Annotated in this window: 50 protein-coding genes and 2 pseudogenes; 33 read left to right on the top strand and 19 right to left on the bottom strand. The window is 66.0% G+C overall.

Going from position 1 to position 53279, the window contains the following annotated elements; genetic code table 11:
• Nucleotides 1-126: 126 nt before the first annotated feature.
• Together MWU77_RS23875 and MWU77_RS23870 are read right to left on the bottom strand one after the other, a co-directional pair.
• Nucleotides 127-492, bottom strand: coding sequence for a hypothetical protein (locus MWU77_RS23875; protein WP_308198867.1), 366 nt, complete (start codon nucleotides 490-492; stop codon nucleotides 127-129).
• Entirely contained in the window at nucleotides 489-950 is a 462-nt protein-coding gene (locus MWU77_RS23870) for an Asp23/Gls24 family envelope stress response protein (protein WP_169689964.1), read from the bottom strand. Before MWU77_RS23870 ends, MWU77_RS23875 begins: the two co-directional genes overlap by 4 nt.
• A 209-nt stretch (nucleotides 951-1159) precedes the next feature.
• On the opposite strand from MWU77_RS23870, the gene MWU77_RS23865 reads away from it, so the two are divergent.
• Nucleotides 1160-2341 carry an FAD-dependent oxidoreductase gene (locus MWU77_RS23865; RefSeq protein WP_247274954.1) on the top strand — a complete coding sequence of 394 codons (1182 nt, stop codon included), beginning with the start codon at nucleotides 1160-1162 and terminating at the stop codon, nucleotides 2339-2341.
• A gap of 32 nt (nucleotides 2342-2373) precedes the next feature.
• A complete protein-coding gene (locus MWU77_RS23860; RefSeq protein WP_169689962.1) occupies nucleotides 2374-3150 on the top strand; it encodes a glutamate racemase in 777 nt (258 codons plus the stop codon).
• 32 nt (nucleotides 3151-3182) lie between these two features.
• On the opposite strand, the gene MWU77_RS23855 is transcribed toward MWU77_RS23860, so the two are convergent.
• Nucleotides 3183-3818, bottom strand: a complete 636-nt coding sequence (locus MWU77_RS23855) for a TetR/AcrR family transcriptional regulator (protein ID WP_169689961.1) — start codon at nucleotides 3816-3818, stop codon at nucleotides 3183-3185.
• A gap of 76 nt (nucleotides 3819-3894) precedes the next feature.
• Nucleotides 3895-4257 (bottom strand): SPW repeat protein, encoded by a 363-nt coding sequence (locus MWU77_RS23850; RefSeq protein ID WP_169689960.1) that lies wholly within the window; start codon nucleotides 4255-4257, stop codon nucleotides 3895-3897.
• A 266-nt stretch (nucleotides 4258-4523) separates the two neighbouring features.
• Here MWU77_RS23850 and MWU77_RS23845 point away from each other — a divergent pair, with 266 nt between their 5' ends.
• Nucleotides 4524-5765 carry an MFS transporter gene (locus MWU77_RS23845; protein ID WP_169689959.1) on the top strand — a complete coding sequence of 414 codons (1242 nt, stop codon included), beginning with the start codon at nucleotides 4524-4526 and terminating at the stop codon, nucleotides 5763-5765.
• Between the two features lie 24 nt (nucleotides 5766-5789).
• Here MWU77_RS23845 and MWU77_RS23840 read toward each other — a convergent pair whose 3' ends face one another.
• Nucleotides 5790-6845 carry a ferredoxin--NADP reductase gene (locus MWU77_RS23840; protein ID WP_169689958.1) on the bottom strand — a complete coding sequence of 352 codons (1056 nt, stop codon included), beginning with the start codon at nucleotides 6843-6845 and terminating at the stop codon, nucleotides 5790-5792.
• 293 nt (nucleotides 6846-7138) lie between these two features.
• On the opposite strand from MWU77_RS23840, the gene mdo reads away from it, so the two are divergent.
• The 3 genes from mdo to MWU77_RS23825 all read left to right on the top strand — a co-directional run bounded on the left by mdo (nucleotide 7139) and on the right by MWU77_RS23825 (nucleotide 11106).
• Nucleotides 7139-8410, top strand: coding sequence for an NDMA-dependent methanol dehydrogenase (gene mdo, locus MWU77_RS23835; RefSeq protein ID WP_169689957.1), 1272 nt, complete (start codon nucleotides 7139-7141; stop codon nucleotides 8408-8410).
• Nucleotides 8411-8516: 106 nt separating this feature from the next.
• On the top strand, nucleotides 8517-9575 hold the full coding sequence (locus MWU77_RS23830) for a MoxR family ATPase (protein ID WP_169689956.1): 1059 nt from the start codon (nucleotides 8517-8519) through the stop codon (nucleotides 9573-9575).
• 7 nt (nucleotides 9576-9582) lie between these two features.
• Complete coding sequence (locus MWU77_RS23825) at nucleotides 9583-11106, top strand: VWA domain-containing protein (RefSeq protein ID WP_169689955.1); 1524 nt, start codon at nucleotides 9583-9585, stop codon at nucleotides 11104-11106.
• A gap of 25 nt (nucleotides 11107-11131) precedes the next feature.
• Here the strand turns inward: MWU77_RS23825 and MWU77_RS23820 are convergent, their stop codons facing one another.
• Both MWU77_RS23820 and MWU77_RS23815 read right to left on the bottom strand, forming a co-directional pair.
• The gene (locus MWU77_RS23820; RefSeq protein ID WP_247274953.1) at nucleotides 11132-11614 is read right to left on the bottom strand and encodes an SRPBCC family protein; all 483 of its coding nucleotides are present in this window, start codon (nucleotides 11612-11614) and stop codon (nucleotides 11132-11134) included.
• A gap of 36 nt (nucleotides 11615-11650) precedes the next feature.
• Nucleotides 11651-11998, bottom strand: coding sequence for a helix-turn-helix transcriptional regulator (locus tag MWU77_RS23815; protein ID WP_247274952.1), 348 nt, complete (start codon nucleotides 11996-11998; stop codon nucleotides 11651-11653).
• Nucleotides 11999-12158: 160 nt separating this feature from the next.
• On the opposite strand from MWU77_RS23815, the gene ggt reads away from it, so the two are divergent.
• The 4 genes from ggt to MWU77_RS23795 all read left to right on the top strand — a co-directional run bounded on the left by ggt (nucleotide 12159) and on the right by MWU77_RS23795 (nucleotide 17576).
• Nucleotides 12159-14138: a gamma-glutamyltransferase gene (ggt, locus tag MWU77_RS23810; protein ID WP_247274951.1), complete on the top strand. Its 1980-nt coding sequence runs from the start codon at nucleotides 12159-12161 to the stop codon at nucleotides 14136-14138.
• A gap of 200 nt (nucleotides 14139-14338) precedes the next feature.
• Nucleotides 14339-15517, top strand: coding sequence for an iron-containing alcohol dehydrogenase (locus tag MWU77_RS23805; RefSeq protein WP_308198868.1), 1179 nt, complete (start codon nucleotides 14339-14341; stop codon nucleotides 15515-15517).
• Nucleotides 15514-16890, top strand: a complete 1377-nt coding sequence (locus MWU77_RS23800; RefSeq protein WP_169689947.1) for a histidine kinase — start codon at nucleotides 15514-15516, stop codon at nucleotides 16888-16890. Before MWU77_RS23805 ends, MWU77_RS23800 begins: the two co-directional genes overlap by 4 nt.
• A complete protein-coding gene (locus MWU77_RS23795; RefSeq protein WP_169689946.1) occupies nucleotides 16887-17576 on the top strand; it encodes a response regulator transcription factor in 690 nt (229 codons plus the stop codon). The genes MWU77_RS23800 and MWU77_RS23795 overlap by 4 nt, the downstream gene beginning before the upstream one ends.
• A gap of 4 nt (nucleotides 17577-17580) precedes the next feature.
• On the opposite strand, the gene MWU77_RS23790 is transcribed toward MWU77_RS23795, so the two are convergent.
• Nucleotides 17581-17922: a helix-turn-helix domain-containing protein gene (locus tag MWU77_RS23790; protein ID WP_169689945.1), complete on the bottom strand. Its 342-nt coding sequence runs from the start codon at nucleotides 17920-17922 to the stop codon at nucleotides 17581-17583.
• Between the two features lie 86 nt (nucleotides 17923-18008).
• Here MWU77_RS23790 and MWU77_RS23785 point away from each other — a divergent pair, with 86 nt between their 5' ends.
• Nucleotides 18009-18827, top strand: a complete 819-nt coding sequence (locus tag MWU77_RS23785; RefSeq protein ID WP_169689944.1) for an NAD(P)H-dependent oxidoreductase — start codon at nucleotides 18009-18011, stop codon at nucleotides 18825-18827.
• Here the strand turns inward: MWU77_RS23785 and mftM are convergent.
• The gene (mftM, locus tag MWU77_RS23780; protein ID WP_247274950.1) at nucleotides 18776-19585 is read right to left on the bottom strand and encodes a mycofactocin oligosaccharide methyltransferase MftM; all 810 of its coding nucleotides are present in this window, start codon (nucleotides 19583-19585) and stop codon (nucleotides 18776-18778) included. The genes MWU77_RS23785 and mftM overlap by 52 nt on opposite strands.
• A complete protein-coding gene (gene mftR / locus MWU77_RS23775) occupies nucleotides 19582-20226 on the bottom strand; it encodes a mycofactocin system transcriptional regulator (protein ID WP_247274949.1) in 645 nt (214 codons plus the stop codon). The genes mftM and mftR overlap by 4 nt, the downstream gene beginning before the upstream one ends.
• A gap of 140 nt (nucleotides 20227-20366) precedes the next feature.
• Here mftR and mftA point away from each other — a divergent pair, with 140 nt between their 5' ends.
• Genes mftA through MWU77_RS23740 form a run of 7 tightly spaced genes read left to right on the top strand, consistent with a single transcriptional unit; the run spans nucleotide 20367 to nucleotide 28053 of the window.
• A complete protein-coding gene (mftA, locus tag MWU77_RS23770) occupies nucleotides 20367-20462 on the top strand; it encodes a mycofactocin precursor MftA (RefSeq protein WP_006553546.1) in 96 nt (31 codons plus the stop codon).
• A 1-nt stretch (nucleotide 20463) separates the two neighbouring features.
• Nucleotides 20464-20778 (top strand): mycofactocin biosynthesis chaperone MftB, encoded by a 315-nt coding sequence (gene mftB, locus MWU77_RS23765; RefSeq protein WP_206040350.1) that lies wholly within the window; start codon nucleotides 20464-20466, stop codon nucleotides 20776-20778.
• Between the two features lie 25 nt (nucleotides 20779-20803).
• The gene (gene mftC, locus MWU77_RS23760; protein WP_247274948.1) at nucleotides 20804-22048 is read left to right on the top strand and encodes a mycofactocin radical SAM maturase; all 1245 of its coding nucleotides are present in this window, start codon (nucleotides 20804-20806) and stop codon (nucleotides 22046-22048) included.
• 21 nt (nucleotides 22049-22069) lie between these two features.
• Nucleotides 22070-23278, top strand: coding sequence for a pre-mycofactocin synthase MftD (gene mftD, locus MWU77_RS23755; RefSeq protein WP_169689940.1), 1209 nt, complete (start codon nucleotides 22070-22072; stop codon nucleotides 23276-23278).
• Between the two features lie 22 nt (nucleotides 23279-23300).
• Nucleotides 23301-25217, top strand: a complete 1917-nt coding sequence (locus MWU77_RS23750; RefSeq protein ID WP_169689939.1) for a mycofactocin system FadH/OYE family oxidoreductase 1 — start codon at nucleotides 23301-23303, stop codon at nucleotides 25215-25217.
• Between the two features lie 51 nt (nucleotides 25218-25268).
• Complete coding sequence (locus tag MWU77_RS23745; protein WP_169689938.1) at nucleotides 25269-26081, top strand: mycofactocin-coupled SDR family oxidoreductase; 813 nt, start codon at nucleotides 25269-25271, stop codon at nucleotides 26079-26081.
• Between the two features lie 4 nt (nucleotides 26082-26085).
• Nucleotides 26086-28053 (top strand): mycofactocin system FadH/OYE family oxidoreductase 2, encoded by a 1968-nt coding sequence (locus MWU77_RS23740; protein ID WP_247274947.1) that lies wholly within the window; start codon nucleotides 26086-26088, stop codon nucleotides 28051-28053.
• A gap of 92 nt (nucleotides 28054-28145) precedes the next feature.
• Here the strand turns inward: MWU77_RS23740 and MWU77_RS23735 are convergent, their stop codons facing one another.
• The 6 genes from MWU77_RS23735 to MWU77_RS23710 form a co-directional block, all read right to left on the bottom strand.
• Nucleotides 28146-29786, bottom strand: coding sequence for an ABC transporter ATP-binding protein (locus tag MWU77_RS23735; protein WP_169689936.1), 1641 nt, complete (start codon nucleotides 29784-29786; stop codon nucleotides 28146-28148).
• Nucleotides 29787-29818: 32 nt separating this feature from the next.
• Nucleotides 29819-30685: an ABC transporter permease gene (locus MWU77_RS23730; RefSeq protein ID WP_169689935.1), complete on the bottom strand. Its 867-nt coding sequence runs from the start codon at nucleotides 30683-30685 to the stop codon at nucleotides 29819-29821.
• A complete protein-coding gene (locus MWU77_RS23725) occupies nucleotides 30682-31641 on the bottom strand; it encodes an ABC transporter permease (RefSeq protein WP_169689934.1) in 960 nt (319 codons plus the stop codon). The genes MWU77_RS23730 and MWU77_RS23725 overlap by 4 nt, the downstream gene beginning before the upstream one ends.
• Nucleotides 31642-31647: 6 nt before the next feature.
• A complete protein-coding gene (locus MWU77_RS23720; protein WP_247274946.1) occupies nucleotides 31648-33225 on the bottom strand; it encodes an ABC transporter substrate-binding protein in 1578 nt (525 codons plus the stop codon).
• A gap of 73 nt (nucleotides 33226-33298) precedes the next feature.
• Complete coding sequence (locus MWU77_RS23715) at nucleotides 33299-34267, bottom strand: TauD/TfdA family dioxygenase (RefSeq protein ID WP_247274945.1); 969 nt, start codon at nucleotides 34265-34267, stop codon at nucleotides 33299-33301.
• A 41-nt stretch (nucleotides 34268-34308) separates the two neighbouring features.
• Entirely contained in the window at nucleotides 34309-35115 is an 807-nt protein-coding gene (locus MWU77_RS23710) for a TauD/TfdA family dioxygenase (RefSeq protein ID WP_169689931.1), read from the bottom strand.
• A gap of 190 nt (nucleotides 35116-35305) precedes the next feature.
• Between MWU77_RS23710 and MWU77_RS23705 the strand changes: the two genes are divergently transcribed.
• Nucleotides 35306-35965 (top strand): TetR/AcrR family transcriptional regulator, encoded by a 660-nt coding sequence (locus MWU77_RS23705; RefSeq protein ID WP_247274944.1) that lies wholly within the window; start codon nucleotides 35306-35308, stop codon nucleotides 35963-35965.
• A gap of 6 nt (nucleotides 35966-35971) precedes the next feature.
• Here the strand turns inward: MWU77_RS23705 and MWU77_RS23700 are convergent, their stop codons facing one another.
• Nucleotides 35972-36952 carry a GNAT family N-acetyltransferase gene (locus MWU77_RS23700; protein ID WP_247274943.1) on the bottom strand — a complete coding sequence of 327 codons (981 nt, stop codon included), beginning with the start codon at nucleotides 36950-36952 and terminating at the stop codon, nucleotides 35972-35974.
• Between the two features lie 120 nt (nucleotides 36953-37072).
• On the opposite strand from MWU77_RS23700, the gene mftE reads away from it, so the two are divergent.
• The 13 genes and pseudogenes from mftE to MWU77_RS23635 all read left to right on the top strand — a co-directional run.
• Nucleotides 37073-37759, top strand: a complete 687-nt coding sequence (gene mftE / locus MWU77_RS23695; RefSeq protein ID WP_169689928.1) for a mycofactocin biosynthesis peptidyl-dipeptidase MftE — start codon at nucleotides 37073-37075, stop codon at nucleotides 37757-37759.
• Nucleotides 37756-39174 carry a mycofactocin biosynthesis glycosyltransferase MftF gene (mftF, locus tag MWU77_RS23690; RefSeq protein ID WP_247274942.1) on the top strand — a complete coding sequence of 473 codons (1419 nt, stop codon included), beginning with the start codon at nucleotides 37756-37758 and terminating at the stop codon, nucleotides 39172-39174. The genes mftE and mftF overlap by 4 nt, the downstream gene beginning before the upstream one ends.
• A gap of 1 nt (nucleotide 39175) precedes the next feature.
• On the top strand, nucleotides 39176-40675 hold the full coding sequence (gene mftG, locus MWU77_RS23685) for a mycofactocin system GMC family oxidoreductase MftG (protein ID WP_247274941.1): 1500 nt from the start codon (nucleotides 39176-39178) through the stop codon (nucleotides 40673-40675).
• Between the two features lie 36 nt (nucleotides 40676-40711).
• Nucleotides 40712-42025, top strand: coding sequence for a GAF domain-containing protein (locus tag MWU77_RS23680; protein ID WP_169689926.1), 1314 nt, complete (start codon nucleotides 40712-40714; stop codon nucleotides 42023-42025).
• 70 nt (nucleotides 42026-42095) lie between these two features.
• On the top strand, nucleotides 42096-43619 hold the full coding sequence (gene adh / locus MWU77_RS23675) for an aldehyde dehydrogenase (RefSeq protein ID WP_169689925.1): 1524 nt from the start codon (nucleotides 42096-42098) through the stop codon (nucleotides 43617-43619).
• A gap of 89 nt (nucleotides 43620-43708) precedes the next feature.
• On the top strand, nucleotides 43709-44242 hold the full coding sequence (locus tag MWU77_RS23670) for a DUF779 domain-containing protein (RefSeq protein WP_169689924.1): 534 nt from the start codon (nucleotides 43709-43711) through the stop codon (nucleotides 44240-44242).
• Between the two features lie 95 nt (nucleotides 44243-44337).
• Entirely contained in the window at nucleotides 44338-45753 is a 1416-nt protein-coding gene (locus tag MWU77_RS23665) for an ethanolamine ammonia-lyase subunit EutB (RefSeq protein WP_169689923.1), read from the top strand.
• Nucleotides 45754-45785: 32 nt separating this feature from the next.
• A complete protein-coding gene (eutC, locus tag MWU77_RS23660) occupies nucleotides 45786-46553 on the top strand; it encodes an ethanolamine ammonia-lyase subunit EutC (RefSeq protein ID WP_169689922.1) in 768 nt (255 codons plus the stop codon).
• Nucleotides 46554-46645: 92 nt separating this feature from the next.
• Nucleotides 46646-47194 carry a hypothetical protein gene (locus tag MWU77_RS23655; protein WP_169689921.1) on the top strand — a complete coding sequence of 183 codons (549 nt, stop codon included), beginning with the start codon at nucleotides 46646-46648 and terminating at the stop codon, nucleotides 47192-47194.
• 149 nt (nucleotides 47195-47343) lie between these two features.
• Nucleotides 47344-48726 (top strand): MFS transporter, encoded by a 1383-nt coding sequence (locus tag MWU77_RS23650; RefSeq protein ID WP_374229970.1) that lies wholly within the window; start codon nucleotides 47344-47346, stop codon nucleotides 48724-48726.
• 144 nt (nucleotides 48727-48870) lie between these two features.
• Nucleotides 48871-50529, top strand: a complete 1659-nt coding sequence (locus MWU77_RS23645; RefSeq protein ID WP_247274940.1) for an AMP-binding protein — start codon at nucleotides 48871-48873, stop codon at nucleotides 50527-50529.
• Nucleotides 50530-50532: 3 nt separating this feature from the next.
• Complete coding sequence (locus tag MWU77_RS23640; protein WP_247274939.1) at nucleotides 50533-50949, top strand: hypothetical protein; 417 nt, start codon at nucleotides 50533-50535, stop codon at nucleotides 50947-50949.
• Nucleotides 50950-51178: 229 nt separating this feature from the next.
• Nucleotides 51179-51854: pseudogene (locus tag MWU77_RS23635) on the top strand (IS5 family transposase); the annotation flags it as partial.
• 145 nt (nucleotides 51855-51999) lie between these two features.
• Here MWU77_RS23635 and MWU77_RS23630 read toward each other — a convergent pair.
• Both MWU77_RS23630 and MWU77_RS25175 read right to left on the bottom strand, forming a co-directional pair.
• Nucleotides 52000-52185 carry a hypothetical protein gene (locus tag MWU77_RS23630; protein ID WP_247274938.1) on the bottom strand — a complete coding sequence of 62 codons (186 nt, stop codon included), beginning with the start codon at nucleotides 52183-52185 and terminating at the stop codon, nucleotides 52000-52002.
• An 84-nt stretch (nucleotides 52186-52269) separates the two neighbouring features.
• On the bottom strand, nucleotides 52270-52620 hold the full coding sequence (locus tag MWU77_RS25175) for a transposase (RefSeq protein WP_374229969.1): 351 nt from the start codon (nucleotides 52618-52620) through the stop codon (nucleotides 52270-52272).
• A gap of 375 nt (nucleotides 52621-52995) precedes the next feature.
• Here MWU77_RS25175 and MWU77_RS23620 point away from each other — a divergent pair.
• Nucleotides 52996-53279: pseudogene (locus tag MWU77_RS23620) on the top strand (hypothetical protein); the annotation flags it as partial.

Raw genomic sequence — 53279 nt, 5'->3', positions numbered from 1 at the left:
GCGGAGACACGAAATGCCTGCGGAGGTGATGTCAGACGGCACGGGTTTTCCCGTCCGCAGTCGCTGGTGAAACAGGAATTCTCGGATGTGAGTCCGAGAATCCCCGTCCTTCAGGGCGGGGAGTAGTCAAGATGTCACCTGATTCTCTGCGGAGATCTGGTCGGCGAGGGGCCGTCGGATGTCCTGGAACACCACGCGGACCGGCCCGTCGACGAGGGGTTCGACATACCGCCGCACTGCTTCGCCCAGTGCGGGAAGGTCGGCGGGGTAGAGGGCGGTCACGTGGATCTCGCACACTCCGGGACCCAGCCGGATGCCGGAGACACGCCTGCAGGGAAGGTACGTGGCGACTTCACCGAACTCACCACCGTGCAGAGCGGCGATTCCGGCGATGCTCAGCACCGTGCTCGCGACGTCGTCGACGAGATCGGCGTCGTTGCGGTCGGCGCGCGTGGAGGCGTCACCGTTCGGGGTCCGGGCGTCCACGGTCACTGCACGCGAGGCTTCTGCTCCGCCCCGGCCTCCACCGCCTCGTCCGGGAGGACGACGTCGAACACCGTGATATTGACTTCGGTGACTTCGAGCCCGGTCATGCGCTCGACTGCCACGATCACGTTGTGGCGGATGGCGACGGCCAGTTCGTGGAGCGCAACGCCGTATTCGGCGACGATGCCGATGTCGATCGCGGCCTGCTTCTCGCCGACTTCGACGGCCACGCCCTGACCGTGATTGATCCGAGCCCCCGGAATCCGGTCGCGGAGGGCGCCGACGACGCGCGCGGTGCCCGCGCCGACGTCGAACACCCCGCTGATCTCGCGCGTGGCGATTCCGGCAATCTTTGCGACGACGGCGTCCGCGATGATCGTCCGTCCCTGGGTGTCGACGGGGCCGGGAGACGAACCGGCTCCGAATTGCACGCGGCTGAGTCCTGCGCCGCTGTCGCTCGTCATGAAAACTCCCTCGTGGCTGTGTCGCGTGGGGCTGTGCCGGTCGCGTATGGAGATCTTCGTTTGTACTTTCGACCCTAAGTATCCGCCAGGGCGGGAGGAGATGTGCCGCGCAGAGCCGATCGGCGCTCTGTTCACCGCCACTTGTATTTGGTATGAAGACCCGAAGCAATCACGTGGCAGATGTCACGACTTCAGGAGGATGGACTCAGGTGGCAGTTGATCGGATCGTCGTTGTCGGAGCGGGACTCGCCGGTGTGCGAACCGCGGAGGAATTGCGCCGCGCAGGGTTCGAGGGCGAACTGGTGCTCGTGGGCGACGAGACGCACCTGCCCTACGACCGCCCGCCCCTGTCGAAGGACGTCCTCCGCGGTGACCGCGACGACACCACGCTGCGCCCCCAGGAGTTCTTCGAGGAGCAGAGGATCGATCTGCGGCTCGCCAGCCCGGCCGCGTCGGTGGACACGGCAGCGAAGACTGTCACCCTCGCCGACGGGACCGAGCTGAACTACGACGAACTGGTGATCGCGACGGGCCTTCGTCCGCGGCGGATCCCGGGTCTGAAGGAACTCGCGGGCGTACACGTACTGCGATCGATGGACGACAGTCGCGCGCTGCGTGAAGACGTGGTGCCGGGAGCACGCGCTCTTGTGGTCGGCGCCGGGTTCATCGGGTGCGAGGTTGCAGCCAGCCTGCGTGCGAAAGGTGTCGAGGTCGTGCTCGTCGAGCCTCAGGAGACTCCGCTGGCGTCCGTTCTCGGTACCGAGGTCGGTTCGTTGGTCTCGCGACTCCATACCGAAGAAGGGGTCGATGTCCGGGCCGGGGTCGGCCTGGCCGAACTCCGCGGCGACGACCGAGTCACCGCCGCCGTGCTCGGCGACGGCTCCGAAGTCGCTGTCGATCTGGTTGTGCTCGGTATCGGGTCGATCCCTGTCACCGAGTGGCTCGACGGATCGGGCATCGAGCTCGACAACGGTGTCGTGTGCGACGAGGTGGGTCGCGCGTCGGCTCCCCACGTCTGGGCGGTCGGCGACGTCGCCTCCTGGCAGCTTCCCGACGGGGGTCGTAAGCGCATCGAACACTGGACCAACGCGGGTGAGCAGGCCACCGTGCTCGTGAAGGCTCTGGTCTCGGGCGATGTGGGGGTTGCGTCGGCGGTGCCCTACTTCTGGAGCGACCAGTACGAGATCAAGATCCAGGGGCTCGGTGCGGTACGCGGCGACGACACCGTGCACGTTGTGCGCGACGATGGCCGCAAGTTCCTGGCCTTCTACGAACGTGATGGCCGGCTCGTCGGTGTCGTCGGCGGTGGCATGCCGGCTCAGGTCATGAAGAACCGGATGAAGATCGCGGCGGGCGCACCCATCGAGGAGTTGCTCGCCACCATGGCGTGAGTCCGAGCGCCCGGACCCGTTAGATTCGTAGGGTGATCGTTGCTCTTGTCGACTCGGGTTTCGGGCTGCTTCCGACGTCCGCGTGGTTGCGGCGCCTGCGCCCCGACATCGACCTGATGTTGTCGATGGACCCCGCAGGCGCACCGTGGGGTCCGAAGCCGTCCGATTGGGTCATCGAGCGTGTAGTCACGACGGCCCGGCGGGCAGTGGAGCGGGGAGCCGAGGTCGTGGTTCTGCCGTGCAACACCGCGTCCGTCACCGCCCTCGACCACGTGCGCGCCGACCTCGGCGCGGATGTGCCCGTCGTGGGCACTGTTCCCGCGATCAAGCCGGCGGCCGCCGTCTGCGGGTCGGTTGCGATCTGGGCGACCGCGGCGACCACTGCGAGTCGGTACCAGGCCGATCTGATCGCACAATTCGCGAACGGCAGCGACGTCGTCGGGGTCGCGTGCCACGGTCTCGCCGATGCGATCGATCGTGGTGACCGCGACGGCGCGTCCGCCGCGATCGCTTCGGCCGTCGAGCGTACGCCCGACGATGTCCAGGGCGTCGTTCTCGGGTGCACGCACTATCCGCTTGTTGCGGACACGATCGTTGCGCAGTTGCCCGCGGGGGTGCGCTTGTTCGACAGCGCCGAGGCCGTCGCGCAGCAGACACTGCGCAGAATGGACGCGCTCGGCCGTGATTCGCCGGGATCGGGGCGCATCGAGGTGTTTCTCAGCGGCGAGCGTGGCACCCTCCCGGAAGGTGCCCGCGCATTCGCAGCCGGACGCGAGTTGTTCGGGACGGCTCCGAACCCGATCGGCTGAGTTCGGGGCCCCGCGTGGCGGCAGCGTGGTCGTCACGCCCATAGCCGGGCCGACATCCCCGGCAGTGGCGTCATCCTGGACATTCCTGCCGCGATCAAGCGTGCGATGTTCTGTAGTTCTTCGTGGGCACGCGGCAGTCCGTCACGACCGAACAGTCGGTCGTTGGTGGCTGCGGAGAGCATCGCCGACACCCATGTCGTTGCCGCAGTGCGCACGGCGCTTGCGGACACGGGCGCCGGTGAACTCGCCTGGAGCACGCGCATCGTCGTGTCGTGGAGGTACGCGCGGAGCGTCCGCACATGGGTGCGCACGTCGGTGTGTGTTTCTGCCTCCCGCCAGATGATCACGCGGAGTACCGAGGAAGCGTTCTGCCCGAGGTTCAACGCGGTGTCCAGATTGACCAGGCTCGTTGCCGGATCGCCCGGTGCGACGAGCGCGACGACGTCGGAGATCGGTTCGGTGGGGAGTCGTTCAGCGATCAACGCGTCGAGGATCGCCTCCTTCGTGGGGAAGTAGTAGAAGATCAGGCCCTTCGGCACGTGCGCTGCCGTCGCGATGGCAGTGGTGGCGGTCGAGTCGAATCCGTGCTCCGCGAACAGTGCCTCGGCTGCATCGAGGATGCGGGTGCGCGCAGCCTGCGCAGTACCGCGATCGAGGTGCCTGCTCACTGATCACCTCCGCGTAGGAGAATGCCGGTGAAGTCGGCCGGGACGGCTCGGCCCCACCGGCGTGACGGTGATCGGATCAGTGATGTGTTGCCAGGCCGCCTCCGTGCATGCGGGTATTCATGGCGGGCAGCGCAGCGACCGCGACGACCACGGTCAGCACACCGACGACCCATGCGGTCCACGACGCTCCGCTGAATGCGGTGTACGACATCACCCACGGCGAGATGAACAACAGTGCGCCGAAGATGCCCATGGCGTAGTCGATCGTAGCTGTTGCCGGGCTCATGATCTGTGCAATGCCGCACAGGGCGACGAGCACACCGAGGACGATGAGCGACCACATGGCGTTGGAATTGGTGTCCAACCACAGTGGTGAGAGGGCGGCGAAGACGCCCAGAACGACGGCTACGTAGTCCTGCAGCCGGCTGTCGGAGAACATGGTGGCCTCCTTGAGAAATGTGTCTGTGAGGATGTGTCCCTCACTTTCGGTATATGCCTGATCGACCGGTCGGTCAATGACCGGGCGAGTTGCCAAGTGATAAACCTTTCTGCAGCCCAGCACGGTTGTCGGGGTTGATCGTGACGTAAGCGAAATATTTTCCCGGACGACGATGTTGCACAGGCAGCAGCGCCGTGATGTGCGGCGCTGCTGCTCGTGTCTTGTTTCCTTGTTTCCTTGTCGCCGGTTCGTCTGCTGGAGGTTCGATGGCTCCGTCCGCCCCATCCGATGCCGGATCGCGTGTTTTCGGATTTGCGGTCATGGGGGTGGGGGCGTTCACCCTCACCGGATCGTCTGCGGCGCCGTCACCTCTGTACCCCGTTTACCAGGAAATGTGGGGATTCTCGGCGGCCGTGCTCACCGTGGTCTTCGCGATCTACGTCGTCTCTCTGCTCGCGACCCTGCTCACCGTAGGTTCGTTGTCGGACCGCATCGGCCGCCGTCCGCTCGTCGGTGCCGCGATGCTGATTCTCGCGATCTCGATGGTCGTGTTCATTCTCGCTGACAGTGCGGGATGGTTGATCGTGGCGCGCATCATCCAGGGATTGGCGGTCGGTACCGCTACGGGCGCAGTCGCCGCGGGGATGATCGACCTGCAACCCAACCCTCGGATCGGCCCGCTGATCAACAGCATCGCACCGTCGCTCGGGCTAGGGCTGGGTGCGGCCGGCGCCGGTCTTCTGGTTCAGTTCGCGCCGTTCCCGACGGTGCTGAGCTATGCGCTCGTCGCGGCCCTCGCGATCGCGATCGTGATCGCGCTCCCGTTCGTGCCGGAGCATTCGCAGCCCGAAGGGTTCTCCTCTCGGAGGGAAGCGCTGCGTGCCCTGAAGCCGAGTGTCGCGCTCCCGCAGGGAGTGCGTGCGCAGTTCTTCTTGGTCCTGCCGTGCTTGATGTCGGCATGGGCGCTCGGCGGCCTGTACATGTCCTTGGGGACATCGATCGTCGATGCGGTGTTCGGTATCGAGGACCGGCTCGTTGCCGGGCTCGCCGTCGCGACCCTATTCACAGCGGGCTCGGTCGCGGCAGTGGTCATGCGACGATTCGCCGAACTCCGTGTCGTCGTGACGGGCGTGGTCCTGCTTGCGGCCGGTGTCGTCGTGGTTGCGGCTGCCCTGCTGTCGGGCATGGTGGTGCTGTACTTCGTGGGCACCGCGGTCGCCGGGTTCGGCTGGGGGTCCACGTTCCTGGGTGCCATGGGAATCGTGAGCGGCCTGGGTCGCCCCAACCAGCGGGCGCAGATCTTCGCGACCATGTTCGTGGTCTGCTATCTCGCGTTCTCGGTTCCGGCCATCGCTGCCGGCGTGGCCACGGGCACGTTCGGGCTCACCGCCACCGCGGTCGGTTACAGCGCGATTGTCGCGACGCTCGCACTCACGTCCGGGATCGCGCTGGTGCTGCGGCAGCCGAAGCGTGCGCCGGTGCGCCTCGAGGAGGTCACACCGGCGTAGGAGCCGCAGACACCCTGAGGGTGATCAGAATTCGATCTTGAGGGTGTCGGTGACGGGACGCGCCTGGCAGCCCAGGATGTAGCCTGCCTCGATGTCCTCGGGATCGAGAACATCGCAGTGTTCCATCTCGACCTTGCCTTCGAGGACAGTGCACGCGCACGAGCCGCACTCTCCCTCCTGGCACGAGTACGGCACGTCGATGCCCTTGGCCAGCATGATGTCGACGAGCGTCTGCTTGCGAGGCCACGACAGGGTGTGGACCTCGCCGTCGAGTTCGACCTCGACGGTCGCTGCGTCGGCGGCCTCCTCGTCGCTGATCTCGACGGGCTCGTGGTCGGCGAACGGATCTCCGGCGAGCGAGTTGAACACCTCGGCGTGCACGCTGGTGCGCGGCATTCCGGCATCGTGTAGCGCCTGGTGCACCGCGTCCATGAACGGGCCGGGTCCGCACATGAATGCTTCGCGGTCGGCGAACGGCGCTGCGACGGTGGCGAGCTGTGTCGCTGTGGGCAGGCCCTGCACCGACTCGAGCCAGTGCAGGACGGTGAGCCGGTCGGCGTGCTTCTCACCGAGTGCGCGCAGTTCTTCGGCGAAGATGACGGATTTCTCGTCGCGGTTGGCGTACACCAGTGTGACCTTGCCCGAGCCCTGCGTCAGCGCGGACTTGAGGATCGAGATGACCGGGGTGATGCCACTGCCTGCTGCGAAGAGCAGGAAGTCGTGGTCGAAGGACTTCGGCGTGAAAACCCCGGACGGAGGAAGGACCTCGACCTCGTCGCCCGCCGAGATGCTGTCGCACAGCCAGTTGGAGCCGTAGCCGTCGACGGTGCGCTTGACGGTCACCTTGGGGGCATCGTCCGTGAACGGTGAGCTCGCCAGGGAATAGCACCGAGCGACCGAGCCCGTTCGGTCGCTGGGGATGCGCAGCGTGAGGAACTGGCCGGGCTTGTAGGCGAACTTCTCGCGCAGTTCTTCGGGTACGGCGAAGACGATCGAGCGGCTGTCCGACGTCTCTTCGATGACGGCAGACACGGTGAGAATCACCGATCGTGACCCGTGCGGCACCTCGACTGTCGTCATGGGGTTGTCCTCTCGTGCAAACGTGGGGCGGCAGTGTGCTGCTCACCACAATTTCTAGAACGTGTTCTAGTTTGAAGAATACCAGCCGTAGTGCGGCACCGACACGCTACCGGGAGCGGGCCCCGGATGTGCTGCCCACCCGTTCGGTCCCGGCCCGCCTGCCCGATCGGACGGTCCCGTCGCCGCAGCCGGACGGTTTCCGTGCGGAGCCCTTCTCCAGGCGAACTCCCTGGTCGATTGTGGGTCGTGCATGAGGCGTACATCACACCCGCCGATAATCGAGGAGAATCACGATGGCAATCGAGCTCAACCAGATCTGGGATTTTCCCATCAAGGAGTTCCACCCCTTCCCGCGCGCTCTCATGGGAGTCGGGGCGCACGACATCATCGGTGTCGAAGCCAAGAATCTCGGGTTCAAGCGCACCCTTCTGATGACCACCGGCCTGCGCGGTTCCGGGATCATCGAAGAACTCGTAGGCAAGATCGAGTACCAGGGTGTCGAGGTCGTCCTCTACGACAAGGTCGAGTCCAACCCCAAGGACTACAACGTCATGGAAGCGGCGGCGCTGTACCAGAAGGAGAAGTGCGACTCGATCATCTCCGTCGGCGGCGGCTCGAGCCACGACGCTGCGAAGGGCGCGCGCGTCGTCATCGCTCACGACGGCCGAAACATCAACGAATTCGAAGGCTTCGCGAAGTCCACCATCAAGGAGAACCCGCCCCACATCGCGGTGTCCACCACGGCAGGCACCGGCTCGGAGACCTCCTGGGCCTACGTCATCACCGACACCTCCGACATGGATCACCCGCACAAGTGGGTCGGCTTCGACGAGGCGACGATCGTCACTCTGGCCATCGATGATCCGCTGCTCTACTACACCTGCCCACAACACTTCACGGCGTACTGCGGGTTCGATGTCCTCGCTCACGGTTCCGAGCCGTACGTCTCGCGCCTGGACTTCGCGCCGTCGCTCGGTAACGCTCTGTACTCGATCGAACTCGTCGCGAAGAACCTGCGGGAGGCGGTGTACGAGCCCCGCAATCTCAAGGCGCGTGAGGGCATGATGAATGCCCAGTACATCGCTGCGCAGGCGTTCAACTCGGGCGGTCTCGGAATCGTGCACTCCATCTCGCACGCGACGTCGGCGTTCTTCGACAGCCACCACGGCCTCAACAACGCGATCGCGCTTCCCCGAGTGTGGGAGTACAACCTGCCGTCGCGTTACGAGAACTACGCGCGCATTGCGACGGCGATGGGTGTCGACACCCGCAACATGACGACCGTGCAGGCTGCCGACGCTGCGGTCGAGGCCGCTATCCGGCTGGCGCAGGACGTCGGGATTCCCGACAACTTCGGCCAGGTGCGCACCGACTCGTACGAGAAGAACCGGATGAACACCGGCAAGTACGCCGGCCGCGGCGAAACGATCCCGGGCGACGAGAAGACCGTGCGGGCGATCTCGGAGCACATCCAGGGCGACTGGTGCACCCCGGGCAACCCCCGTGAGGTCACAGTCGAGTCGATGATCCCCGTCGTCGATCACTGCATCAATCGGTCGTACTGACCCGACAGGACCCCGCGCCCGGGGGCGGCTTGCCCCTGCCCGCTCCCGGGTGCGACCCCACGCACTGCCCGCTCCCGGGCCTGAGCCCGCACGCACCGGAGGATCCATGACCGCCTTCTCCAACGGCGCCGAATTGCAGTCCGCGCTGCGCCGGCACGACTACATCGCCGACGACGAATTCGCGACCGTCGTTCACCTCGCCACCGCACTCGAGCGACCGCTGCTGCTCGAAGGTCCGGCCGGTGTGGGAAAGACGGAGCTCGCCAAGGCGCTCGCCACAGTCGGCGGTCGCAGGCTGATCCGGCTCCAGTGCTACGAGGGTCTCGACGACAGCCGCGCGCTGTACGAGTGGGACTACGCCAAACAGTTGTTGCATGTACAGATGCTGCGCGACCGGATCGGTGAACTCCTCGGACAGTACCCCGACATTGCCGACGCGTCCCGATTCCTCGCCGAACAGGACTTCGGTCTCTATTCGGAGGCGTTCCTCTCGGTCCGCCCGCTGCTCGATGCGGTGCTGTCGCCGGAACCGGTGGTGCTCCTCGTCGACGAAGTGGACCGGACCGAAGAGTCCATGGAGGCACTGTTGCTCGAGGTTCTCGCCGAACGTCAGGTCACGATTCCCGAGGTCGGCACGTTCACCGCCCGTTCGATGCCGTGGGTGATCCTCACCTCCAACGACACCCGGGAACTGTCTCCGGCTCTCAAACGCCGCTGTCTGCACTATCACGTGGGATACCCGACCCTCGAACGCGAACGGGAGATCGTGACCGCCCGCGCACCCGAGGTGTCCTCGGGTACCGCGGGGCAGGTCGTCGAACTGGCGCGCACACTGCGCGATCTGCCATTGCGGAAAAGCCCGTCCATCTCCGAGGTGATCGATGCGGCTCGTGCCGCGTCGGTGATGGAAAACGGTGCACCCGAGTCGAATCCGGTGGTCGATATGCGTGACGTACTGCTGTCTACGTTGCTCAAATACACCGGTGACGTGGACCTCGTCAAGAATCGCCTCGACGGTGCGGCGCCGGTACCGGCACCCGCTGCCGCGTCGATGCCGGCGGAACGTGTGACCGTGGCGTCGAATCCTGCCAACACCACCACGGCGGTCTTCCGGGGTCGTGGTGGAGGCGGTCGCGACGCGGCCGGCAGCGGTGCGCGGCGGTGACCGCGCCATGCATGTGAGTGCTCCTGAGCACCGGCGCGCCGGGCACCCGTTGGACGTGGTGTCCGCAGTGTTCGGTCTGCTGCTGCGTAAGCACGGTGTCGCGGCTTCACCCGCCGAAACCATCGAAGTGCGTAGGGTGTTCGGCCTTGTGGGGGCCCGTGATCGCGGGGCGTTGCGGTCGTGCCTGCGCGCGGTATGCGCGAAATACCCGCACGAACGTGCCGGTTTCGAGCGCGCTTTCGACGAGCTGTTCGGTGCGGTGGACGCGGCGAAGGCCGATGCGCACGACCCGCTGCGTGCCCAGTTCGCCGACTCTCTTCCCACCGCTCTCGAGATCGACGACGATCCGAGCATCGCCCGCTACGCCGAATACAACGAGCGTGCTGCAGAGGTCGGCGACCACTTCGACACTCCCGAGGCCGAGAAGGGCTTCAATCCGCACAAGGACGACGACGATGTGTCGATGACGTCGTCCGATGCCGAGTTGTCTGTCGACACCGGTGCGGACTCGGGCCGGCGCGGTGTGACCTACACGGTCGACGTCGATCGGGCCGGTTCGACGACGGTCGGCGAACTGTCCGCGGATCCTGGTGCCGCGGTCGTCGGGTCGTTGTCGTGGGACGACCCGACGTCCATCCTCGCGTGGCTCGATGCATACGATCCGCACCGAATGTACGGCGGCGACGTCGTCGACGGGCCACTCAGCGAGGCGCAATTGAGCCGTCTCGTCGACGCAGTCGAGGCGTTCGTGGCATCGCTGGCCGGGGTGAGTCCGTCCGGCACCGAGGAGGTCGAAGCTCCGGAGTCCCGTGACGCGGCAGGTGTCGATCGTGCCGAGATCGAGCTCGCGTGCCACGAGGTGCTGCGGCGGATGCGCGGTCCCGCGCGACCGCGCCCCCGTGAACTGACCCGCGGCCGGCTCGACATGCGCCGCACCGCGCGCGCCGGGATGCGCACCGACGGAGTGCCGTTCCACCTCGTCGTCCGTGCCCCGCGTCCCGATCGCGTGCGATTACTCGTGCTCGCCGACGTGTCGCTGTCGGTCCGCCCGATCACCGCGTTCACGCTGCGTCTTGCGCAGGCGATGCATGGTCGCGCACATCGCTGCAGGGTGGTCGCGTTCGTGGATCGCCCGGTGGACGTGACACAGCAGCTGCTCGCTGCCGACGGAGACGGTGCGCTCGCGGCGGTGCTTGCGCACCCCGGCGTGGATCTCGAGGCCAGCAGCGATTACGGCAGGATGTTCGACGAACTGCTCGCCGAACACGCGGGCTCGATGGACAGTCGAACCTCGGTTCTGGTCGTGGGGGACGGGCGGTGCAACGGGTTGCCGGCGCGGGTCGATCACCTCGAAGAGTTGCGGCGACGGGTTCACCGCCTGGCGTGGATCACGCCCGAGCCGGAGCGGTACTGGGCCCAGGCGACATGCGCGATGTCCGACTACGCGGACGTGTGCGATCACGTGGTCGTTGCGCGTGACGGCGAACAATTGCTCTCGCACGCAGCGGAACTCGGCCACGCACTTCGGTGATCGGTGCGTGGCCGAGCCCTACTGTTCACGGTGCCGACACGCGTGCCAGAACTTCGTCGAGCCGGTCGTAGCCCTGGCTCATGCCGGTCTCCATCCCGGACGATGCCATTCCGTCGCGAGCCTCCATACTTGGATACACCGCATGGCCGCTGAGCCTGCAGCGCCCGCCGCCGAGATCGGTGAAGGTGAGGAACTCGATGCTCACCACATCGGCAAATCCATCGAATTCGAATGTCTGAACCGCGAATTCGTTCTCGCGCACGGTGTGGAAGACTCCCGTGAACGTGTACGAACCATCGTTGTCGGTGTGGGTGTACCGGTAGCTGCCGCCGGTGCGGAAATCGTAGTGGTCGATCGTCATCTCCATGCCGCGCGGGCCGAGCCACTGCACGATGAGGTCAGGGTCCTTGTGGGCGCGGAACACGTCGGCGACAGGAAAGTCGAATTCGCGCTCGTAGTCGATGAAGGGGACACCGTCGGCGACGGTGACGTTCATGGCGTTGCTCATGACGAACCTTTCCGAGGGAGGTTCCGCCGGGAACCTCTATGGTTTCGGGTCGGCCGAGTCCCCGGCCAGCGCGGCGTCGAGATCGCGGAACTGCTGTTCCTTGACCAACCGGTAGCGGTCGATCCAGGCGGTCAGCATCTCCAGCCGCGCGGGATTCAGATGGACGGGACGGCGCTGGGCGTCGCGTGTGCGAGTGACGAGTCCGGCGTGTTCCAGAACCTGAATGTGCTTCGAGATCGCCTGTTTGGTGATCGCGAAGGGTTCCGCGAGTTCGTTCACGGTGGCGGGCCCGCGGCTGAGCCGGGCGACGATGCGGCGGCGGACCGGGTCGGCCAGGGCAGTGAATGCCAGGTCGAGTTGGTCGTCGTTCGCGTCGTCGTGCATGGTCGGGCCTCCATTTTGGCAACCTTCTGGTTTATCAACCATCTGGTTGAATAAAGGATGCGCTCGCACGTGCCTCCTGTCAAGGGCCGTTCGGAGAAGTTCGAACGGCCGTGTAGTTCGAATGCCCGCGCAGCTGCGATCACGCGGTTACCGTCGGAGGATGATCTCGGGGGCGAGAATACGATCGGGAATCAGGGTCGCTGCTGCAGCGGCGGTGGCGCTCGCGCTCGTCGGCGCGTGCGCGTCGGGAACCGAGGGCAGCCACAGCGACGACACGCAGGGCGCCGCCGAGACCTGTACCGCGGGGCCCAACGGCACCCCGCTCACGGGCGCACCACCGTCGCCGGAGACGGGTGAACGCGATATCTCGACCAATCCCGAGATCGCCACCGGCTATCGCACGGGCATGACCGCGGTGACCGCCGATTCGTATGCGGTCTCGACTGCGAATCCCGTCTCCACCGAGGCGGCGTGCGCAGTCCTCCGCGACGGTGGCACCGCCGCCGACGCACTGGTGGCGGCGCAGATGGTGCTCGGACTTGTCGAACCGCAATCGTCCGGCATCGGCGGTGGTGCGTTCCTGGTGTACTACGACGCCGAATCCGGCGAGGTCCAGGCATACGACGGCCGCGAGACGGCCCCCATGTCCGCGACCGAGAACTACTTGCGCTGGATCAGCGACACCGACCACACGGAACCGAAGCCAGACGCGCGCGCCAGCGGGCGGTCGATCGGAGTGCCGGGCGTGTTGCGCATGCTCGAAATGGTGCACGCCGAACACGGCTCGACGGGCTGGGCCGACCTGTTCGACCCCGCGATCGAACTCGCCGACCAGGGAATCGTGATCAGCGACCGGATGGCCGATTCGATCGCCGACTCCGCGGCGCAACTTGCTGTCGACGACGACGCCCGCGCGTATTTCCTGCTCCCGGACGGGAACCCCAAACCGGCGGGGGAGACGCTCACCAACCCGGCCATGGCCAAGACCCTCGGCGCGATCGCCGCGGGCGGTGCCGACGCCTTCTACACAGGCGACATCGCGCAGGCCGTCGTCGACGCGACGGCAACCGACTCGGGTGGACGCACGCCCGGCACGATGACCCTCGCCGATCTCGCCGGATACGAGGCGAAAGCGCGCACACCCCTGTGCACCCCGTACCGCGACTACGAGATCTGTGGGATGCCGAATCCGTCGTCCGGTGGTGTGACGGTGGCCGCAACACTGGGCATCCTCGAGAACTTCGACCTCGCCGGGTTGCCGCCCGGCGACGTCGATTCCGACGGTGGTGTGCCGGACGCAGATGCCGTCCATCTGGTCTCGGAGGCCGAACGACTCGCCTACGCGGATCGCGACAAGTACGTCGCCGATTCCGATTTCGTTCCGCTGCCCGGCGGTTCGCTCGACACCCTCGTGAACCCGGAGTACCTCGCCGAACGTGCCGGCCTGATCGATCCGGGCAAGAGCATGGGCGAAGCGCAGCCGGGTGATTTCGGGCCCGTGCCTCTCGGTGTTCCCGAACAGACCCCGGAACACGGCACCAGCCACATCTCGGTTGCCGACAGCTACGGCAACGTCGCATCCATGACGACGACGATCGAGTCGGCGTTCGGGTCGTTCCACATGATCGATGGTTTTCTGCTCAACAATCAGTTGACCGACTTCGCTGCCGAGCCGGTCGACGAGGACGGCATGCCCGTCGCCAACAGTGTTGCGCCGGGGAAACGTCCCCGCAGTTCGATGGCCCCGACCCTCGTATTCGACCGCACCCCCGACGGTGGACGCGGCGATCTGCAGATGGTCGTCGGATCGCCCGGTGGCTCGGTGATCATCCAGTTCGTGGTCAAGACCCTGGTCAACTCGCTCGATTGGGGCCTCGACCCGCAGCAGGCCGTCTCGGCAGTGTCGTTCGGGTCTGCGAACACGCCGGTCACCGGAGTCGGTGGAGAACACCCGGCGATCGATGCGTCCGACGACGGCGCGCAGGACCCCCTCGTGCAACAACTCCGCGACATGGGGCACGAGGTGTCCGTCGCCCCTCAATCCAGCGGGCTCAGTGCGCTCCAACGCGACGGCGAAGGCTGGATCGGTGGCGCCGATCCGCGCCGTGAAGGCGCCGTCATGGGAGACACCGGTCAGTGACCACGACCTGCACCGACGAGACCTGTCGTGACCGGACCTACCCGATCGGGTAGGTCGAGCGCCCGCCCGCAGGTCCGGTGCGTGGCTATCCGCAGCGGCCTAGGCTCAGGGTGCCCACGTAAGCTGGATCACAGCAATTTCGTGCAGATCGTCAGGAGTGAGCAGTGGCCGTCGTCGTGCCGGAACCCGGGTATGCAGGGGTGGGCCACCATGTCGGCGAGGGGAGCCGCCCCGGGGTCGTGAAGTTCCACGCCCCCGAGATCGTGTTCGGGGAGGGATCACTGGTCGAGGCGGCACACGCGACAGCGCGCCTCGGCGGGGTCCGGCCGATGCTCGTCACCGACCCGGGCCTGACAGCAGCCGGCTGGGTCGACGAGTTGCGCCGCCACCTCCTCGACCGGGGCCTGAGCCCCACCATCTGGTCGGGCCTGACTCCGAACCCCAAGGACTACGAGGTCGCGGCCGGTCACGAGGCGTACCGGGAGGCCGGCTGCGACGTGCTCGTCGCGCTCGGCGGAGGCTCCGTGATCGACGCCGCGAAGGGCATCGCGATCCTCGCCGCAAACGGCGGCAGCATCCTCGACTACGAGGGCGTCGACCGCGCGAGCCTGCCGATCCCGCCGATGGTGATGGTGCCGTCGACGTCCGGTACCGGTGCAGACGTGTCCCAGTTCTGTGTGGTCACCGACACCGCACGCGGCAGCAAGGTCACCATCATCGGGCGGTCCCTGGTGCCGGATCTCACGGTGATCGACCCGCGACTGCTCACCACCATGCCCGACGACCTCAATGCGGCAACCGGTCTCGACGCGCTGACGCACGGCGTCGAGGCATTCGTCTCCCTCGCGCACAATCCCCTTACCGACCATCACGCGCTGCGGGCGATCGGCATGGTCACCGGCACACTCGTCCGCACGATCGACGACCCACTCCACATGGCGGCGCGCGCGGCGATGGCACAGGCGAGCCTGGAAGCCGGGCTGGCCTTCACCAACGCGATTCTGGGCGCCACGCATGCGATGAGCCATCAGGTAGGTGGTCTCCTCGATCAGCCCCACGGCGTCATCAACGGGGTATTGCTCCCGCATGTCATCCGATTCAACGGCGCGTCCGATCCCGACCCATACGTCACGATCGCCGCGACACTCGGACTCGATGAAGCACGTGGGCCCGCAGCCGACGCGGTCGAAGCGGTCGCCGCGCGGATCGACGACCTCTCCCGCCGGGTGGGTGTGCCACGAGGGCTGAAGCAGCTCGGAGTCACCGAGAGCGACCTCCCGCGGCTCGCCGAGGGGGCACTCCGCGACGCCTGTATGTCCACCAATCCGCGCACTGCAACCCACGCGCAGATGATCGAACTGTTCCGGACGGCGCTGTGAGTGCGCCGGACCTCTCGGCGCTCACTGGCCTCAGGTCGGGAAAACCGACGTTCTATCCTCAATACCGCGGTGCGGCAGAACGTCTCGAACGGGTCGTGTATGCGCTCGAATTGATCTCCCGAGCGCTCGTCCGCACCGTCGAAGGCCCCGAGACACTGATCTGCGCCGTTGCGGAGGCTGCTCGCGCACATCTGAGCGCCCGCTGGGTAGCGTTTGCGCTCACCGACGGCACCCTGCCGGATGCAGGCCCTCGCCGCCTCGTGCTCGGGCCGGACGCCACCCCGTTCCTGGTCGACAACGTCGAAGGGCCACCGCTGCCCGACGAGGTGGTCTCGGTCCTCGAGGACATAAGCCGCGGATCGATCGAACAGGACACCGCGGTCGCGCCGCACCGTGCACTCGTGCCGATCGTCCTCGACGGGGGCGTGGCCGGGGCGATCGCGGCGTGGACACCCGAGCACCGCGTCCTCGACAGCACGGATCGGGCGGTGCTGTCGATCCTGGCGAGCCAGACCGCGGTCGCGCTCCAGAACTCGGCGCTGTACCAGCGGGGGCAGTTGCTGCTCCACCGCGCCGAGCAGGCGTACCAGGAAGCGAATCGTTCGGCGGCGGACCTGCAAGCGCGCAACGAAGAACTCGAGGCGACGCTGCGTGAGTTGGCACTGACCCAACGCAGGCTCGGCGCGGCGCACCGACATCAGGCGCTCGACGAGGAACGGCACCGTATCGCACGTGAACTCCACGACAGCGTCACCCAGGCCGTGCTGTCCGCCGGCATGCAGATAGAAGTGTGTCGCAGTGAGATTCCCACCGAGGAGCGCAGTGAGCGGCTCGATCTGGCCAAGGAGTTGACCCGCCGCGCCGTCGAACAACTCCGGTCCGCCATCTACGCCCTCAACCGCACCTCCGACGCCGATCGCTCGTCGCTCCCCGAGATGCTCGAGCAACTCCGGGTCGCGCACACGCCCGCCGAACTCGACATCGCAGTAAGGGTGGGCGGAACACCCCTCGAACTGTCCGGCGACGCGGAACACTCCCTCCTCCGGATCGCGGGTGAGGCACTGTTCAATGCCGCCGTGCACGCGAACGCGACCCGGGCGATCCTGCGCCTGACCTACAGCCCCGACTCGGTGCTGTTGTCCGTCGCAGACGACGGTGACGGAGACCCTGCGCGCATGCGGCTGATGCTGAAGCTGGCCGACGGCAACGACCTCGACGGCCGTCATCGTGGGCTGGCCAACATGAAGGCTCGCGCACACGAACTCGGCGGCACCCTCGAGGTGCGCCGAGCCAGGATCGGCGGGGTTCGCATCGCCGTCCGGATCCCGGTTCGCCGCCCGGCTGCACCGGCCACGACGGGAGAACTGCAATGACCCTGCCGCAACAACACACGCCGCAACAGCACCCACAGCGTGCCCATTCCGGCACCATCAGGATCGCGCTGGTCGATGATCACGCGATCCTCCGCCAGGGATTACGTTCGATCCTCGATCGGGAACCCGACCTCGAAGTGGTGGGGGAGGCGTCCACAGATGTGGAGGCGGTCGCGCTGGTCGACCGGATGCGCCCGGACATCGTCCTGCTCGACCTGAAGCTGTCGGCCGGGTCCGACTTCGAAGGCCTGGCTTTGTGCGGGCAGTTGTCCGCATCCCACCCCGGCACCGGATTGCTCGTCCTCACTACCTTCCTCGACGAGCAGATCGTCGTCCGTGCGGTGCATGCAGGTGCCCGCGGCTACGTCGTCAAGGATGTCGACACCACCGAACTCGTTCGCGCTATTCGCGCGGTGTCGCGTGGGGAGAGCGCATTCGATTCGCGCAGCGCGGCGGCGGTGGTGCGGTCCCTCAACGGTCAGGGCGTCTCGGCCGAACAACTGACCGGGCGGGAACTCGAGGTGCTGAAACTGCTCGCGGGTGGCCTGTCGAACGCGAAGATCGGTGAGCAGCTGTATATCTCGGCGACCACCGTGAAATTCCATGTCAGCAACATCATGCGCAAGCTCGGAGTGACCCGTCGCGCGGAGGCGGTGTATGCGGCGAGCAAGCAGGGCCTGATCTGACTTGTCAGGATGAGGGCAGCTGCTGCTCGAAGTTCTTGCCCCACTCGTCGAGCCAGGCGACTGCGATGTCGAGTGTCCGCCCGAGGTCGGTCAATTCGTACTCCACCCGCGGCGGTACCTCGGCGAAGACGGTACGCGAGACGATGCCGTCGGTTTCGAGGTCGCGGAGTTGCCGGGTGAGGACTCGCGGACTGACAGGTCCGACGAGTCGTCCGAGTTCCCCGAATCGACGCGGTCCGTCGAGCAGGTACTTGACGATCGTCAGCTTCCACGCCCCGCCGAGGACCGCGACCGCCACTTCGACCGGACACACCCGCAGCGCCGTTTCCACCGCTTTCCTGTGCATCGGACCTCCAATGCTTACATTTCTGTCACTATCGGACATGAATGTGCGTACTTCCCAATCGAGTTGCAGCATCAGAGTATGGGAGTATGACGTCGAACGAAAGCGTGCTGTGGGTGCACGCGCATCCCGATCGAACCTCGTTGAATCATGCGCTGTTCCGGTCCGGTACGGATCGACTGCGGTGCGTCGGCCATGATGTGTCGATTTCGGATCTCTATGCGCAGAACTGGAATCCGGTGCTCTCCGGCGCAGATTTCGTCGGTCCGGTAGGCGACACCTTGTCGGCGCAGCAGAAGCATGCCACCGCGACGGGAGGGCTCGCTGCAGACATTCGTCGTGAACAGGACGCCGTGCGGGCGGCACGGTACATCGTCGTGCAGTTCCCGCTGTGGTGGTACGGCATGCCCGCGATACTCAAAGGCTGGTTCGACCGCGTGTTCACCAACGGGTTCGCGTTCGGAGTGCACGACGAACACGGACATGTCGTCAAGTACGGGGACGGCGGCCTCGCGGGCAAGACGATGCTCGTCGTGGTGACCGCGGGTGACCGGGACTCGGCGCTGGGTCCGAGAGGAATCAGCGGATCGATCGATCACGTCCTGTGGCCGCTGCTCCACGGCACCGGCTTCTACACCGGGATGCGGGTGCTGCGACCGCATCTGATCGCGAGCGCGAACTGCATCGACGCACAGAGCTTCGACGCGGAGGAGAAGCGGTTGCACGCCCGGCTCGGCAAGCTCGAGACCGAACCGGCAATCGATTTCCGGTCGCTACGCTCCGGTGACTACGACGCCGATCACGTGTTGTTGCCGCACATCTCTGCCGGTGCAGGCGGCCCGGACAGCCATGTGCGTCAGCGGGCGTCGAGCACCAGCCAGCCGCCGTGGTGCTCGAACGCCTCGTAGGGCAGTCCCGTGCCGCGACCCAGCGCCTCGAGCGCGGTGAGATCGAACGTCCGGATGTGCCCATGGCACGCGGTGGCCTCGTCCTCGAACGGCACGGCAACCACGACGCGCTCACGTGCGACCCGCACGGCCTCGCGCAGTACGGCGTCGCCTATCTCGTCGTCGACGTGTTCGAGCAGGTGGATGGCGGTGACGGTGTCGGAGCTGTTGTCGGGGACGGGCACGTGCGCGGCGTCGCACACGATCGTGTCGAGTTCGATGCCGAGCTCGGGCGCGACGGCGTCGAGCAGCCGCATGGTGCCGGGCAGGATGTCGGTGGCCGTGACGCGAGTACCGGCGCGGGCAAGGCGGAGCGGGAGGAAACCGAAGCACGACCCGAGGTCGAGGACGTGGCCGCGGACGAGCTCTTCGGCTTTTTCGTGGATCGGCGCGAAATCTGCAGTGCCGTCGAGGAGTTCGCCCAGAGAATTGCGGTAGTAGGTGACCCACGCGTCGAGTGCGCCGGGGACCGTGGAGCGGACGAGCCCGACCATGGTCAGTTCGAACTCCTCCTGTCCGAATGCGGCATCCTGCACCGACGCGGTGACAGCGGCAACGAGCCGTTCGCTGAGCTGGTCGGCGGTGAGTGAGTGCGTCACGTGCAACCGGTCGTCGCCACGACGAAGGGTGAGATCGCCGGACGGAACGTGCTCGACCGTCACGTGGTCGTGTGACCAGCGTCCGGGAGGGCACGGGGCGAGGGAATCGAGCACGGTCATGGAAGGCCAATCTCAGTGGAGTGTGGAGCGACGGTGAGACCACTGTAGTCGAGTCCTGCTGTGAGGGGCTGCATTCCGGTGGCGAGCAGCTCTCGGAGATTCGCCGCGGGGTTGTCGAGCCATTCCTCGTACGCGGCGAGTGCCACACCCAGAAGCAGGTACCCGCAGGTGCGCGGCATGTGGTCGTCGGGGGAGGCACCGGTGCGACGAGCGGTGAACTCGGCGACGACGCGTCGCCACCCTTGGTACATCACCGACGAGTACCCCTGGAGCGCCGGCGTGCGAAGGATCAGGCTCATCCGTGCGCGATGGCGATCGGCTTCCGAGTCCGGGAAGGTGTTGAAGTCGAGTATCGCGGTGGTGAGTGCTTCGGTCAGCGGGACGTCGTCGGGGATCGCGGCGAGGCGGTCCCGCATGTGATCGAGGTGTGCATCGAAATCGCCCCAGGCCAGAGCGTTCTTGGAAGGGAAGTATCGGAAGAACGTACGCCGCGCAATGCCTGCTTCCTCGGCGATGTCGTCGACGCTGGTTTCGTCGAAGCCGGCCTTCTGGAACAACTCGATGCCGATCGCGGACAGGCTCTCCTTCGTGGTGGACGGGCGTCGTCCTACCCGAGCGGACGGTTTTCGTCGGCTTCGCATCGTTGTGCCCTCCCTCACGTGACATTCTGCACTCGATGCCATTAGAGTGGTTAACCGGGTCACAGTGCAAGCGCGGTGTGACACCGGGCTCCAGTTCTGGAGTGTGAAGAAATGAAGTGCGAAAGAACCGAGGAGGAAGCATGTCCGATCGTGACAACGCCGTGATCGAGTCCGATCTGATCGAGGAGTCTCTCGTCGAAGAGGTGTCCATCGACGGTATGTGCGGCGTGTACTGACATGACCGCGCCCGGAGCCACCGACGTGTCCCCCGAAGCTATGGATACCGAAACGTTCGACCCGGGTGCCACCTGGCGGCTCCATCCGCAGGTAGCGCTTCGCCCCGAACCTTTCGGGGCGTTGCTCTACCATTTCGGCACCCGCAAGCTGTCGTTCCTGAAGAACACCGTCATCGTCGAGATCGTCAAGTCGCTCGATGATCATGCATCGGTGCAAGAGGCGTTGCGCGCCCACGGGATCGACGAGAGCGCCGAGCTGCCATACGTGCGTGCCCTCGGCACGCTGGCCGCTTCGAACATGATCGTTCCCGCCTGACGTTCCGACCCAGCAAGGATTCGCCATGACGTCTCTGCTCGAACCACCCGTAACCGCTGCGCCACCGAAGGTGGGGCGCCTCGTCGACCAGTTCGAAAAAGGCCTCGACGCCCCGATCTGCCTGACCTGGGAACTGACCTACGCCTGCAACCTGTCGTGCGTGCACTGCCTGTCGTCTTCCGGTAAGCGCGACCCCCGCGAACTCAGCACAGAACAGTGCAAGTCGATCATCGACGAGCTCCAGCGCATGCAGGTGTTCTACGTCAACATCGGCGGCGGCGAACCCACCGTGCGCTCCGACTTCTGGGAGCTCGTCGACTACGCCACGGAACATCAGGTGGGCGTGAAGTTCTCCACCAATGGCGTGCGCATCGACAAGAAGGTCGCCGCGCGCCTCGCCGCCTCCGACTACGTCGACGTGCAGATCTCCCTCGACGGCGCGACCGCCGAGGTCAACGACGCGGTGCGCGGTCCGGGTTCCTTCGCGATGGCCGTGCGTGCGCTCGAGAATCTCTCCGAGGCCGGCTTCCGCGACGCGAAGATCTCTGTCGTCGTCACCCGCCAGAATGTCGATCAGCTCGACGAGTTCAAGGCTCTCGCCGATCAGTACGGAGCGACCCTGCGCATCACGCGCTTACGCCCCTCCGGTCGTGCCGTGGACGTCTGGGACGATCTGCACCCCACCCACGAGCAGCAGCGACAGCTCTACGATTGGCTCGTCGCGCACGGTGAAGGGGTGCTGACCGGCGATTCGTTCTTTCACCTGTCCGCCTTCGGAGGCTCCGACGGCGGGGGTGGGCTGCCCGGCCTGAACCTGTGCGGCGCCGGCCGTGTCGTGTGCTTGATCGACCCGATCGGGGACGTATACGCCTGCCCGTTCGCGATCCACGACAACTTCCTTGCAGGCAACATCCTCACCGACGGCGGATTCTCACAGGTCTGGAAGACCTCGGAACTGTTCCGTTCGCTGCGTGAACCGCAGTCTGCCGGTGCGTGTGCGTCGTGCAACTTCTACGACTCCTGCCGCGGCGGCTGTATGGCCGCGAAATTCTTCACGGGTCTTCCGATGGACGGACCGGATCCCGAATGTGTTCAGGGATACGGGCAGTCGGCACTCGAAGGCGAACGCACCGTGCCGCAGTCCAGCGTCGACCACTCACGCACCGGCAAGCGCGCTGAGCGTCGCACCCCTGCGGCGCCGGTGCCCCTGACGCTGCTCACCAAACCCCCCGCCAAGTTCTGCGACGAGAATCCGCTCGCAGGTCTGTAGATCCCGAGGAGACCACTTCAGATGGCCAAGCCTTCCTGGCTGAAGAACCCGTGGGCCCAGGACCCCTGGTTCGAAACGGTCGCGATCGCGCAGGAGCGCGCCCGCAAACGACTGCCCAAGTCCGTCTACGGCGCACTGGTTGCCGGGTCGGAAGCCGGTCTCACGGTGGACGACAACACGGCCGCGTTCCGCGAACTCGGTTTCGCTCCGCATGTTGCCGGGCTGTCCGACAAACGTGAGATGGGTACCCGGATCCTGGGGCAGGACGTGTCACTGCCGGTGATGATCTCCCCGACCGGCGTGCAGGCCGTGCATCCCGACGGTGAGGTCGCGGTGGCGCGCGCCGCGGCTGCCCGAGGTGTGGCGATGGGATTGAGCTCGTTCGCGAGCAAGTCCATCGAAGATGTCGCCGCGGTCAACGACAAGACGTTCTTCCAGATGTACTGGGTGGGCAGCCGTGAGGTGCTCGTCCAGCGCATGGAACGTGCTCGCGCAGCCGGGGCGAAGGGTCTGATCATGACCCTCGACTGGTCGTTCTCCAACGGTCGCGACTGGGGCAGCCCGGCCATCCCCGAGAAGATGAATCTCGACGCGATGATCAAGTTCGGGCCCGAGGGCATCACACGTCCCAAGTGGCTGCTCGAGTGGGCCAAGACGGGCGGAGTCCCCGATCTGACCACACCGAACCTCACGCCCCCGGGCGGAGAAGCGCCCACGTTCTTCGGTGCGTACGGCGAGTGGATGACCACCCCGCTGCCCACGTGGGAGGACGTCGCGTGGTTGCGTGAGCAGTGGGGCGACGGACCGTTCGTACTCAAGGGCGTCATGCGCGTCGACGACGCCAAGCGTGCAGTCGATGCCGGAGTCACCGCGATCTCGGTGTCGAACCACGGCGGTAACAACCTCGACGGCACTCCCGCGCCGATTCGCGCGCTGCCTGCTATCGCCGAGGCGGTCGGCAAGGACGTCGAAGTGCTGCTCGACGGCGGTATCCGCCGCGGCAGCGATGTCGTCAAGGCACTGGCGCTCGGGGCCAAGGGCGTTCTCATCGGACGTGCTTACCTGTGGGGCCTCGCCGCGAATGGTCAGGCCGGTGTCGAGAACGTCCTCGACATCCTCAGTGGTGGGATCGGCTCCGCTCTCATGGGTCTCGGTAAGAACTCGATCCACGAGCTGACCCCGGACGACGTGTTCGTGCCGGCCGGGTTCCGCCGCGACCTCGGTATCTGAGACGAACCTCGTTCCGACACAGATGAGCTCAGGGCGTGCCTGCCCGATCAGGCTCACCGATCCGATCACCCTCGCCGGACGCACCGCTCCGGCGAGGGTGATCTTCGGTCCACATGAGACGAATCTCGCAGAGAGAAGGGCGTTCTCGGCTGAGCACGTCGCCTACTACGAGCGGCGTGCGCGCGGCGGCGCCGGCATCGTTGTCACCGAGGTCGCCTCGGTCCACCGTCTCGATCATCCCTACGAGCGCGCGCCCCTCGCAGAAGTCAGCGGGACCGGGTGGGCAGGGATCGTCGACGCGTGCCGTCCCCTCGGTTCTCTCGTCCTCGCCGGCCTCGGGCACAGCGGCCTGCAGGGGTCCAGCGCCTGGTCTCAGTCGGCTCTGTGGGCTCCGTCGCGTGTACCTGACCCGGCGACCCGTGAACTGCCCGCCGAGATGACCGCCGCCGACATCGATGCCGTCATCGAGGGATTCCGGCGTGCCGCGGCGATCTCCGTCGCGGCGGATACCGACGGTGTCGAACTCGACGCCGGACCCACCGCGTTGCTGCGCCAGTTCCTGTCCGGGCTGACCAACCACCGCGCGGATGCCTACGGTGCCGATCGGCTGCTCCTGTTGCGCGAGGTGCTGACCGCCGTTCGCGACGAGCTCGGAACACAACGAATCGTGGCACTGCGCCTCTCGTGCGACGAGAACGCCCCCTGGGCGGGTATCACCCCGGATGCTGCGGCCGTGTGGGCCCGCGAGCTCGCCCCGCACCTCGACCTGCTCACCGTCGTGCGCGGTGGTCTGTACACACCCGAGACCTACCGGCCCGACGCACACACCCCCGAAACGTTCAACGACGAGTTGTGTCGCGGGATACGCCACGCCGTCGAAGGCGCCGTGCCGGTGGTCCTGCAGGGCAGTGTCGTCGACCCCGTTCGCGCGGCACAGGCTCTCGGCGGGATCTGCGACATGGTCGAGATGACGCGCGCCCAGATCGCTGATCCCGATCTCGTGCGATCGATCCGGGGCGGTCGACGGCCGAGACCGTGCGTGCGATGCAATCAAGCGTGTCTCGTCCGGGATTTCCGCAACCCGATCGTCGGATGCATCGGAAACGCCGAGGCCGGGCGAGAGACCCGGCCGCTGGTTCGGCACGCAGACGACCCCCGCGACGTGATGATCGTCGGCGGGGGACCGGCCGGTCTCGAAGCTGCGCGTGTGCTCGCCGAACGCGGGCACCGCGTCGTATTGACCGAGCGGGACGAACGTGTCGGAGGACTGATGTCGCTGATCTCGGTCGGACGAGGGCGCGCCGATTTTGCCGCACTCACCACGTGGATCGAGAGTCGTTGTCGTGCACTCGGAGTCGACATCCGGACCGGCACCGAGGCCGGCGCTACCGACATCGAGTCGGCAGTTGCGGCCGGTATCGCGGTGGTACTGGCGACCGGTGGAGAGCCCCGGTCTCCAGGGTTTCCGGTTGTAGACGAGAGCCGGTATGTCACGGCGACCGAGGTGCTGGCGCACCCCGACCTGCCGTCGGGCCCAGTAGTTGTCTGGGACCCGGCGGGCGGCCCGATCGCCGTCTCGGTGGCCGAACATCTCGCCGAGCGCGGCGCGGAGGTGCACTATGCGACAGCCGACTCGATCGCCGGTTCACGGCTGGCGCCCACCGGCGACCTGGTCGCGGCGAACACGAGGATGGTGCGGGCCGATATCACCCGGCACCTCGACGTCAGGGTGAGTGCGGTCGATGGCAACGGTGTTCACCTCGGGTGCCGCCATTCGAACGAATCGGTGGTGGTGGAGGGGGCGACCCTCGTCGACTGCGCACCGCTGCGTCCGGGTTCGCCCGGGCGGCCGAAGGCGCTGCGTATCGGCGACTGCGTCGCACCGAGAACCGTCCGCTCAGCGGTCGAGGAAGGATACGAATTGGGGCGGACGCTGTAATCTGAGCAAACTGAAACAGGTTCTACTCGACGATCGAAGGGAACGGCTGCAATGGGCGAATTCGACGGCAAGGTCGTCTTCATCACCGGTATCGCGCGGGGACAGGGCCGCAGCCACGCTCTGCGGTTCGCGCGCGAAGGCGCGTCGATCATCGGGATCGACGTCGCGAAATCGGTCACGGACTACGCCACCTACGAGCAGGCAACCGAGGACGACTTCCACGAGACCGTCCGGTTGGTCGAGGAGGTGGGCGGCAAGATCGTGGCCCGCATCGGAGACGTCCGCGACAGCGCCGCCTTGAAATCCGTCGTCGACGAGGGTGTGGCGCAATTCGGCCGGCTCGACGTCGTGGTGGCCAATGCGGGTATCTGCACATGGAACAGATTCTGGGAAATGCCCGACGACCAGTTCGAAGAGCTCATCGATATCAACCTCACGGGTGTGTTCAAGACCCTCAAGGCTGCGGCACCCGCGATGATCGAGGCGGGCAACGGCGGATCCATCATCGTCGTCAGCTCGGTCGCGGGCCTCAAAGCGATGCCGGGCCAGATCAATTACGCGGCAGCGAAATTCGGACTCGTGGGCATCACTCAGGCCGCCGCGAAGGAACTCGGCGAGTTCAACATCCGCGTCAACTCCATCCACCCGTACGGCGTGAACACCCCGATGGGTACCGACGTCGCCGTCCTGAAGCTGTTCGAGAAGCACCCGTCGTGGGGTCCGAACTTCGTCCCGATTCTCACCGAGAAGCCCATCGCCGACCCCGACGATATCTCCGACGCGGTGCTGTTCCTCGCGAGCGACCGTGCGAAGACCATCACCGGAAGTCAGATGGCGCTCGACCAGGGCAACTCGAAGGTCTGAACCGATGTCGCGCAACGCGGACGGAGCCGATCCCCGGGACACCCTGCGGATCGGCCCGTTCACGCTGCGCAACCGCATGATCTTCCCCGCCCACCTCACCAACTTCGCGATCGACGGCGTGATCACCGATCAGCACATCGCCTACTACGAGGCGCGTGCACGCGGCGGTGCAGCCATGATCATCACCGAGGAACACACCGTGCACCCCTCGGATCGGCCGTACGAAAAACTGATTCGTGGGTGGGATCCGGCGGTACTGCCCGGCTACCGGCGGCTTGCCGACGCGGTGCATCGACACGGCACACGGCTCCTCGCGCAGCTCAACCACAACGGAGCGCAAGGCAGCTCGATGTACACCGGGCGCCCGCTGTGGTCGCCGGGAACCGATCCCGACCCGTTGTTCCGGGAAGTACCGATGGAAGTGGGCGAACGCGAGATCGCCGAACTCATCGAGGGATACGCCGACGTGGCGCGTCGATGCATCGACGGCGGCTTCGACGGCGTCGAGATCCAATGCTCGCAGGCCTCGATCCTGCGTGCCTTCCTGGCGTCCGGCACCAATCCTCGCACCGACCGATACGGCGGCGATCTGCACGGACGTGCACGGCCGCTGCTCGAGGTGTTGGCGGGTGTTCGGGCCGCGATCGGGTCGGGCCATGTGGTCGGGGTGCGACTGAGCGGGTACGACGGCACCGACGGGGGTATCGACGTCGACGACTCGGTGCACGTTGCCCGGATGCTCGAGACCACCGGTCACGTCGACTACCTGAACACGTCCGTCGGCGTTGCCACCGAGACACTGCATCTCATCGAAGCACCCATGGCGACCCCGCACGGCTATTCCCTGTTCGTGCCCAGTGCGATCCGCGCCGCGGTGTCCCTGCCGGTCGTCGGTGTCGGACGGTTCACGAGGCCAGACCAGGTTCGGGCAGCCTTGTCCGACGGTGTGTGCGATCTCGTGGGTGCGGTGCGAGCACAGATCGCCGATCCGGACTTCGCCGGAAAGGTTCTCTCGGGCCTCGACGACGAGGTGCGCCCGTGTATCGGCTGCAATCAGGAATGCATCGGCCGCGTCGGTCTCGGCCGGTGGATCGGCTGCACCGTGAACCCGCGCGCGGGCCGGGAATCGGTATTGCTACCCGAGGTGCGCGCACCGGGCCGCAGAGTACTGGTAGTGGGCGGCGGGCCTGCCGGATTGCAGGCTGCGGCGACCGCTGCTGATCGTGGCCACGTCGTCACGCTGTGTGAGCGGAAGACGCTGACAGGAGGTCAGATTCGCGGTGCCGCGGCTGCACCTCACCGCGGTGAGCTCCTCGGCATCGTGACGAGACTCGAAGCGGAATGCCTGCGGGCCGGTGTCGAGATCCGTACAGGCGTCGACGTCGATGTCGACGTCATCCGCGAGCTGCGGCCCGACGCGGTAATCGTGGCGACGGGTGCACGTCCACTCCGTCCTGCATGGGCCGCTGCGATCGAGCAGGTCGTCGATGTGCGCGACGTATTGGAAGGTCGCGCAACGCTGTCCGGCCGGATACTCGTCGTCGACGATCTCGGATTCCACGAGGCGACGTCGGTCGCCGAGCTACTCGCCGACCGCGGCTGCGATGTGACGGTATGTACCCCCGGAATGATCGTCGGCCAGGACCTCGGCCTCACCCTCGACATGGACGGCTGGCTGCGTCGCGCACACGAGAAGGGCATCGGGATGGTGCCCGACGTGGCGGTCGCAGGGCTGGTGGTCCGCGACAACAGGCTCCATGTGTCGCTGGTCCATCACCCCACCGGGAAAACTCGGGTACTCACGGTCGACGGAGTGGTCGTCGCGACGCACCAAGCGCCGGTCGGCGAACTGTGGACAGCTCTGTCGGAGAGCGGGATCCACGTGTCGCGAATAGGCGATGCCGTGACGCCGCGCCGCGCCCACGCCGCGATCCTCGAAGGCGACCGCGCGGCACTGGAGTTGGGAGTCTGACGTAGGTGCCGCGAATGCTGGTTGGTGTATCGAAATATGCGACACCTACTGTCATCTCCTACCTATCCAGGTCGTGCGGTGCTGAGAAGGTCTCAGACAGACAGCGCTGTCAGACCAGACAGTGCAGCGTGGGTCCGACGTCGCGCCGGATCGGGGACCGGCACCGCGTCGATGAGTGCCCGGGAGTACGGCTCGCGCGGTGAAGTGAAGACAGCATCAACCGGACCGGTCTCGACGACCGCCCCCGACTGCAGCACCACGACGCGGTCGGCAACCTGGTGCACCACAGCCAGATCGTGACTGATGAACAAGCACGCGAACCCGAGTTCGCGCTGGATCTCGGCGAACAGGTCGAGCACCTCGGCTTGCACCGACACGTCGAGCGCACTGGTGGGCTCGTCCGCGATGAGCAGCCGGGGCGCCAGAGCCAGCGCTCGGGCCAGCGCGATACGCTGCCGCTGTCCGCCGGAGAGCTGATGCGGGAAACGGTCGGTGAGGGCCGCAGGCAGGCGCACGGCATCGAACAGATCGAGAACCCGCTTCCGTCGTTCTGCCGGGGTACCCACGGAATGCACGTCCAGGGGCTCACGGACACTGGCTCCGACAGAAAGCCGCGGATCGAGTGAGGTAGCGGGATCCTGCTGCACGAACGCCACATCGCGACGTAGGGTGCGGAGCCGAGTGGCGGAGATAGAGGACAGGTCCTGGCCCTCGACGGACACCCGCCCGGATGTCGCCTGGACGAGGCCGAGGGCGACGCGACCGAGAGTGGACTTGCCGGAACCGGATTCACCGACGAGGCCGACCACTTCGCCGGCGTGCACGGTCAGGTCGACGGAGTCGACAGCGCGGAACGCCGCGGTGCCGCGCCGCGCGGGATAGGTGACGCCCACCTTGTCGAGTTCGAGGACGACGTCCCCGGCGGGCTTCTCGGCAACCGTGGTGCTCGCGTGCTCGGGCAAACGGGGTACAGCGGCGAGCAGCGCCCGAGTGTACGGGTGCTCGGGCGCATCGAAGAGCGAGTGCGCCGTGTCGGTCTCGACGACCACTCCGTTGCGCATGACCACCACGCGGTCGGCGTGCTGGGCGACGACGCCCATGTTGTGGGTGATGAGCAGGATGCCCATGCCGGTGCGCTCACGAATACGACCGAGCAGTGCGAGGATCTCCGCCTGGACAGTGACATCGAGTGCGGTCGTGGGTTCGTCGGCGACGAGCAGATCGGGATCGTTCGCGAGTGCGAGCGCAATCGCGACACGCTGTTTCTGCCCGCCGGAGAGTTGATGGGGAAAGTGGTCCACCCGCTTCGCGGGTTCGGGGATTTCGACCTGTTCGAGAAGAGAGATCGCGAGTGCCCTCGCCTCGGCTTTCGAGACCTTCCTGTGTGCGCGGATGGCCTCGCGCAGTTGCCAACCGATGCGGCGCACCGGATTCAACGCGCTTTGCGGTTCCTGGAAGATCAATGCGACGTCGGAGCCGCGATAGCGCGCGAGGTCGCTCTCCTCGGCACCGATCATCTCGGCTCCGCCCAGGAGGATCGAGCCCGCTACGGACGCGGTCGCAGGGAGGAGGCCGAGGATCGCCCGCGCGGTCATGGACTTGCCTGATCCGGATTCGCCGACCAGCGCGACGACCTCGCCGCGTTCGATCTGGAGCGAGACGTTGTCGACGGCGGGATGCCCGGTCCCGAAGTCGATGGTGAGACCGGAGACGGCGAGCAGTGGTGTGGTCACAGGAAGGTCCTTGCTGGTGAGTGCGGCCGGTGTCAGCGGCGACGCGAACGGGCGGCCAGTGCTTGTGAGATCAGGAGGAGGCCGAGGACGAGAACGACGACCACGACCAGGGGACCTACGACGAACAACGGTGAGTGATAGGCATTCTGGGTGCCCTCCTTGATGAGCGAGCCCAGGGACGGTGTGGGCGGTGTGATCCCGAGGCCGAGGAAGCTCATTGCACCTTCGATGAACACTCCGACAGACATCGCGAGCGCGAGTTGCACCGTGAGTGGTTCGAGGCAATTCGGGAGGATGTGCCGGCGCATGATCCATCCCTCATCGGCGCCGACGGATCGTGCTGCCTCGATGTACGGTGCCTGGCGCACCGTGAGGACCGATGTCCGCATCAGCCGTCCGAACACCGGGATCTCGGCGAGCACGATCACCGTGGCGATCGTCCATACACCCGGGCCGATCACCATCGCCAGAGCGATGGCCAGCACGATGGTCGGGAACGCGATGATCAGATCGAATGCGCGCTGGACGAGTGTGTCGAGCCAGTCATACCGGGTCGCGGCCAGACCGAGCAGCGAACCGAGCGCCGCGCCTACCGGAACCGCCAGGAACACGACGAGCAGGTCGATGCGGATGCCGTACAGGGTGCGGGAGAGGACGTCGCGGCCGACGGAGTCCGTACCGAGGAGATGTTCGCCGCCCGGCGGTTGGAGAGTGGCACCGGGGATCTGCTGGTCGGGTGCAAACGGGGCGAGCCACGGCGCGAACACTCCGGCCAGGACCACGATCCCGACCAGGATCAGACCAGCCAGACCGCGGCCGCGGCGAAGTGCGCTCCAGGCGCTGTCGCGATCCGCACCCACCGGGGAAATCGAGTCAGCAGTGACAGTCGTAGTACTCATGCTCTGTCTCCCAGCCGGATTCGAGGATCGAGCGACGCATTGACCAGGTCGGTGATCAACTGGATGATCACGAACAGTGCCACCGAGAACAGCAGCATCACCTGCACCACCGGGTAGTCCCGGCTCGAGATGGCGCGCTCGATGAGATGGCCGAGCCCGGGCCACGCGAAGATCGCTTCCACCAACACGGCGCCTCCGAGCAGGTGGCCGATCTGGATGCCGAGGACGGTGATCGATGCAGGAAGAGCATTCGGGAGGGCCTGCGTGAGCACGATCCGCCGCCGGGAGATACCCAGAGCCCGTGCGGTCGTGACGTAGGGCTCCTCGAGTTGGGTGCGCAGCGATTCGGTGAGGAACCGCGTCAGTGAGGCCGCGATCGGCAACGCCAGGCACACCGCGGGCAGGATCAGGTACTGCGTCGAGATGCCGATATCGTCGAGAAATCCCCTGCGGGGTGTGCCGCCGGCCGGTAGGACGGCCCACACGACACCGAAGAAAACCACCAAGGCCGCACCGGTGACGAAGTTCGGAATGGCCACGGCGACAGTACCGAAAGTGGTCACGATGCTGCCCAGCCACTTCCGGTCCACGATTACCGACCCGGTGCTCAGAATCAGTGCTACGGCAACAGCGAGGACCAGGGCCGACAGCGCAAGCACGAGGGTGTTCCCGAGTGCGTCGAGCAGGAGCGAACTGATCTCACCGCCGAGGATCAGCGACCTGCCCGGATCGAACGTGATGATCCCGGAGAGCCACGAGAAATACTGTGCAATGGGAGATCCGGTGAGTCCGAGTTCGGCGCGCAGGGCGTCGATCGCTTCCGGGGGTGCATCCGGTCCCGCGAGGACCATGGCGGGATCGCCGGGAACCAAGCGGAGCAGCGCGAAGATCAGTACGGATCCGACGGCGAGGACGACGAGCGCGGAGGGAATCCGTCGCAGAGCGTAGTTCAGCATATTCGGTCACTCACTCAGATAGGTGTCGCTGAGGTCGAGCTCGGCCTTCTTCGACCAGTCGACGCCGTGGACGTTTGCTGACATGGCGAGCCAGTTCTCGGAGGCGAACAACTCGATGAGGAACGCGTTGTCGAGCAACTCGGTGTTGAGGACCTCGTATGCGGCTCGAGCCTCGGCGCTGGTCGGATCGACGATCTTCCACGCGTTCGCGACGGCTGCCTGATAGTCCGGATCGATGAAGTTCGAGGTGTTCTTCTTCGAGTTGAACGGGTAGGCGCTGGTCGGAAGTGTCGCCGGCGTGTACTGCGTGTAGGTGTGGGCGGTGATCCAGAGCCCGCCGTAGGTCCCGCCGATCAGGTGTTTGAGATTGGTTGCCTGGTCCACCGGTTCGAGCCTGGTCTCGATGCCGGCTGCGGCGAGATCCGCGTGGATGATCTGCGCAACGGCCTCGGACTCGCTCGAGCCCGTCGTGTAGGTGATCGGAATGACCGGGATGGCGCCGACTGCCGCGACCAGTGCCTTGGCTTTGTCGACGTCCTGGGCGTAGGTGTCGTTGAGGTCCGCGTCGTACGCGGGAGAGTAGTCCGGCCAAGGCAGGCTGCCCACGGTTCCGTATCCCTGGTAGACGTCGGCGAGGATGCGATCGTTGTCGACCGCGTAGGCGATGGCCTGACGAACCCGGACGTCGCTGATCCCGGGTGCCTGGACATTCGCGCCGATGTACCAGTTGCGTTCCACTCCTGTCTGGTCGACCAGCTGGTAGCGGTTGTCACTCTCGAGCTGTTCGGCGTCGCGTGGAGCGATCGAGAGCAGCAGGTCGAGCTGCCCGGAGCGCAGCTGGGAGACTCGCGTCTGGGCGTCGGGAATGACGAGGTATTCGACACCGTCGAGGTGAGGAGCTCCGTCCCAGTAACTCTCGTTGGCCTCGAACGTGATCGATGAGCTCGGCTTCCACTCCACGAAGCGGAACGCTCCGGTGCCGTTGTAACCGGAACCGGCATCGAAGTCGGCGATGGTGTTCTTGTCGATGATCGGCACGATGTCGAGTAGGTCGAGGATGTTGCTCGCCGGCTGCGAGAGTGTCAGGGTGATGGCGTGCGGGTTCGAGGTGTCGTACTCCGTGATCAGCGCAGCGGTGCTCGCGAGCTGACCGGCCCGCATGGGGTCCGCGTAGGTCCGCAAGCTGAACTCGACGTCCTCGGAGGTGAACGGCTTACCGTTGTGGAAGGTCACGTCGGGTCGCAACGTGAGGGTCACCGACTTACCGTCGGGAGAGACCTCCCAGGATTCGGCCAGGACGGGTTCCGCTTCCAAACCGTCCGGTGGGTAGCTGACGAGGGTGTCGTAGACCAGTCCGGTGATGGTGGCTCCCGCCAGGGCACCGGAGTAGAACGAGGCAGGCACAAGGTCGCCGCCGTCTCCGATCCGGAGCACACCACCTTCGGTGACCTCCGCGCTTCCGGCCTCTGCCGCAGCCTGGTCGACCGCCGAGGTACACCCTGCAACGGCGAGAAGACCGGCAAGGGACAGGGCGAGCGCTCCGAACGTGGAGCGGTGTCGAAGGCGTGCAGGGCGGCTGAACACGGATGGTTCCTTTCGGGAGCAGATCCGGCCACTCGCTGTGCGAAGTGACCGGATCCGTTGGGGGAGAGGTGGGTCAGGCTTCTTCGAAGCCGGGGAAACGGTCGGGGGTGTCGACTACGGAGAAGTGAGATGCATCGCCTGTGATGATCCGGCTGGATTCGCCGTCGACGGAGGTCGGGACGTCGCCGGCCAGCGTCACCCTGTGCACGGAACGCTTGTGGTCGCCGTAGTCGGCGATGCCGTAGTGCTGGGTGGCGCGGTTGTCCCAGATGACGAGGTCGCCGGGGGTCCATGCCCAACGCAGAGTGTTCTCGAGCTTGATGATCCGCTCCTGCAGGAGCTGGTAGAGCGCCGTCGATTCGGAGCTCTTGAGTCCGACGAACTTCTTCACGAAATGGCCGAGCACGAGTGACTTTTCACCGGTCTCGGGGTGGACACGGACCACGGGATGTTCTGTCTCGAACACCGTGCGGGTGAAGTTCTGCATCGTGTCCTTCGTCCTTGCGGCGATGCCTTGCTTGTCGGCGTGGACCCCGGCGTAGTCGTACTCGTTGCTGTGGAGTGCCCACAGGTTGTCCACGAGTGCCTTCAATGGAGCGGGAAGCTGCGCGTACGCGGCGGTCGTCGACGCCCAGGTGGTGGCACCGCCGTAGGGCGGGATCTCGACGGCGCGGAGGATCGAGGCCTTCGGAATCCGGTCGATGAAGGTGACGTCGGTGTGCCAGCTGTTGGCAGCGCCTTCGAGGATCAGGGTCCGGTTGTCCTCCGAGGTCAGCGTCGGGTGAGTGGTGGTCGGCGTACCGAGCGTCCCGGCGAACTCGTACTGGATCTCGTCCGTGAGGTGATGCTGGCCGCGGAAGACGACCACCTTGTTGGCGGCGAGCGCGTAGCGGATGGCGTAAGCGGTGTCGGGCGAGATGTCGCCGGAGACATGAACGCCCTCGATGAGCGCGCCGATGTTCTCGCCGAGCTTGGTGACGGTGATTCCGCCGGCGGTGTAAGTGTCGGTGGAGGTGGCGGGACGAGCTTCGACGGTGGTCATGTGCTTCTCCTCTGGGGGTGCGACGTAGTGGGTATCGGTGGTCAGCGGGCGGGGACGGGTGCCTCCGGGGCCACCTCGATGCGATGGATGCGGCGCGGCTCGTCGCCGTAGTCGTAGATCGCGTTGTGTTGGACGAAATGGTTGTCCCAGATCGCGATGTCGCCTACCTGCCAGCGGCGGCGCACCGTGAATTCCGGTCGGATCGAGACCGATACGAGGAGTCGAAGCAGTGCCTCGCTCTCGTCTGCGGACAACTCGTTGATGTGCGAGGTGAACAGATCGTTGACGAACAGTGCTTCGCGGCCGGTCTCCGGGTGACGGATCACGAGGGGATGCGTTGCTTCGGTGGCATCCGGTCGAGGGGAGATTCGATGTGTCGCGGTCAGGCCGTACAGGGCCTCGCGGATCGGGGCGGACAGCGCGTCGAGCGCGGCGTACTGGTTCGACCACAGTGTGTCACCACCGGCCGAGGGCAGAACCTGCATGTGCAGGATGGAGAACCGCGACGGAGCTGCTCGCCACGCGACATCGCAATGCCAGCGGTTCGCCTGATAGGCACTGCCGTTGTCGGTGCCGATGACGCTGATCTCGCGAAAGCCCTCGGACTCGAGACTCGCCAGATGCTGGTGCGGATACACGATCTCGCCGAAATGCTGCGAGAAGGCCCGGTGGACTGCCGGGTCGACACCCTGACCGGGGAAGAACAGCACACAGTGCCGAGTGAGAGCGTCCTGGATCATGCGGACATCTGCGTCCGTCAGTGAGTCCAGACGCAGTCCGTGAATTTCGGCGCCGATGGCCCCGGCGAGGGGCACAACGGTCACTGTGGGCTGTTCGAGCGTGGTCATCGATCGGGCCTCTCGACGCATGGTGGGTGGTTCAACGAGCGTCAAAGTAATTGCGAAAAGTTAAGTCGGATACGTATACGATCAATGCGCGTCGAAGGGTTTACATTCTCCGGGCCATCCGGTAGAGCTTCGGATCCGACAGGTGCCGCGGCCGTATCGCCGCACGACTTCAGACTCGGGGTGAGAGTGCGTGACGAGCCGAAGAGGCCGGTACCGCTCGGGAGAAGAGACGCGGCTGCTGCTGGTGGAAGCCGCCGAACGCCTTTTCGCGATGCGGGGATATCACGCGGTGACACTGGCAGACGTCAGGGCCGCCGCGGGGCAGAACAACGTGTCGGTCGTCAGATACTACTTCGGGTCGAAGGAGGGTCTGCTCACCGCGATCTTGGACCATCGCCTCCCTCGGATCAGTGCATATCGCGGTGAGTTGATCCGTGAATGGGTTGCGGTCGGCGCGAAATTCACTGCCCGGGATGCACTGTGGTGCCTCGTCGCGCCGTTGGTGGACAGCATCCGTCGGGGCGAACACTACGTGGCCCTGCTCGACAGGCTTCTGGAGGCGGACGTCATCGGCGAGATCTTCACGACAGCGGACCCCCGTGGCACCGCGAGTGGACTCGAGATCGACCACGTCCTACGCAGCGAATTGACCGGCCTTCCGGAACACGCACGGAGGCAACGGATCATCATGGTGTATGCGAGTGTGCTCAGAACACTCGCGCAGTATGCCCGCACGGGAACCGAACTGGCCCCGGCCGAGCTTCCTGCCCTCGTCGATGCGTGGGAGGGATTACTCTGTGCACCGACCTCCCAGGAGACCCAGGAAGTTCGGTTCCTGGCGGGCAGGTAGCGCCGATCAGTTGAGCTTGCGCACCATCGCGATGCGTGGCCATTGCCCGATGCCGCGTGCCCGCTCGTCGGCGAGAATCGTCCCCAATTCGGGTGTGAGACGCGAGTCGTCGAGGGCATCGAAGCCCAGTCGTTCGTAGTACGGTGCGTTCCACGGGACGTCGCGGAATGTGGTGAGCGTCAACGCGGAGCACCCGCGATCACGTGCTCCTGAAGCGACGTGCTCGATGAGGGCTCGCCCCACCCCGCGCCGCGCGACGCGCGGGTGTACTGACACCTGCTCGATGTGGAGTGCATCGGCGACGTCCATGGCGACGAGATAACCCACTGGGCAGTTCTTTTCGTCGACCCATACCCAGCATCTTCCGGCGTCGAGGTAGCTGCGGAGCTCGGGGATCGTGGGTGGTACGTCGTCGGCCACCGACGACATGCCGATGTCGGCGAACGGTTGCCCGGCGGCACGTTCGATGTCCTGCAGGGCGGGCAGCTCGTGCTCGGTTGCACGGCGGATGGGCGGCAGGTCCTTGCTGAAGTACAACGCCACCTCGGTGTCGGCATAGTGGCCGTAGCGTTTGGGCATCGGATCGTATCCGGCGGTCGCGTACATCGCGATTGCTTCGGGCTGCTCGATGCCGGTCTCGAGCACCATGCGTCTGCGGCCGGCGTCGGCCGCCGTGCGTTCCAGCGCATCGAGTAGCCGCCGTGCGATGCCCCGACGCCGCGCATCGGCCCGCACGTACATGCGCTTGATCTCGGCGTCGCCGTCGCGCAGCCCTCGTGACGCGGAACTGTGGGCGCGCCAGCCGCCGATCCCCACGGGTTCGTCGCCGAGTCGTGCCAGTAGGAAGAGTCCGTTCGGCTCGGTGAACTCGTCCGGTTCGAGGACAGTGTCGTCCGGGCCGCCGTAGCGGCGGGTGTATTCGAGCTGGACCTCGGCGATCAGTGTCTGGACTTCCGGGTCGTCGAGTGGTCGAGGTTCGATCTGCACTCGGGGAATCGTACTCACCGACCGAGTGGCCCGGTGTGCATGTCGCGGTGACCGTATTCGATCGGGCCTGGTCATCGGCCGGGTGTGGCGACGATCGCGCTACCGCCTAGCATCGGAGCGGTGACACGGGACCTTGCCAATGCCTACTGGCCGGACGTCGGATCCGGCGCGGTCACGGTCGCCGTTCCAGTGGGTGCATTCGAGCAGCACGGTCCCCACCTGCCCCTCGATACCGACACCCGCATCGCCGTGGCCGTGGCGGAGGCTCTGCCCGATGTTGCGCTCGCCCCGCCCCTTGCCTACGGCGCGAGTGGCGAGCACGAAGGGTTCGCGGGCACCGTGTCTATCGGCGCCGACGTCACCAAAGCGATGCTCGTCGAATACGGCCGCTCGGCATGCCGGTGGGCGCAACGGGTGCTGTTCGTCAACGGGCACGGCGGCAATGCGTATCCGCTGGCCGAGGCTGTCGCGCTGCTGCGATACGAGGGCAGGGACGTCGCCTGGCTGCCGTGCGCTGTTCCCGGCTCCGACGCGCACGCGGGCATCACCGAAACGAGCCTGATGCTGCATCTTGCGCCCGAAACGGTCGACATGAACCGTGCCGCAGCGGGCGCGACCGAATCGATCCGCACTTTGATGCCGCGGCTGCGCGAAGCCGGTATCGTTTCGGTGTCTGCGAACGGTGTGCTGGGCGATCCGGCCGGATCAACCGCCGAACTCGGGGCCGAGTTGTTCGTGAATCTGGTGGAGCGGGCGGCCGCGCAGGTCGCCCGGTGGCAACCGGGGACGGAGGGGAGACTTCGGTGAGTCAGGCGACATCACCTCGGGTTGCGCAGACCCGACTGGCCAGGCTTCCCGACGGCTTCGGGGTGCGTCTTGACCCCCGCGTACGCAGGTTCGCCGCGGGCCGTGTTCTGATCGGCGGCTCGCCCACTCGGATGCTCAAGCTCGCACCCGCTGCCGCGTCGATGATCGACGGAGACTTTCTGAAAGTCGTCGATTCGCAGACGGCGGTGGTGGCCAGGCGCCTGCTGGACTCCGGTGTGGGAAACCCCCGGCCCGTCGTACTTCCGTCGATGTCCGACGTGACGGTGGTGATCCCCACCAAGGACAACGAAGCGGGCCTTCGTCGATTGCTGCAGGCCTTGCACGGCCTCGAGGTCATCGTCGTCGACGACGGGTCCGATACTCCGATCAAGACGCCCGAGCGTGGCAAGGTTCGCGTGCTCCGGCACGATGTGTCGCGGGGGCCTGCCGCCGCACGAAACACCGGATTACGGGACGCATCAACGGAGTTCGTTACGTTCCTCGATTCCGATGTCGTACCCCGGCTCGGATGGCTCGAAGCCGGACTCGGGCACTTCAGCGACCCGGCGGTCGCGTTGGTGGCCCCGCGCATCGTCGCGCTCGACCCGGACAACGGCGCGCTCGCACGGTACGAGCACGCACGCTCGTCCCTGGATCTGGGTCGACGTGAGGCCGCGGTCGTGGCGGGAAGTCCCGTCTCCTACGTCCCGAGTGCGGCTCTGCTCGTGCGCCGCCACGCCCTGGAGGCGTGTGGTGGATTCGACGAGTCGATGCAGGTTGCGGAAGACGTTGATCTGTGCTGGCGGCTGCAGGCCGACGGGTGGCGGCTGCGATACGAACCCATCGCGCGTGTCGCGCACGACCATCGGACCAAGTTCCGGAGTTGGATCACTCGCAAGGCGTTCTACGGAACAGGTGCGGCTCCGCTGGCTGCCCGGCACCCCGGCTCGGTCCCGCCGATGGTGATGTCGATCTGGACGCTGCTCGCGTGTCTCGCACTGGCGACCTTCACCCGGGTCGGAGTGGTCGGTGCACTACTGACCCAGGTGGCGACGCTCGTGCGGTTGCGTCGCATGTTCGCCGAGCTCGATCAGCCGACACGGATTGCCGCGGTGCTGACTGCTCAGGGGTTCGCAGGTGGTCTGTGGCAGGTCGCCTCGGCGGTATGCCGGCACTATTGGCCGGTGACGGTGGTCGCGTCGCTCTTTTCATCGAAGGTTCGGCGTGCTGTCTTGGCTTTTGCTGTGGCAGAGGGCATCTGGGACTGGATGGGGCATCGTGAAGAGGGCGGGATCGACCCGATCCGGTACGTTCTCTACAAGCGATTGGACGACCTGGCCTATGGCGCCGGGTTGTGGAAGGGCGCGATCGACGCCCGCGACCCATCCGCGCTGATCCCCGACATCCGGAGCTGACATGGCCCGGCAGCGAGCCGACGTCGTGGTGATCGGCGGTGGCAGCTGCGGCTGCGTGGTCGCCGCAAGGCTGAGCGACGATCCAGATCGTTCGGTGTTGCTGCTCGAAGCCGGACGGGGATACGGTGCGGGGCACACGCTTCCGCCGGAGCTGCGTTCTGCTGCAGAACTCCCGATCGGGCCCGAGAGTCAGTGGGCCGCAGCGTATTCTGCTCGCCTCACGCAGGGGGTCGCTGCGACCGTCGTGCGTGGCCGAGGCCTCGGAGGTTCCGGTGCGGTCAACGGCGCGTATTTCGTCCGGGCACGTCCGGGGGATTTCGAGTCATGGCCACGATCCTGGTCGTACGACGAGGTACTCCCGCATTTTCGGGCGATCGAATCGGATATCGACTTCCCCGGTGGGATACACGGCAGTGATGGCCCCATCCCGGTCATGCGCACGCGGCAGGCCCGGCTCCACCCGACTTCCGCGGCATTTCACGACGCAGCCGTGGCTGCCGGGCACCGGCCGGTCGACGATCTCAATGCGCCAGGGCCCGTGGGCGTCGGCCGTGTGCCGATGAATGTGCGCGACGGCGTACGCCACAGCCCGGGGCTCGCCTATCTCGCGCCCGTGATGGACCGGCCCAACCTTTCGGTGCGAACGGGAGCGAAGGTCGTCCGGATCGTGCTGTCGGCGGGGTGCGCGACCGGGGTCGAGGTCGTGGACGGTGCGAGTGTCCGGCGGATCGACGCCGGGCACGTCGTCGTGTGTGCGGGCGCAGTGTGCTCGCCGCAGCTTTTGATGCTGTCAGGGATCGGGCCTGAGCGGCACCTGCGGCGCCTGGGAATCGACGTCGTCCACGATCTTGCCGGAGTGGGTGAAGGATTCAGCGATCACCCCGAAATCGCCGTACCGTACCGATATCGCGGCGGAATCCCTGCGCGGGCACCGCTGTTGGAAACCGTGTTGCACACCGAGACGGTCGAGTTCCGCGCATACACGGTGCCGTTCGGTGTGGCGATACCCGGCAGCGGTATCGCCGACCCGGTGCTCGGTGTGGTGCTCACACGGCCCCGTAGTCGCGGAAGCGTGATGCTGAATCCACAGGATCCGTCTGCGCCGCCCGTACTCGACTACCGCTATCTCGCGCACCCCGACGACCGCGCCACGCTGCGCGACGGTGTCTGCACTGCCGTCGACCTACTGGCAGACATGAGGGATGTCGTTGCACCGGGCAGTGTCGCTGTCGAAGCAGGGGAGCGAGGGCCCAGCGACGCGTGGCTCGCCTCTCACCTCGGAACGTCGCTGCATCTGTCCGGCACGTGCCGCATGGGAGACGACGAGCTCTCTGTGGTCGACGAGAGATGCCGAGTCCACGGCATCGACGGGCTGAGCGTCGTCGACACCTCGGTGTTCCCCGAAGTGCCCAGTCGTGGCCCGCACGCGACCGCGGTGATGTTGGCCCACCGAGTCACAGCCGAAACGAACCGAGGATCCGGCCGCACACTTCTGCTGTGATACGGACTACAGTGGCCGCATGGAGGACGATGTCGGATGACCGTTCGTGAGACCGCGACGACCGGCCCCGCGACGATGAACCCCTGGGTGGCGCTGCGCCCGGGGGAGGATGCAGCGGCGCATGCGCGAGCGGTGCTCCGCGCGCACGGCACGATTGTCGGTGCGGCCGGTGAAGGCCGGCCCGACGGAGTGCGATCGATCGTGCACGACTCGTGGCTCCGGAGTCTGCAGCGGGGAATCGACCCCGATCTGGTCGCGCAGCCTGCGCTCCTCACCGGAGGAGATCTCGATCAGTATCGAGCCGGCCATCCTATGGCACTGATCCGCCCGGTCGTGCGCAAGCTCCTCGTCGAGGATGCCGCCGACAGCGGTCTGCTCGTCGCTATCAGCGACGAGCAGGGCCGGCTGCTGTGGGTGGAAGGCGACCACGGTGCCCGCGACCGCGCGCAGTCCATGAGTTTCGTCGAGGGCGCGGACTGGAGTGAGGACCGCGTGGGCACCAACGCCCCGGGAACCGCCTTGGCGCTGGATCATTCGGTGCAGATCTTCGCGGCCGAGCATTTCAACCGCGCGGTCCACGAGTGGAGTTGTTCGGCTGCGCCCGTGCACGACCCGGCCAGCGGCAGGATTCTCGGGGCAATCGACATCACCGGCGGCTCGCGGGTGGCGGTCCCGGAAGTCCTGCAGCTGGTCCGCGCGACGGTGGCCGCAGCCGAAGCCGAGCTTCGCCTGCACATGATGACCTCTCCGCACCTGTTCGCCTCCTCGGCGCCGCGACTCGACACGTTCGGCTCGGGTAGGCCGACGCTCCGCACGGGCGGTGACCGGACATACCTGTCACAACGGCACGCCGAGATCCTGCTGATCCTCGCGGACCATCCCGAAGGGCTGAGCTCGGACCGGCTCGCAGTACTGCTCGACGAGAACGAGCTGGACTCCGTCACGATTCGAGCCGAAATGTCCCGTCTGCGGAAAGTGCTCGGATCGGAGCACCTCGGGTCGCGCCCGTATCGGCTGCTCACCGAGCTGGACACGGATGTCGCGGAGGTGCGCCGGGCGCTCGATCGTGGTGACGCCGCGTCGGCCATCCGCAATTACTCCGGTCCGGTGCTGCCCGGCTCGGATGCGCCCGGTGTCGAGGAGATCAGGGACGACCTGCGCACCCGGGTGCAGGCGGCACTGCTGCGTGGCGGTGACGCGGATCTGCTCGCCCGGTGGACGGCCTCGATCCACGGACGCGACGATCTGGCGGCGTGGTCGGCCTATCTGACGACCCTCGCCCCGACTTCCCCGCTGTATGCGCAGGTGAAGGCGAAGATCGATCGCCTGGACAAGGAGCTCGCAACGTAGTTGCAACCTTTGCGTTCGTAGTGTTCCGAATCACACAAGCTTCGAACCTCGACGCAACAGGAGATGCACCATGACCGTGTACGCCCGCCCCGGTTCGCCTGACGCCCTCATGTCCTTCCAGTCCCGGTACGACAACTGGATCGGCGGTCAGTGGGTGGCACCGGTGAAGGGGGAGTATTTCGAGAACGTCACTCCCGTGACCGGGCAGGTGTTCACCGAGGTCGCCCGCGGCACCGAGGAGGACATCGAACTCGCACTCGATGCCGCCCACGCTGCCGCACCGGCGTGGGGCAAGACCTCGCCCGCCGAGCGTGCCGTGATCCTCAACAAGATCGCGGACCGCATCGAGCAGAACCTCGAATCGATCGCGCTCGCCGAGTCGTGGGACAACGGCAAACCGATTCGTGAGACCCTCAACGCGGACATTCCGCTCGCGATCGATCACTTCCGCTATTTCGCGGGTGCGATTCGTGCGCAGGAAGGTTCGATCTCGGAGATCAACTCCGACACCGTCGCCTACCACTTCCACGAGCCGCTCGGTGTGGTCGGCCAGATCATTCCGTGGAACTTCCCGATTCTCATGGCTGTGTGGAAGCTTGCGCCGGCTCTGGCCGCGGGCAACGCGATCGTCCTCAAGCCTGCCGAGCAGACTCCCGCGTCGATTCTTCACCTGGTTTCGATCATCGGCGATCTGCTGCCTCCGGGCGTGCTGAACATCGTCAACGGGTTCGGTGTCGAGGCCGGCAAGCCGCTCGCGTCGAGTCCGCGCATCCGCAAGATCGCGTTCACCGGCGAAACCACGACTGGACGCCTGATCATGCAGTACGCGTCGCAGAACCTCATCCCCGTGACGCTCGAACTCGGCGGGAAGAGCCCCAACATCTTCTTCTCCGATGTCCTCTCGGCGAACGACGACTACCAGGACAAGGCACTCGAGGGATTCACGATGTTCGCTCTCAACCAGGGCGAGGTGTGCACGTGCCCTTCGCGTGCGCTCATCCAGCGCGACATCTTCGACGATTTCCTGTCGCTCGCGGCGGTCCGCACCAAGGCGGTGAAGCAGGGCGACCCGCTCGACACCGACACGATGATCGGTGCGCAGGCGTCCAACGATCAGCTCGAGAAGATCCTGTCGTACATCGAGATCGGCAAGAGTGAGGGGGCCAAGGTCATCACCGGTGGTGAGCGCGCCGATCTCGGCGGTGATCTCTCGGGTGGCTACTATGTGCAGCCCACGATCTTCCAGGGCGACAACTCGATGCGGATCTTCCAGGAGGAGATTTTCGGTCCGGTCGTGTCCGTCACGTCGTTCGACGATTTCGACGACGCGATCAAGATCGCCAACGACACGCTCTACGGCCTCGGCGCCGGCGTGTGGTCGCGCGACGGCGGCGTCGCCTACCGTGCCGGTCGCGAGATCCAGGCGGGCCGGGTGTGGACGAATACCTACCACCAGTACCCGGCGCACGCCGCGTTCGGCGGTTACAAGCAGTCGGGCATCGGTCGCGAGAACCACCACATGATGCTCGACCACTACCAGCAGACGAAGAACCTCTTGGTGTCCTACGCGCCGAAGGCCCAGGGCTTCTTCTGATCGACGACCCCGGCGCCTGTCACGTACCGACGTGGCAGGCGCCGGTTCCATTCGCAGACAGACCCGTCTTCAAACAAAGGGAGGTTCCTATGCCCGCTCCACTTCGTGTGGTCGCGACCGCGAGCGCCGCCGATCTGCTCCGGCGATTGTCGAGCCGGTACGGGTCGCTCATGATGCACCAGTCCGGTGGCTGCTGCGACGGATCTGCGCCGATGTGTTACCCCGACGGCGACTTCATCGTCGGCGACCGCGACGTGCTGCTCGGGCTTCTCGATCTGCGACTCGCGGTGGGGGAGACCGCGCCCGATCTGCCGTCCGGGAAGGACGCGGTTCCCGTGTGGATCTCGGGTTCCCAATTCGAGGCGTGGAAACACACGCAACTCGTCCTCGACGTAGTGCCCGGACGAGGGTCCGGGTTCAGCCTCGAAACTCCCGAAGGCCTCCGATTCCTCAGCCGGGGCCGCGCTTTCACAGCCGAGGAACACGCGTTGTTCGACGACGAGCAACCCCTGCTCGGCAAGAATTGGGACGCGGGCGTTCGGCCGGTGCCTGCTACCGAACCGCTCGTGGTCGCTATGGCCGCCGACGTCTGTCCCGTACCGGGAGCGACGCCACCGGCATAACGTCGTACGAAAGGGACACCGCATCGCCGCGCCTGACGAGTCGGAATGCGCGACGATGTAGGTCCGAACCGTCGACGAACGCGGAGGTGGTGCTGATGACGACCTATCGTCAGCAATTGGCGGGGACTACCTACGAGTTCGACGGACTGGTCGACCTCCTCGCGAAAGCGACGCCGCGCAGATCCGGAGACGAACTTGCCGGGTGCGCTGCCGGGACGGAAGCCGAACGCGTCGCCGCGCAGTGGGCCCTCGCCGAGGTTTCGCTCGGTACGTTCCTCACCGAGACCGTCGTGCCGTACGAGAGCGACGAGGTCACCCGGCTGATCCTCGACCGGCACGACACCGACTCGTACCGCCCCGTCGCGCACCTGTCCGTCGGTGCCCTGCGCGACTGGCTGCTCGATTCTGCCTCCAGGCCCGGTGCCGCTGCTGTCCTTGCTTCCATCTCGCGGGGGCTGACGCCCGAAATGGTCGCGGCTGTCAGCAAACTCATGTCGAACCAGAATCTCGTTGCGGTCGCCCGTGCAGTCGAAGTGACGTCCGCGTTCCGCACCACCGTCGGACTACCCGGGCGGCTCGCCACCCGCCTGCAACCCAATCACCCCACCGACGACCCCCGGGGAATCGCCGCGGCAGTTCTCGACGGGTTGCTGCTCGGGTGTGGGGACGCGGTCATCGGAATCAACCCCGCCACCGACTCGCCCCACGCGACGTCGGAGCTGCTCCACCTGCTCGACGACATCCGCACGCGGTTCGACATCCCGGTGCAGTCGTGTGTGCTCTCGCATGTCACTACCACCCTCGGCTTGATCGAGACGGGTGCTCCCGTCGACCTGGTGTTCCAGTCGATCGCCGGCACCCAGGGTGCAAACGAGGGCTTCGGGGTGAATCTCGGCCTGCTCGGAGAAGCAGACGAGGCAGGCCGGTCGCTGGCACGCGGAACAGTCGGCGACAACGTCATGTATTTCGAAACCGGGCAGGGCTCGGCGCTGTCGGCGGGTGCGCACCTCGGCACCGACGGCCACCCCGTCGATCAGCAGACCCTCGAGGCGCGGGCGTACGCGGTGGCACGCGAGTTCGACCCACTGCTCGTCAACTCTGTCGTGGGCTTCATCGGTCCCGAATACCTCTACGACGGCAAGCAGATCATCCGGGCGGGCCTCGAAGACCACTTCTGCGGCAAGCTGCTGGGTCTGCCCATGGGGGTCGACGTCTGCTACACAAACCACGCCGAGGCCGACCAGGACGACATGGACACGTTGCTCACCCTGCTCGGCGTAGCCGGGGTGTCGTTCGTGATCACGGTGCCCGGCGCCGACGACGTGATGCTCGGATACCAATCCCTGTCGTTCCACGACGCGTTGTATGCGCGGCGCGTCCTCGGACTCCGAGCTGCGCCGGAGTTCGAATCGTGGTTGCAGGGTCTCGGCATGGCCGACGAAACCGGTTGTATCCTGCCGGTCGATGTCGCGTCCTCGCCGCTGCGTGCACTCACCGGAAATGTGCTGTGAGCGCGATCGAACCGGGCAGGAGCCCGGATGACGTGAGGGGCCCTGACGACCCGTGGACGGCCCTGCGCACCACGACCCGGGCACGCATCGGACTCGGTCGCGCCGGAGATGCGCTCCCCACAGCCGGACTCCTGGAATTCCGAGCCTCGCACGCTGCGGCCCGCGACGCGGTGCACCGTGAACTCGAGGTCGACGCGTTGGTGCAGCAGGTAGAGGACGCGAATCTCGGTTCCCCGTTGTTCGTGGCGAGTCGGGCCAACGACCGCAGCGAGTATCTGCGTCGCCCCGATCTCGGACGGCTCCCCACCGACCTCGCACATCTGCCAGTGCTCGGCGCCGACATCGGAATCGTTCTTGCCGACGGCCTTTCGTCCCACGCGCTCGAACAGCACGGCGTACCGACCGCCCGGGCGATCGTGGAGGCGCTGCCGCCTCACCTGTCGGTGGCACCCCCGGTCATCGCGACGTCAGCGCGGGTCGCGCTCGGCGACCACATCGGTGCGGCGCTCGACGTGCAGACCGTGGTGGTGCTCATCGGCGAGCGACCCGGACTGTCATTCGCAGACAGTCTCGGTGTCTACCTGACGCATCATCCGCGACCCGGCCGCTCCGACTCCGAGCGGAATTGTGTGTCGAACGTGCACCCACCGGACGGTCTCGGATACGTGCAGGCGGCGCGGGTGGTGGCGAACCTCGTCTACGGCGTGCGACGGTTGGGGCGCTCGGGCGTCGAGCTCAAGGACACCAGTGCTCGGGACGAGCTGGAGGGTGGCAGCCCCGGCCTCGGGCCCGGTGGGTGAGAATCGAGGTCGAACCGGTCCCGGTTCGAATGTGATGCGGGCTCGGCCCGCCCGGTTTCAGTGCCCCCGGCGGGGGTGACGAGGAGTGAGAGATGGCCTTCGCGGGCAACGTGGACGAGTTGGCACTGCTGCAGACGGTGCGGTTGAAGAAGCAGGTTTCTGCGGAGGTGCTGGCCGCGCATCTGGGTGTGTCGGTCTCGTCGGGGCAGGCGGCGCTCGCGGCGCTCGTCGAGCAAGGTAAGGCTGCATCATCGGACGGTGGTGTCTCGCTGACCGACAAAGGCTTCGCGGAGCTGTCCGACCAGCTCGATGCGGAGCGGGTGTCGATCGACGAGGATTCGATCGCGGAGCTGTTCGAGCAGTTCGGTCCGCTCGACGAAACGCTGTCGAAGCTGCTCGAGGACCCGGACTCCGAGGGCTTCGTCGACGCGTTGCTCGACGTCGATCGGAAGGCACAGAACCTGTTCGACGATGTGTCGGCATTCGTTCCTCGTCTGTCGCGGTATCAGGATCTCTTCGCGGAGGCGCTCGAGAAGATCAAGGGCGGCTCACTGGCGTGGGCGACCGCAGGCAGCATCGACTCGTACGCGACGGTGTGGCGGGAGATGCGCGCCGAGCTCGAAGGGGCATCCGGGAACTGACCGGAGATCGTTCGTTCGACTCACTATGTGACGCTTTTCACAGTCACCCCTTTTCGGGGGTGGTGTGGGGGTGAGGCGGATCACTAGTTTTCCTCCCAATCCGCGGCGACGTAGCCGACCGCGGTCAGGACGGACAACGGAGGATCCACGTGACCACTGTGTCGACACCCGGGGCGGGCGAGCCCTCAGCGGAACAGGCGGTGGAGGCCGGTCATCCCGGTCCCACTGCCACCGCACCAACCGGTAACGGGGGAGGGCCGGGTATACGTCGTGTCGCGATTGCGAGCTGCATCGGCACGACGATCGAGTTCTACGACTTCTTCATCTACGGCACCGCCGCAGCGCTCGTATTCCCCACGGTTTTCTTCCCCGCGCTCGGTGCCACCGCGGGAACGGTCGCGTCGTTCGCGACCTTCGCGGTCGCGTTCGTCGCCCGCCCTGTCGGAGCGATGCTCTTCGGTCACTTCGGCGACCGCATCGGCCGCAAGAAGACGCTCGTCTCGACCCTTCTCCTCATGGGCATCGCGACGCTGCTCATCGGCCTTCTGCCCGGTGCCGACACCATCGGTGTCGCGGCTCCGGTCATCCTCGTGCTTCTGCGGTTCGCCCAAGGTTTCGCCGTCGGAGGGGAGTGGGCCGGTGCGACCTTGCTGACCGCGGAGTACGCACCCCCGGGTAAACGCGGGCTGTATGCGATGTTCCCGCAGCTCGGCCCCGCACTCGCTTTCATCCTCTCGTGCAGCACGTTCCTCATCACGGGCGCCGTGCTCGGCGACGCGAACGACGCCTTCCTCACCTGGGGCTGGCGCGTTCCGTTCCTGTTCTCCATCGTCCTGGTCGGCATCGGCCTGTACATGCGTCTCGCAATCGAGGAGACACCGGTCTTCCAGGCCAACCAGGCGAAGGCGAAGACCGACCCCGAGCTCCGCACCCTGCCCTTCCTCGACGCCTGGCGATTCCAGACCAAGGAGATCCTGCTCTCGGCGGGCGCGCTGGCCACGCTGTTCGCCTTCTTCTACATGGGCACGGCCTTCCTCACCAGCTACGGCACCAGCACCCTCGGATTCAGCCGGCCCTTCGTGCTCGTGGTCGGCATCATCGCGGCGATCGTCTTCGGTGTGGCGATCATCGTCTCGGCCCTCTACTCGGACCGGATCGGCCGCCGTAAGGTGATCATGATCTCGTGCGGACTCGCCGTGGTCTGGGCGCTGGCCCTGTTCCCGCTGCTCGACTCCGGGTCGCCGGTGGCCTTCGTGATCGGTGTCTGCATCACCCTCGCCATCTTCGGTATCGCCTACGGACCGTGCGGTGCGCTGCTGCCCGAGATGTTCCAGACCCGGTACCGGTACACGGGAGCCGGCCTTGGCTACAACCTGGCCGGCGTGCTCGGCGGTGCGATCCCGCCCCTGCTCGCCGCGCCGCTCGCCGCGTCCTTCGGAAGCATCGCGATCGGAATCATGCTCGCGGGGCTCGCGGTGCTCAGCTTCGTCTGCACCGCGGCGCTCGTCGAGACCCGAGACCGAGCGCTCTAGGAGTTGGCGCCTTCCCCGACGTCGTCGGGGAAGGCGCTTTCTGTCGTCGGCAGCTGTCCAGAATCCGCACACCTGCGGCCACGAAAGACGAGGATGGTGGAAGAACCCTTCCGTCCGGCCGCGCCCCACCGCAGGAGATTCATCATGACCGGTATCGCCACCCCCGCACTGCCCAGCTACGACTCCGGGGCAGGGGATGTCCCATTGCTGGGCGACACCATCGGCGACAACCTCGACCGCACCGTCGCCCGCCATGGCGACCGCGACGCACTCGTAGAACGAGCTACGGGCCGACGCTGGACATACTCCGAGTTCGCCGCCGAGGTCGACACACTGGCCCTCGGGCTGCTGCACGCGGGCATCGGCAAAGGCGACCGCGTAGGAATCTGGGCACCCAATTGTGCCGAATGGACGTTCGTGCAGTATGCCACCGCCAAGATCGGCGCGGTGCTCGTCAACATCAACCCCGCGTACCGCTCGCACGAACTGCAGTACGTGCTCGCGCAGGCAGGTATCCGGATGCTGATCTCCGCACCGGAGTTCAAGACCTCCGACTACGCCGCGATGATCGATCAGGTGCGCGGTGAGTGCCCCGACCTCGAGCAGGTCGTACTGATCGGCCGTCCGGAGTGGGACGAGCTCGTGGCCGCGGGTCGGGCAGCGCTGGAAAGCGATCGGTCGCCGCTCGATGCAGCCCGGACGGAACTGTCACCCGACGACGCGATCAACATTCAGTACACGTCCGGAACCACCGGATTTCCCAAGGGTGCAACTCTCAGCCACCACAACATTCTCAACAACGGGTTCTTCGTCGGGGAGCTGTGCCACTACACCGAGCAGGACAAAGTGTGCATCCCCGTGCCGTTCTACCATTGCTTCGGCATGGTCATGGGCAATCTCGCGTGCACGAGTCACGGTGCGACGATGGTGATTCCCGCACCGGCGTTCGATCCGGCCGCCACCCTCGCGGCCGTCGCCGAAGAACGCTGCACGTCGCTGTATGGCGTGCCGACGATGTTCATCGCAGAACTCGCCGACCCGTCCTTCGGCGCCGTCGATCTGTCCTCCCTGCGCACCGGCATCATGGCCGGCTCGCCGTGCCCGACGGAGGTGATGAAGCAGGTCATGGAACGAATGGGCATGAGCGAGGTGTCCATCTGCTACGGAATGACCGAAACGTCACCGGTATCGCTGCAGACCCGCAGCGACGACACCATCGAGCAGCGGGTCTCGACCGTCGGTCGGGTCGGGCCGCACATCGAGGTCAAGATCGTCGACCCCGCGACCGGACTCACCGTGCCGCGCGGTGAACCGGGGGAGCTGTGCACGCGCGGCTATTCGGTGATGCTGGGATATTGGGAGCAGGCGGAGAAAACTGCCGAAGCGATCGATGCGGCACGGTGGATGCACACGGGTGATATCGGCGTGATGGATTCCGCAGGGTACGTCTCGGTCACCGGCCGGATCAAGGACATGGTGATCCGCGGAGGCGAGAACATCTATCCGCGCGAAATCGAAGAATTCCTCTACACGCACCCCGACATCCTCGATGCCCAGGTCGTGGGTGTTCCGGACGCGAAGTACGGCGAGGAACTGATGGTGTGGGTGCGCCTACACGAGGGTGCCGACGCGCTCGATGCGGACGCGTTGCGCGAATTCTGCACCGGCAAACTCGCGCACTACAAGATCCCGCGTTATGTCCACATCGTCGACGAGTTCCCCATGACGGTCACCGGCAAGATCCGTAAGGTCGAGATGCGTGAGGAGTCGGTCGCGCTCCTCGAGGAGGCCGAGCGGATGTGACCGTTGCGGCCCGAGATCGCGCTGTCCTGGAAGCGCTCCGAGCTGCGCGGTCTCGATCCGGGGCGCCTTCCCGAGCCCACGTTGCTGGGCCCCTCCGACACCTCCGGCCGGCTGCGCAGTGCAGCCCGGCCGGTGCTCGACGAGCTCGGCACTCAGCTGTCCGGAACCGAGTGCTGCATTCTTCTGGTCGATCGGGAATGCCGGATCGTGACCCGTGTGTTCGCCTCCGCGTCCATGCAACGTGCCATGGATGATCTCGGTGTTCTTCGCGGCACGGAGTTGAGTGAAGAGACGTTCGGCACGAATGCGCTCGGCACGCCGCTCAAGGTGGGGCAAGGCCTCGTCGTGCACGGCGAGGAGCATTTCCTCGAACCGCTCAAGGGGTTACGAACTGCTCGACATTCTGTGAAACAAACGTGAACAAACATGATCGAATCGATTCCACAAGACGTGTCACGCCAGCCGAGCAGGCCATACCCGGGGCATGCACCCGTAGACCCCTACCGATGGTCCCTCGTGACCCGGATGCCGGTGCCTACTCGCCGGCCCGGTGATGCACGCGCGGGTCTCCCACACTTAGGGCGTGTCTCATGTGGATGTAGTGACTTGTAGTGCATGATGTGACGAGCGATGGACGAATTGTCTCCGGCTGGTCCCGGGTGCATTGTGGGAGATTGCAGAACCGCTGCTACCACGGTTCGCCCCGCGACCGCAGGGCGTTGGCAGCACACCGGTCGACGATCGCGCAGTCTTCACCACCTTCGTTTTCGTGCTGACGAGTGGATGCGCATGGCGGCACCTGCCACCCTCGTTTGGAGTGACGGTTCCGACCGTGCACCGCCGGTTCGCCGCATGGGCCAAGGCTGGGGTGTTCGAGCAGTCGCACCCGTGAGGTTCTCGATCGCCTCGGTGGTGCGGCGACCTCGAACGGTCGGCAGCGATCCTGGACGCGGCGAGCGTCCGGGCAAAAAGGAGGGATCGCTGGCCCTCTGACCGGGCCCAGCCCGGTCGATCGCGGCAAGTAGGGATCGAAGATCCATGTCCTGTCCGATGCGAACGGAATCCCGCTGTTCGTTGACGTTTCTGGCGCCAATACCCACGACAGCACCCTGCTGCAGCCCATGGTCACCGCGATCCCGGCGATCAAGTCCCGACGCGGGTCCCGTCGACGCAAACCAGGAAAGCTGCGCGCCGACAAGGGCTACGATTACGACAAATATCGCCGCTGGCTCCGCGAACGGAACATCGTCCCGCGTATCGCCTGACGAGGCGTCGAACGCAACGACCGACTCTGCCGGTACCGATGGAAGATCGAACGCACCATCGCCTGGCTCATTGGCTACCGGAGGCTGACCATCCGCTACGAACGGTCCGGAGAGTATTTCGCCGCCTTCCTCAGCCTCGCCGCTGCACTGACCTGCTTCAAGAAACTCCCCACGTGAGACATGCTCTTAGCCACCGTCTTTGTACTCACCACCTGGCCACGTGCCCGCAACTCGGCGGTGATCCGTAGGTTCCCTTCGATTCCTTGTGGACCTCGACGATCTTGATTTCGAGGTCGGCGCGCCGTTGCTGCCGGGGCGTAAACACCGTGGCGGCTCTGCGTCGGACGTGCTGGTAGTAGCCGGATGTGGACACTTTCAGCAGCCGCGTCATCCGCGTGATCGAGAAGCGTTCACCTTCCGGTGCGGCAGTGCCGGCGGTGGCTTCGATGTCATCGGGGCCGGGCGTACTTCACCATCAGATCGAACCGGGTCGATTCTTCTGCATCGCGGCAAAGTTCCCCTGAGGACTTCGTCCAGGGCGGGCCCCCCAGCCGAAGCTCTTACCAGGAAAGCGTTTCTCCAGCTGCTGACCTGCCGGCGCAGGCACAGCAGCTCGGCGCGTTCGGCTGGGTCCAGGGGTTGGTCTCCGTGGGCCTCGGCGACGGTGATCCTGCGCCGCTCGACTTTTGACCCACTCGCCCAGCAGACTCTCGTTCAGGCCCAATTCCCGGGCAACCTCTGCGATGGCGCGACCGGATTCGATCACCTGGTGAGCGGCCTCGACCTTGTGCTCGGCAGTGAACGACCTGCGTTTGCGAGGTGGCATACGGACATCCTTCCAGCGGGACCGGTGTCCCGCTAACTCGCTGTCCACATGTCGGGGGAACCTCAGGGTGGCGATGGCGGGATATACCGCCGCCGACACACTTCGATGCGGGGTGCGAATCGATCCGGTCACGTGACCGGTGGGCAACGATAGCCGCGGGCAATGAGGGGACATGGCACGTATACTGCGACACGCGGATCCGAGCAGGGGGCAAGGAGTGACGAAACATGGGGGCGTGCGGTCCGGGCCTGCTGGACGATCTTCGCCTCGCCGCAGAGTCTTCCGAATCCACCGCCGGAGCAGGGACTCCGAGGTGCTGATCCCGAATCATTTCCTTTGCTTCTGGTGCCCCTACATTCGAGGAGTTGTTCGCCTGTGCGCACCACCTGCACTACCCGTGCGGTCCTGGCTGTCGCGGCCGCTGTTATCGTGACCGTGGCCGGGTGCAGTACCGAGATCGATGGCACCGCCCTCGTCGAGAACACATCCGCGGTCACGCCCGTCGATCTGGAGTCACTCGACACCGGCGAGTATAGGACCGAACCGCGGGACTACGCCGCCGAGGGTCTACTGGCCGGGGACTACGGTCCCGCCGTGGAAGGCCAGCGTCTCGCCGAGTACGTCATCCACCCTCACGCCATCGACCCTGCCTTGACCAC

Origin of the sequence: Rhodococcus sp. F64268, from assembly GCF_023015605.1 — a bacterium.
In the GTDB taxonomy this organism is placed as follows: Bacteria; Actinomycetota; Actinomycetes; order Mycobacteriales; family Mycobacteriaceae; genus Rhodococcus.
The sequence above is the reverse complement of the archived record's forward strand: the minus strand, read 5'-3'. Positions and strand labels throughout refer to the sequence as shown.

Coding starts and splice junctions, on each gene's coding strand:
- MWU77_RS23870 (WP_169689964.1), bottom strand. CDS start 950: ATGACGAGCGACAGCGGCGCAGGACTCAGCCGCGTGCAATTCGGAGCC.
- MWU77_RS23850 (WP_169689960.1), bottom strand. CDS start 4,257: ATGTTCTCCGACAGCCGGCTGCAGGACTACGTAGCCGTCGTTCTGGGC.
- MWU77_RS23845 (WP_169689959.1), top strand. CDS start 4,524: ATGGCTCCGTCCGCCCCATCCGATGCCGGATCGCGTGTTTTCGGATTT.
- MWU77_RS23840 (WP_169689958.1), bottom strand. CDS start 6,845: ATGACGACAGTCGAGGTGCCGCACGGGTCACGATCGGTGATTCTCACC.
- mdo (WP_169689957.1), top strand. CDS start 7,139: ATGGCAATCGAGCTCAACCAGATCTGGGATTTTCCCATCAAGGAGTTC.
- MWU77_RS23830 (WP_169689956.1), top strand. CDS start 8,517: ATGACCGCCTTCTCCAACGGCGCCGAATTGCAGTCCGCGCTGCGCCGG.
- MWU77_RS23825 (WP_169689955.1), top strand. CDS start 9,583: ATGCATGTGAGTGCTCCTGAGCACCGGCGCGCCGGGCACCCGTTGGAC.
- MWU77_RS23820 (WP_247274953.1), bottom strand. CDS start 11,614: ATGAGCAACGCCATGAACGTCACCGTCGCCGACGGTGTCCCCTTCATC.
- MWU77_RS23815 (WP_247274952.1), bottom strand. CDS start 11,998: ATGCACGACGACGCGAACGACGACCAACTCGACCTGGCATTCACTGCC.
- ggt (WP_247274951.1), top strand. CDS start 12,159: ATGATCTCGGGGGCGAGAATACGATCGGGAATCAGGGTCGCTGCTGCA.
- MWU77_RS23795 (WP_169689946.1), top strand. CDS start 16,887: ATGACCCTGCCGCAACAACACACGCCGCAACAGCACCCACAGCGTGCC.
- MWU77_RS23790 (WP_169689945.1), bottom strand. CDS start 17,922: ATGCACAGGAAAGCGGTGGAAACGGCGCTGCGGGTGTGTCCGGTCGAA.
- MWU77_RS23785 (WP_169689944.1), top strand. CDS start 18,009: ATGACGTCGAACGAAAGCGTGCTGTGGGTGCACGCGCATCCCGATCGA.
- mftM (WP_247274950.1), bottom strand. CDS start 19,585: ATGACCGTGCTCGATTCCCTCGCCCCGTGCCCTCCCGGACGCTGGTCA.
- mftR (WP_247274949.1), bottom strand. CDS start 20,226: ATGCGAAGCCGACGAAAACCGTCCGCTCGGGTAGGACGACGCCCGTCC.
- mftA (WP_006553546.1), top strand. CDS start 20,367: ATGTCCGATCGTGACAACGCCGTGATCGAGTCCGATCTGATCGAGGAG.
- mftB (WP_206040350.1), top strand. CDS start 20,464: ATGACCGCGCCCGGAGCCACCGACGTGTCCCCCGAAGCTATGGATACC.
- mftC (WP_247274948.1), top strand. CDS start 20,804: ATGACGTCTCTGCTCGAACCACCCGTAACCGCTGCGCCACCGAAGGTG.
- mftD (WP_169689940.1), top strand. CDS start 22,070: ATGGCCAAGCCTTCCTGGCTGAAGAACCCGTGGGCCCAGGACCCCTGG.
- MWU77_RS23750 (WP_169689939.1), top strand. CDS start 23,301: ATGAGCTCAGGGCGTGCCTGCCCGATCAGGCTCACCGATCCGATCACC.
- MWU77_RS23745 (WP_169689938.1), top strand. CDS start 25,269: ATGGGCGAATTCGACGGCAAGGTCGTCTTCATCACCGGTATCGCGCGG.
- MWU77_RS23740 (WP_247274947.1), top strand. CDS start 26,086: ATGTCGCGCAACGCGGACGGAGCCGATCCCCGGGACACCCTGCGGATC.
- MWU77_RS23730 (WP_169689935.1), bottom strand. CDS start 30,685: ATGAGTACTACGACTGTCACTGCTGACTCGATTTCCCCGGTGGGTGCG.
- MWU77_RS23725 (WP_169689934.1), bottom strand. CDS start 31,641: ATGCTGAACTACGCTCTGCGACGGATTCCCTCCGCGCTCGTCGTCCTC.
- MWU77_RS23715 (WP_247274945.1), bottom strand. CDS start 34,267: ATGACCACCGTCGAAGCTCGTCCCGCCACCTCCACCGACACTTACACC.
- MWU77_RS23710 (WP_169689931.1), bottom strand. CDS start 35,115: ATGACCACGCTCGAACAGCCCACAGTGACCGTTGTGCCCCTCGCCGGG.
- mftG (WP_247274941.1), top strand. CDS start 39,176: ATGGCCCGGCAGCGAGCCGACGTCGTGGTGATCGGCGGTGGCAGCTGC.
- MWU77_RS23680 (WP_169689926.1), top strand. CDS start 40,712: ATGACCGTTCGTGAGACCGCGACGACCGGCCCCGCGACGATGAACCCC.
- adh (WP_169689925.1), top strand. CDS start 42,096: ATGACCGTGTACGCCCGCCCCGGTTCGCCTGACGCCCTCATGTCCTTC.
- MWU77_RS23670 (WP_169689924.1), top strand. CDS start 43,709: ATGCCCGCTCCACTTCGTGTGGTCGCGACCGCGAGCGCCGCCGATCTG.
- MWU77_RS23665 (WP_169689923.1), top strand. CDS start 44,338: ATGACGACCTATCGTCAGCAATTGGCGGGGACTACCTACGAGTTCGAC.
- MWU77_RS23655 (WP_169689921.1), top strand. CDS start 46,646: ATGGCCTTCGCGGGCAACGTGGACGAGTTGGCACTGCTGCAGACGGTG.
- MWU77_RS23645 (WP_247274940.1), top strand. CDS start 48,871: ATGACCGGTATCGCCACCCCCGCACTGCCCAGCTACGACTCCGGGGCA.
- MWU77_RS23630 (WP_247274938.1), bottom strand. CDS start 52,185: ATGACGCGGCTGCTGAAAGTGTCCACATCCGGCTACTACCAGCACGTC.
- MWU77_RS25175 (WP_374229969.1), bottom strand. CDS start 52,620: ATGCCACCTCGCAAACGCAGGTCGTTCACTGCCGAGCACAAGGTCGAG.